The sequence below is a fragment of the Streptomyces sp. NPDC029152 genome, assembly GCF_055564355.1.
Genome location: NZ_JBVHWR010000013.1, coordinates 10,635 through 64,613 on the forward strand (window position 1 = coordinate 10,635; position 53,979 = coordinate 64,613).

Annotated in this window: 46 protein-coding genes; 20 read left to right on the forward strand and 26 right to left on the reverse strand. The window is 73.2% G+C overall.

Annotated features, from left to right (window positions below):
- Positions 1 to 139: 139 nt before the first annotated feature.
- A complete protein-coding gene (locus tag ACZ4V6_RS25625; protein WP_467831627.1) occupies positions 140 to 514 on the reverse strand; it encodes a DUF3499 domain-containing protein in 375 nt (124 codons plus the stop codon).
- 343 nt (positions 515 to 857) lie between these two features.
- On the opposite strand from ACZ4V6_RS25625, the gene ACZ4V6_RS25630 reads away from it, so the two are divergent.
- On the forward strand, positions 858 to 1,310 hold the full coding sequence (locus ACZ4V6_RS25630) for a metallopeptidase family protein (protein WP_467832002.1): 453 nt from the start codon (positions 858 to 860) through the stop codon (positions 1,308 to 1,310).
- Positions 1,311 to 1,352: 42 nt separating this feature from the next.
- Here ACZ4V6_RS25630 and ACZ4V6_RS25635 read toward each other — a convergent pair whose 3' ends face one another.
- The 3 genes from ACZ4V6_RS25635 to ACZ4V6_RS25645 all read right to left on the reverse strand — a co-directional run bounded on the left by ACZ4V6_RS25635 (position 1,353) and on the right by ACZ4V6_RS25645 (position 7,110).
- Positions 1,353 to 2,840 (reverse strand): DUF5719 family protein, encoded by a 1,488-nt coding sequence (locus ACZ4V6_RS25635; protein WP_467831630.1) that lies wholly within the window; start codon positions 2,838 to 2,840, stop codon positions 1,353 to 1,355.
- Entirely contained in the window at positions 2,837 to 6,553 is a 3,717-nt protein-coding gene (locus ACZ4V6_RS25640; protein WP_467831633.1) for a glycosyltransferase family 2 protein, read from the reverse strand. The genes ACZ4V6_RS25635 and ACZ4V6_RS25640 overlap by 4 nt, the downstream gene beginning before the upstream one ends.
- A 293-nt stretch (positions 6,554 to 6,846) precedes the next feature.
- Entirely contained in the window at positions 6,847 to 7,110 is a 264-nt protein-coding gene (locus tag ACZ4V6_RS25645; RefSeq protein ID WP_006134669.1) for a WhiB family transcriptional regulator, read from the reverse strand.
- A 702-nt stretch (positions 7,111 to 7,812) separates the two neighbouring features.
- On the opposite strand from ACZ4V6_RS25645, the gene ACZ4V6_RS25650 reads away from it, so the two are divergent.
- The 4 genes from ACZ4V6_RS25650 (at position 7,813) to ACZ4V6_RS25665 (ending at position 11,747) form a co-directional block, all read left to right on the forward strand.
- Positions 7,813 to 8,328 carry a cysteine dioxygenase gene (locus ACZ4V6_RS25650; protein ID WP_467831637.1) on the forward strand — a complete coding sequence of 172 codons (516 nt, stop codon included), beginning with the start codon at positions 7,813 to 7,815 and terminating at the stop codon, positions 8,326 to 8,328.
- A 64-nt stretch (positions 8,329 to 8,392) separates the two neighbouring features.
- Positions 8,393 to 9,352: a 2-phospho-L-lactate transferase gene (cofD, locus tag ACZ4V6_RS25655; protein WP_467831640.1), complete on the forward strand. Its 960-nt coding sequence runs from the start codon at positions 8,393 to 8,395 to the stop codon at positions 9,350 to 9,352.
- Positions 9,349 to 10,656, forward strand: a complete 1,308-nt coding sequence (locus ACZ4V6_RS25660; RefSeq protein ID WP_467831643.1) for a coenzyme F420-0:L-glutamate ligase — start codon at positions 9,349 to 9,351, stop codon at positions 10,654 to 10,656. The genes cofD and ACZ4V6_RS25660 overlap by 4 nt, the downstream gene beginning before the upstream one ends.
- An 80-nt stretch (positions 10,657 to 10,736) precedes the next feature.
- Positions 10,737 to 11,747 carry a DNA-3-methyladenine glycosylase family protein gene (locus ACZ4V6_RS25665; RefSeq protein ID WP_467831646.1) on the forward strand — a complete coding sequence of 337 codons (1,011 nt, stop codon included), beginning with the start codon at positions 10,737 to 10,739 and terminating at the stop codon, positions 11,745 to 11,747.
- A gap of 312 nt (positions 11,748 to 12,059) precedes the next feature.
- Here the strand turns inward: ACZ4V6_RS25665 and manB are convergent, their stop codons facing one another.
- Both manB and ACZ4V6_RS25675 read right to left on the reverse strand, forming a co-directional pair.
- A complete protein-coding gene (manB, locus tag ACZ4V6_RS25670) occupies positions 12,060 to 13,145 on the reverse strand; it encodes a mannose-1-phosphate guanylyltransferase (protein WP_467831649.1) in 1,086 nt (361 codons plus the stop codon).
- 104 nt (positions 13,146 to 13,249) lie between these two features.
- Positions 13,250 to 14,731 (reverse strand): peptidoglycan recognition protein family protein, encoded by a 1,482-nt coding sequence (locus tag ACZ4V6_RS25675; RefSeq protein WP_467831652.1) that lies wholly within the window; start codon positions 14,729 to 14,731, stop codon positions 13,250 to 13,252.
- Positions 14,732 to 14,870: 139 nt separating this feature from the next.
- On the opposite strand from ACZ4V6_RS25675, the gene ACZ4V6_RS25680 reads away from it, so the two are divergent.
- The 4 genes from ACZ4V6_RS25680 (at position 14,871) to ACZ4V6_RS25695 (ending at position 21,352) form a co-directional block, all read left to right on the forward strand.
- Positions 14,871 to 15,635 (forward strand): TIGR03089 family protein, encoded by a 765-nt coding sequence (locus tag ACZ4V6_RS25680; RefSeq protein ID WP_467831654.1) that lies wholly within the window; start codon positions 14,871 to 14,873, stop codon positions 15,633 to 15,635.
- Between the two features lie 181 nt (positions 15,636 to 15,816).
- Positions 15,817 to 17,013 (forward strand): LCP family protein, encoded by a 1,197-nt coding sequence (locus tag ACZ4V6_RS25685; protein ID WP_467831657.1) that lies wholly within the window; start codon positions 15,817 to 15,819, stop codon positions 17,011 to 17,013.
- A 257-nt stretch (positions 17,014 to 17,270) separates the two neighbouring features.
- Complete coding sequence (locus tag ACZ4V6_RS25690) at positions 17,271 to 19,025, forward strand: LCP family protein (protein WP_467831660.1); 1,755 nt, start codon at positions 17,271 to 17,273, stop codon at positions 19,023 to 19,025.
- Positions 19,026 to 19,657: 632 nt separating this feature from the next.
- The gene (locus ACZ4V6_RS25695; protein WP_467831663.1) at positions 19,658 to 21,352 is read left to right on the forward strand and encodes an LCP family protein; all 1,695 of its coding nucleotides are present in this window, start codon (positions 19,658 to 19,660) and stop codon (positions 21,350 to 21,352) included.
- 618 nt (positions 21,353 to 21,970) lie between these two features.
- Here the strand turns inward: ACZ4V6_RS25695 and ACZ4V6_RS25700 are convergent.
- Positions 21,971 to 23,008: a glycosyltransferase family 2 protein gene (locus ACZ4V6_RS25700; protein ID WP_467831665.1), complete on the reverse strand. Its 1,038-nt coding sequence runs from the start codon at positions 23,006 to 23,008 to the stop codon at positions 21,971 to 21,973.
- 138 nt (positions 23,009 to 23,146) lie between these two features.
- On the opposite strand from ACZ4V6_RS25700, the gene ACZ4V6_RS25705 reads away from it, so the two are divergent.
- Positions 23,147 to 24,658 (forward strand): LCP family protein, encoded by a 1,512-nt coding sequence (locus ACZ4V6_RS25705; RefSeq protein ID WP_467831667.1) that lies wholly within the window; start codon positions 23,147 to 23,149, stop codon positions 24,656 to 24,658.
- Positions 24,659 to 24,670: 12 nt separating this feature from the next.
- Here ACZ4V6_RS25705 and ACZ4V6_RS25710 read toward each other — a convergent pair whose 3' ends face one another.
- A complete protein-coding gene (locus ACZ4V6_RS25710) occupies positions 24,671 to 25,957 on the reverse strand; it encodes an LCP family protein (protein WP_467831670.1) in 1,287 nt (428 codons plus the stop codon).
- Positions 25,958 to 26,077: 120 nt separating this feature from the next.
- Here ACZ4V6_RS25710 and ACZ4V6_RS25715 point away from each other — a divergent pair, with 120 nt between their 5' ends.
- On the forward strand, positions 26,078 to 26,644 hold the full coding sequence (locus ACZ4V6_RS25715) for an acyl-CoA thioesterase (protein WP_467831674.1): 567 nt from the start codon (positions 26,078 to 26,080) through the stop codon (positions 26,642 to 26,644).
- Positions 26,645 to 26,710: 66 nt separating this feature from the next.
- Here ACZ4V6_RS25715 and ACZ4V6_RS25720 read toward each other — a convergent pair whose 3' ends face one another.
- Positions 26,711 to 27,868: an acyl-CoA dehydrogenase gene (locus ACZ4V6_RS25720; RefSeq protein ID WP_467831676.1), complete on the reverse strand. Its 1,158-nt coding sequence runs from the start codon at positions 27,866 to 27,868 to the stop codon at positions 26,711 to 26,713.
- Positions 27,869 to 28,049: 181 nt separating this feature from the next.
- On the opposite strand from ACZ4V6_RS25720, the gene ACZ4V6_RS25725 reads away from it, so the two are divergent.
- The gene (locus ACZ4V6_RS25725) at positions 28,050 to 29,393 is read left to right on the forward strand and encodes a UDP-glucose dehydrogenase family protein (RefSeq protein WP_467831679.1); all 1,344 of its coding nucleotides are present in this window, start codon (positions 28,050 to 28,052) and stop codon (positions 29,391 to 29,393) included.
- A gap of 135 nt (positions 29,394 to 29,528) precedes the next feature.
- Here ACZ4V6_RS25725 and ACZ4V6_RS25730 read toward each other — a convergent pair whose 3' ends face one another.
- Positions 29,529 to 30,035, reverse strand: coding sequence for a CGNR zinc finger domain-containing protein (locus tag ACZ4V6_RS25730; protein WP_467831681.1), 507 nt, complete (start codon positions 30,033 to 30,035; stop codon positions 29,529 to 29,531).
- 92 nt (positions 30,036 to 30,127) lie between these two features.
- Here ACZ4V6_RS25730 and ACZ4V6_RS25735 point away from each other — a divergent pair, with 92 nt between their 5' ends.
- Complete coding sequence (locus ACZ4V6_RS25735; RefSeq protein WP_467832004.1) at positions 30,128 to 30,499, forward strand: VOC family protein; 372 nt, start codon at positions 30,128 to 30,130, stop codon at positions 30,497 to 30,499.
- Between the two features lie 28 nt (positions 30,500 to 30,527).
- Entirely contained in the window at positions 30,528 to 30,920 is a 393-nt protein-coding gene (locus tag ACZ4V6_RS25740) for a VOC family protein (RefSeq protein WP_467831684.1), read from the forward strand.
- Between the two features lie 11 nt (positions 30,921 to 30,931).
- Here the strand turns inward: ACZ4V6_RS25740 and ACZ4V6_RS25745 are convergent, their stop codons facing one another.
- A complete protein-coding gene (locus ACZ4V6_RS25745; protein ID WP_467831687.1) occupies positions 30,932 to 32,062 on the reverse strand; it encodes a dipeptidase in 1,131 nt (376 codons plus the stop codon).
- A gap of 107 nt (positions 32,063 to 32,169) precedes the next feature.
- Positions 32,170 to 32,526: a MerR family transcriptional regulator gene (locus tag ACZ4V6_RS25750; protein WP_467832007.1), complete on the reverse strand. Its 357-nt coding sequence runs from the start codon at positions 32,524 to 32,526 to the stop codon at positions 32,170 to 32,172.
- Positions 32,527 to 32,593: 67 nt separating this feature from the next.
- Here ACZ4V6_RS25750 and ACZ4V6_RS25755 point away from each other — a divergent pair, with 67 nt between their 5' ends.
- A complete protein-coding gene (locus ACZ4V6_RS25755) occupies positions 32,594 to 33,736 on the forward strand; it encodes an alkene reductase (RefSeq protein ID WP_467831690.1) in 1,143 nt (380 codons plus the stop codon).
- Here the strand turns inward: ACZ4V6_RS25755 and ACZ4V6_RS25760 are convergent.
- The 3 genes from ACZ4V6_RS25760 to ACZ4V6_RS25770 are packed head-to-tail and all read right to left on the reverse strand — an operon-like array spanning position 33,685 to position 36,538.
- On the reverse strand, positions 33,685 to 34,863 hold the full coding sequence (locus ACZ4V6_RS25760) for a dipeptidase (protein ID WP_467832009.1): 1,179 nt from the start codon (positions 34,861 to 34,863) through the stop codon (positions 33,685 to 33,687). The genes ACZ4V6_RS25755 and ACZ4V6_RS25760 overlap by 52 nt on opposite strands.
- Before the next feature lie 14 nt (positions 34,864 to 34,877).
- Positions 34,878 to 35,402: a 5-(carboxyamino)imidazole ribonucleotide mutase gene (gene purE, locus ACZ4V6_RS25765; protein ID WP_467831693.1), complete on the reverse strand. Its 525-nt coding sequence runs from the start codon at positions 35,400 to 35,402 to the stop codon at positions 34,878 to 34,880.
- Positions 35,399 to 36,538, reverse strand: a complete 1,140-nt coding sequence (locus ACZ4V6_RS25770; RefSeq protein WP_467831696.1) for a 5-(carboxyamino)imidazole ribonucleotide synthase — start codon at positions 36,536 to 36,538, stop codon at positions 35,399 to 35,401. Before ACZ4V6_RS25770 ends, purE begins: the two co-directional genes overlap by 4 nt.
- A 164-nt stretch (positions 36,539 to 36,702) precedes the next feature.
- Here ACZ4V6_RS25770 and ACZ4V6_RS25775 point away from each other — a divergent pair, with 164 nt between their 5' ends.
- Positions 36,703 to 37,284, forward strand: a complete 582-nt coding sequence (locus ACZ4V6_RS25775) for a GtrA family protein (protein WP_467831698.1) — start codon at positions 36,703 to 36,705, stop codon at positions 37,282 to 37,284.
- Here ACZ4V6_RS25775 and draK read toward each other — a convergent pair.
- Entirely contained in the window at positions 37,281 to 38,552 is a 1,272-nt protein-coding gene (gene draK / locus ACZ4V6_RS25780; RefSeq protein ID WP_467831701.1) for a two-component system sensor histidine kinase DraK, read from the reverse strand. The genes ACZ4V6_RS25775 and draK overlap by 4 nt on opposite strands.
- Before the next feature lie 35 nt (positions 38,553 to 38,587).
- On the reverse strand, positions 38,588 to 39,265 hold the full coding sequence (locus ACZ4V6_RS25785; protein ID WP_077798502.1) for a response regulator transcription factor: 678 nt from the start codon (positions 39,263 to 39,265) through the stop codon (positions 38,588 to 38,590).
- Positions 39,266 to 39,813: 548 nt separating this feature from the next.
- Between ACZ4V6_RS25785 and ACZ4V6_RS25790 the strand changes: the two genes are divergently transcribed.
- Complete coding sequence (locus ACZ4V6_RS25790; RefSeq protein WP_467831703.1) at positions 39,814 to 41,352, forward strand: peptide MFS transporter; 1,539 nt, start codon at positions 39,814 to 39,816, stop codon at positions 41,350 to 41,352.
- 70 nt (positions 41,353 to 41,422) lie between these two features.
- On the opposite strand, the gene ACZ4V6_RS25795 is transcribed toward ACZ4V6_RS25790, so the two are convergent.
- The 3 genes from ACZ4V6_RS25795 to ACZ4V6_RS25805 form a co-directional block, all read right to left on the reverse strand.
- On the reverse strand, positions 41,423 to 41,782 hold the full coding sequence (locus ACZ4V6_RS25795) for a hypothetical protein (protein WP_467831706.1): 360 nt from the start codon (positions 41,780 to 41,782) through the stop codon (positions 41,423 to 41,425).
- 275 nt (positions 41,783 to 42,057) lie between these two features.
- A complete protein-coding gene (locus ACZ4V6_RS25800; RefSeq protein WP_467831708.1) occupies positions 42,058 to 42,624 on the reverse strand; it encodes an ATP-binding protein in 567 nt (188 codons plus the stop codon).
- A gap of 188 nt (positions 42,625 to 42,812) precedes the next feature.
- A complete protein-coding gene (locus ACZ4V6_RS25805; RefSeq protein ID WP_467831710.1) occupies positions 42,813 to 43,190 on the reverse strand; it encodes an STAS domain-containing protein in 378 nt (125 codons plus the stop codon).
- A gap of 251 nt (positions 43,191 to 43,441) precedes the next feature.
- Between ACZ4V6_RS25805 and ACZ4V6_RS25810 the strand changes: the two genes are divergently transcribed.
- Positions 43,442 to 44,356: an RNA polymerase sigma factor SigF gene (locus ACZ4V6_RS25810; RefSeq protein ID WP_467831712.1), complete on the forward strand. Its 915-nt coding sequence runs from the start codon at positions 43,442 to 43,444 to the stop codon at positions 44,354 to 44,356.
- 143 nt (positions 44,357 to 44,499) lie between these two features.
- Here ACZ4V6_RS25810 and hutI read toward each other — a convergent pair whose 3' ends face one another.
- The 4 genes from hutI to hutU are packed head-to-tail and all read right to left on the reverse strand — an operon-like array spanning position 44,500 to position 49,965.
- Positions 44,500 to 45,675 carry an imidazolonepropionase gene (gene hutI / locus ACZ4V6_RS25815; RefSeq protein ID WP_467832012.1) on the reverse strand — a complete coding sequence of 392 codons (1,176 nt, stop codon included), beginning with the start codon at positions 45,673 to 45,675 and terminating at the stop codon, positions 44,500 to 44,502.
- Between the two features lie 38 nt (positions 45,676 to 45,713).
- The gene (locus tag ACZ4V6_RS25820) at positions 45,714 to 47,081 is read right to left on the reverse strand and encodes a formimidoylglutamate deiminase (protein WP_467831714.1); all 1,368 of its coding nucleotides are present in this window, start codon (positions 47,079 to 47,081) and stop codon (positions 45,714 to 45,716) included.
- Positions 47,078 to 48,295, reverse strand: a complete 1,218-nt coding sequence (locus tag ACZ4V6_RS25825; RefSeq protein WP_467831717.1) for an allantoate amidohydrolase — start codon at positions 48,293 to 48,295, stop codon at positions 47,078 to 47,080. The genes ACZ4V6_RS25820 and ACZ4V6_RS25825 overlap by 4 nt, the downstream gene beginning before the upstream one ends.
- On the reverse strand, positions 48,292 to 49,965 hold the full coding sequence (gene hutU, locus ACZ4V6_RS25830; RefSeq protein ID WP_467831720.1) for a urocanate hydratase: 1,674 nt from the start codon (positions 49,963 to 49,965) through the stop codon (positions 48,292 to 48,294). Before hutU ends, ACZ4V6_RS25825 begins: the two co-directional genes overlap by 4 nt.
- Before the next feature lie 161 nt (positions 49,966 to 50,126).
- On the opposite strand from hutU, the gene ACZ4V6_RS25835 reads away from it, so the two are divergent.
- Entirely contained in the window at positions 50,127 to 51,524 is a 1,398-nt protein-coding gene (locus ACZ4V6_RS25835) for a type III PLP-dependent enzyme domain-containing protein (RefSeq protein WP_467831722.1), read from the forward strand.
- Positions 51,525 to 51,614: 90 nt separating this feature from the next.
- Here the strand turns inward: ACZ4V6_RS25835 and ACZ4V6_RS25840 are convergent, their stop codons facing one another.
- Positions 51,615 to 52,199 carry a hypothetical protein gene (locus ACZ4V6_RS25840; RefSeq protein ID WP_467831725.1) on the reverse strand — a complete coding sequence of 195 codons (585 nt, stop codon included), beginning with the start codon at positions 52,197 to 52,199 and terminating at the stop codon, positions 51,615 to 51,617.
- Between the two features lie 116 nt (positions 52,200 to 52,315).
- Positions 52,316 to 53,158, reverse strand: a complete 843-nt coding sequence (locus ACZ4V6_RS25845) for a MurR/RpiR family transcriptional regulator (protein ID WP_467831728.1) — start codon at positions 53,156 to 53,158, stop codon at positions 52,316 to 52,318.
- 213 nt (positions 53,159 to 53,371) lie between these two features.
- Between ACZ4V6_RS25845 and ACZ4V6_RS25850 the strand changes: the two genes are divergently transcribed.
- Complete coding sequence (locus ACZ4V6_RS25850) at positions 53,372 to 53,812, forward strand: hypothetical protein (protein WP_467831731.1); 441 nt, start codon at positions 53,372 to 53,374, stop codon at positions 53,810 to 53,812.
- Positions 53,813 to 53,979 lie beyond the last annotated feature (167 nt).

The window sequence follows — 53,979 nt, forward strand, 5'->3', positions numbered from 1 at the left end:
CGCCATGCGAAAGCGTTCGCTCGCGACTCCCGGAATGGTCGCGTTCACAGCAAGATGGCGACGGCGGGCGTGCGGGAAACGGATGTTCGGGAGAGAGTTCCGGTGACCGTCGCGCCCGGCGGACGGGGGCGGACGGGGCTCAGTTGTCCGGCGAGCGCAGGACGCGCAGGTGGCCGCGGCGCGCGACCTCCATCGGGTCGGCCGATCGCGTCCCGCCTCCGGCCCCCGCCGCACGCTCCTGGGGGCGGGCGGCCTCGCGCACCGCGTTGGCGAGCGCTTCCAGGTCGTCGCCGCTGGGACGGGCCGGGGCCGAACCGTCGAGGAGCCGGACGACCTCCCAGCCGCGCGGGGCGGTGAGGCGCTCGGAGTGCTCGGCGCACAGGTCGTAGCAGTGGGGTTCGGCGTAGGTGGCGAGCGGGCCGAGGACCGCGGTCGAGTCGGCGTAGACGTACGTCAGCGTCGCGACGGCGGGACGGCCGCAGGCGGTGCGCGAACAGCGACGTACAGGGCTCACGATGTTGGACGGTACCGCACTCTTGAGCGGGCCGCGACGATCCCCCGCCAGGTCACACCACCGTGTCGCGATGTGAGACGGGTCACGCACACCTCCGAGCGCGACCGTCTGACCTGCACCGACGCCGATTTTCGGCATCCCGGTCAGACGTGAAGGCGGTCATAAGCTGATACAAACAGCGACATTTGCCATGAGACCCACGGTCACGGAGAGATACGGAATCGAGTCCGACCTTGGCCTGAACAGTCGTCCGGCGGCACGCGGTCCGGGGTGTCGTGGCGGTGCCCGGTGTGTCGTGCGGGGTCCGGCGTGCGGAGGCGGCGGGGACTACCCTTCACCAGTGATGGACAACCCCCTGACACCCCGTGAGGCCGGCCGCCCGGGACCCCGCCGTCGTGATCGCCACGGCCGGGGCATGCGCGGCCCGATCGCACCGCCGCAGGTACCGCTCGCCGCCAGCCGCGCCGACCTGTTCGCGGACCTGGTGCAGGACTCCGTCGAGCGCCTGGAGCGGCGGTGGCCGCAGCTCGCCGACATCGATTTCCACGTCCTCGAGGTGCCGCGGCTGGACGGGGCCGGACAGGGCTGGAACGACGAGGCGGTGCCGCTGGGCGGCACGGTGCCCGCGCGGGACGGCCGGCGCGGGCGCGTGGTCGTCTACCGGCGGCCCGTCGAGATCCGCGCGAAGGGACGGGACGAGCGGGCGGCCCTGGTGCACGAGGTGGTCGTCGAGCAGGTCGCGGAGCTGCTCGGGCTCACGCCGGAGACGGTGGATCCGCGGTACGGGGAGGACTGAGGCGCGGCCCGGGGCCGGTCCGGCGGGACCGGCCCCGGCCCGTCACCTCTGCAGCACCGACAGGTCCTCCGCCGCCTCCGGGACCGCCACCGTCCCCCGGTCGTCCGGGAGGGTCTGCACCGTGAAGGCCGCCGCGTCGTCGTCCTCCGGCCGCGTCAGCGTGCGGGCCGCGTACACGGGGCCGCCGGACAGGGGCTCGACCGTCAGCGCGTAGGTGCCCTTCAGGCCCGCAGGGACGGGCAGCTCGACGTCCTGAGTGGTGCCGCCCTTGATCGTGTACGTCCGGGACACCGTCGTGCCGCCCTCGCTGCCCGCCGACGCCGTGACCTTCACCTGCGCGGCCTTCCCGGGCGCCGCCAGGGACAGGGTGGTGCCCTTGGCCCGGTTGTCCGCCGAGGTCGCGCGCGCCCCGACCGGGCCGGAGGCCGGGATGAACGCCGTCTCCTGCGCCGTGCCCTTGCCCCGCACCACCCGCAGCGCGGCCACCACCGGCACGGACCGGTTCGTCGGCGTCAGCACCAGCGACCCCGCCTCGCCGCGCGTGACCTCGCCGAGGTCGACGCCCGTCGTCATGCCCGCCTTGACGCGCACCGTCTCGTGCCCGGCGGGCGTGAGCAGCCCGGTCGGTGACGCGAGCCGCACCTTCAGGTCGGCGTCGGTGTCGCCGGGCGTGAACAGCACCAGGCGTACGGCCGTGGCGTCCTTGGGGATGCCCGGCAGCACCAGGCTGTCCGCCGGGTCCGCGGCCGCGGCCAGCCAGTCGCCGCCGGTCTTGTCGCTCAGGGCCTGCACCGCGGCGCCGACCCGGCCGCTGCGCACGCCGACGTGCACGGTGAGGTCGGCCTCCTGCGCGTCGCCGAGCGTGGACAGCAGGATCGACTCACTGCCGTGGGCGGGCACCGTGATGCCGTCGCTCACCGACGACTTCACGGCGCCGTCCTTGCCGTAGAGCTCGATGTCGACGACGGCCGCCGAGTCGTCGGGGTTGGTCAGGTGGACGTAGTCGGTGCGGTCGGCCGTCGTGGCGGCGCCGGGGAACCAGAACTGCGTGTCCGGCGCGGTGCAGTTGACGCCCAGCAGTCCGCGGCCCGTGCCGGCGGCGACCTCCGTGGTCTGCTGCACCGTCCAGCCGGGGGCGTGACTCCCCTCCGCCGTACCGACGAACGCGGGCGTGTCGGCGCCGGTGGTCTTCGCGGTGACCGGGGTGCCGGGGGCTCCGGGCCGGACGACGGGCTTGCGGGCCTTCTCGTCGCCCTTCCCGCCCGGCTCCTCCGTCGCGGCGGCGAGCCGGGCCTCGCCCTTGCCGTCGGTGCCCTTGGTGACGGGGGTGAACGACGTGTACGACGTCTCGGCCAGGTCGGAGGTGCTGGGCGCCGGGCACAGCAGGCTGGTCCGTTCGACGGGCAGCCGCGTGGCCGTCGCGCCGGCGGGGTCCGCGCCGGAGGCGTCCGGAGTGGTCAGCGCCGCGAATCCGGTGACGGCGGCGAGCGCGGTGGCGCCGGCGATCAGGGACAGGGTGGTGCGGTTCACTGCTGGCTCCCGTCGGGACGCTCACTGCCCGTGCCGTGGGGCCGGTGGGCCTGGGAAGGGTCGTACGGCGCGTCGTAGCCGCCCTGGCTGTACGGCTGGTCGTACGGCTGGTCGTACGCGGGGTCATGGCCGGCGGCCGGGGCCGGGTCGCCGTAGGCGTACGGGGCGTACTGGCCGTCCTGAGCACCCTGGTAGGCGTCCGTCGGGTACGGCTGCTGCCCGTAGGCGGCCGGGTCGTACTGCTGGGCGTCCTGGTACTGCTCGCCGCCGTACGTGCCGTAGGAGCCGTACCCGGCATCCGGCCGGCCGGCCGGGTCCCATGCGCCGGACGCCTGCTGCGGGACCGTCGCCGGGGACTCCTGCGGCGGCGCGGGTGCCTCGGCGGGGTCCGGTGACCCGTCCCCGTCCCCGTCCCCGGTGCCGGCCTCGGCCTCCGCCTGGGCCCGCAGCCGGCGTGCCCGGCGTCCCTCGCCGGCGACCGCCTGGGCGGGGACGACCGGCTCGTCGGGCAGGTCGTCGTCGACGTCGCGGCGCCGGCCGGGCAGGGCGAGGACCACCAGGACGACGGCGAGCAGTCCCTGGGCCCACAGCCAGGCGGTGTGGGTGAGCGGATCGTCGTAGGTGACGTCCAGCCTGCCGCCGGAGGCGGGGAGTTCGAAGCCCTGGGCCCAGCCGTCGACCGTGGTGCGGGTGAGCGGCTTGCCGTCGAGGGTGGCCGTCCAGCCGTCGGCGGCGGTGTCGGCGAGGCGCAGGACGCGGCCCTCGGCACCGGACGGGATCTTCGTGTGGATCTCCACGGGCCCGGCGGCGACCGGCTGCGGCTCGCCCGTGGCGGTGCCGTGGCCGGGGACGACGGTCGCGCGCGCGACGTCCCGGTCGACCTGCCACAGCCCGCTGCCGTCCTGCTGGCTGAGCCGCCTCAGCCCCGGCGTGGCGTCCAGGACGCGGACGATGTCGTGGGGCGCCCCCTTGTGCACGAGGACGTAGCGCACGGCGAAGCCGCCGAGCTGACCGGCCTGGTCGGCGCCGGAGCCGGCCACCAGGTTGGCGACGACCTTGTCGAGCCCGCCGTTCCCCCCGTCGGCGGCCAGTTCGCCGTCGCCGAGGCGGACCCCGGCCCCGCGGACCAGCATGTAGCTCACGTGGGCGGCGGAGTCGCTGTCGAGGACGAGGGTGCGGGCCTGGTCGCGGGTGACGCTGTCCTCGGCGACGAACGCGGGGACCTGCACCGGGTCGCGCCGCTCCAGGGGCCCGTCGGCACCGCCGGTCATCCAGCCGACGGCGGCGATCAGCGGGCCGACGGCCGAGGCGAGGGCGATGAGAGCGGCGACCGGCTGGCGCCAGCCGAAGCTCTGCTCGGCGACGCGGAAGCGCGCGCCGTCGGCGCCCAGGACGGCGGCGGACAGCAGGGCGAGGCCGTAGACGAGGGTGGCGGGGCCCGCCCAGGCGGAACGGTTCGACAGGACCGCGAGGACGAGGGCGACCAGTGCGACGGCCCAGGCCGCCCGGATCGCGCCCTGCCGCTCGGAGCGCAGCAGGGCGGCCAGCGCGGCCAGCACGATGCCGACGAGGAGCAGTCCGCCGACCGTGCCGGGGCCGCCGGGGCTGGCGCCGAGCAGGTCGAGCGCGGAGGCGGACGAGGAGCCGTACTCCAGGCCGGCCTCGTCGAAGAAGTCGAACGGGAACAGCGACAGCGACCAGGGCGCGAGCAGCAGCAGGGGCGTGCCGAGCTGGGCGAGCAGGCGCAGCCCGTACGCCGCGATGTCGCCGCGGCGCAGGACCAGGACGCCCACGCCGAGCAGCAGCGCGAGGGGCCACACGACGGGTGTGAAGGCGGTGGTGATCGTCAGCAGCAGCGCGTACGCCCAGGTGGCGCGCCAGCTGCCGCGCGCGCCGGACCGGCCCGCCAGGCCGGCGGCCGCGACGGCCGCGCGCGCGGCGAGCGGGAGGAGCACGGCGAGGACGGCGGTGCCGATGCGGCCGCCGGCGAGCGCGCCGGTGGCGGCGGGCAGGAAGGCGTAGGCGACGGCCGCCCAGGCGCGCAGCAGCCGGGAGGGCACGAGCGGGCGGGAGGCGAAGTACGCGGTGACACCGGCGAGGGGCACCGAGCAGACCAGCAGCAGGGTGACGGCCAGTCCGGCGGAGCCGAGCAGGACGGAGGCGAGCGTGGCGACGATCGCCAGGTAGGGCGGGGCGGAGGCGGTGCCGCCGGTGCCCACGGTGTGCCAGGTGTCCACGTACCGCGACCACAGCTCGCCGGCGCCGGCCGGGGCGGGCAGCAGCGCGCCGCCCGCCAGCGCGCCGCCGCCGAGGAGCGCGCGGCAGGCGACCAGGGAGACGAGCATCAGCACCAGGAAGAGCACCGGACCGGGTTTGCGGGCCACGCGCTTGAGGCGGGCGAACTGCTCGACCTCGAGGAAGTCGGCGTCGTCGCCGCCCGGACCGGACTCGATGGCGCCGCCGTGCCGCCCGGCGCCCGTGGCCGCTTCGGCCTCGGAACCGCCGGCGAGACTGCCCGCGATCTGTTCGACGGTGACGCGGACGGTCGCGCCGGGGGGTGGGAACAGGGGACGCAGTTCGTCCTTCCCGATCTGCGGGCGCCCCCGTTCGCGCCGTCCCGCGATGATGCGCTCGGGCCGCAGCAGGACGCTCAGCAGGCCTCGGATCTCGTCCAGCGCCTGGCCGGGGACCTTGCCGACGAGATAGGCGAGGGTCCGCAGCAGGGTGCCGACGACGAGGCGCAGCAGCACCCAGGGCAGGGCGGCGGTGCGGACGTTGACGAGGAGGGTGTGGACGGCGCCGGCCTTGTCCACCTTGTGCGGGGAGGCGGTGGTGCGCCCCGCGCAGTCGACGGCGCGGCGTTCGCGGGAGGCCGCCTCGGCGTGGCGTACGACCGCCTCCGGGGCGACCAGGACACGCAGTCCGGCGGCGTGCGCGCGCCAGCACAGGTCGACGTCGTCGCGCATCAGGGGCAGCAGGCGGTCGAACCCGCCGAGCCGCTCGAAGACGTCACGCCGGATCAGCATGCCGGCGGTGGACACCGACAGGACGGGCCGGACGTGGTCGTGCTGGCCCTGGTCCTGTTCGCGGCGGTCCAGACCGGTCCAGCGGCGGCCGGAGTTGGCGATGGAGACGCCGACCTCCAGCAGTTGCCGGCGGTCGTACCAGCCGCGGAGTTTGGGGCCGACGACGGCGACGTCCTCGCGGCCGAGTTCGTACTCGTTGTCCACGACGCGCAGCAGCTGTGCCAGGGCGTCGGGTTCGGGGGCGCAGTCGTCGTGCAGCAGCCACAGCCACTGCACCGGTTCTCCGTGCGGGAGTTCGGGCAGGTCGTAGGCGTCGTCGCGCCAGGTGCGCGTGACGGGGTCCCAGCCGCTGGGCCGCCGCAGGTACGCCAGGTCCTCTGAGGTGAGGAGCGGTGCGGTGCGCGCGGCCTCCGCGACGGCCTGGCCGAAGCCGGTGCGCCGGGCGAGGTGCAGCACGCGGTCGTCTCCGAGGGCCTCGGTGACCAGCCGGGCGGAGTCGTCGGCGCTGCCGGTGTCGGCGGCCACGGCGTACTGGACGGGGCGCTCCTGGCCGAGCAACCCGGCGAGCGCGTCGGGCAGCCAGCGGGCCCCGTCGTGGGAGACGAGGACCGCGGTCACCACGTGGCGCGGGAACTCAGGTGCGGCAGCGAGGTCTTGCTGGGCTGCCGTGTGGCTGTGCACGGACATCGAGGTACGGGCCCCGGTTCGATGGACTGCGGTGGACACCCGTGCCTGTGGGGAACGGCGGGGCGTCTCGGACGAGCGCCCACACTATCGGCAGATCAAACGGGGCGGCGCGGAGCGCCTCGTCGAGGGGCGGTGGCCGGGGGCGGACGGGCACGACGGCCCTGCGCCCGTGGACGGCCCGCCTGCGAGGGGCCGTTCATGTCCGTCGTGCACGTGCGTCGTCCACGCGGAGGGTGCGCCGTCCGTCGGGCGGCGGGCCGGCCGCCGGAGCGGACGGCGGGTCGGGCGGCGGGTCAGACGGCGGCCTTCTTCAGGCGGCGGCGCTCCCGCTCGGACAGGCCGCCCCAGATGCCGAAGCGCTCGTCGTGGGCGAGGGCGTACTCGAGGCACTCGGAGCGGACCTCGCACGCGAGGCAGACCTTCTTGGCCTCCCGGGTGGAGCCGCCCTTCTCGGGGAAGAAGGACTCGGGGTCGGTCTGGGCGCACAGTGCGCGCTCCTGCCAGCCGAGCTCCTCGTCCGCGTCGTCGACCAGCAGTTGCTGCACCAGCTCGGTCATGTGCGCCCCTCGTCCGTCCTTCACGTCCCCGTGATCCAGCCGTTATCGATTCCGGCTGAACGACACGAGTGAAATTACAAGTGTGCCGATCCGGGCGAGTCAAGCCGAGATCTGCTATTGGGCCCCTTATTCACTCTGCAGAACCAAGGCTGTGCGGAAAGTGTTCAAATCGCCATAAACCTTGACATGCCGACGAGGCCACAGGAGCCCTCGGCCCCGCACGGAACCCGTACGGGGGAGGACGCCCCGGCGTTCGATCTCGTTCCGACGCACACGCCGAAGCGAACCGGATCACATTCGGATCACAGGATCGCAACGGAGGTCGTGCACCCGGCTTGTGCCGCATGTGTCCCGGAAGCCGCCTGAGCAAACCTTTCATCTGCGAGATGGACCGGATGGGGTGAAACACGTCCCACATCACGGGCATCAAGTTGACAGTGCTGGTGTGAGCCGCTGTCCTAGTGGGCATGCTCGCGAACTCGGCACTCGCCCCGACCCGCACCGCCGGGTCCCACGGTGCTGCCCGCGCTCGCTGTAGCTGTTGTCGCCGTTCCAGCTGTTGAGCCGACCGCGCTCCGGCTGAACCGGGTCCGACCGACCCGGCCGTGTGATCCCACGCCCCACGCCCCGGCCAGGGCGTTCTCCGCATCCCGTTCTTCCCCGCGCTCCCCCGCACCCTTCCGCCGAGGAACCACCGCACCCATGAACAGCGACAGCGACCTCCAGATCGCCGGCGACATCCTCGAAGTCCCGCACCTCCTCCAGGCACCGCGCGAGCACCCGGCCACCGTCGCCGAGTTCGCCGGGCTGGTCCGCTCCCTCGCCGCGGACCGCTCCCAGTGGGAGCACCTCGTCCGCTACGACGCGACGACGCGCTGGTACCACCGGCTGCGCACCGGACCCGGCTACGAGGTCTGGCTGCTGTCCTGGCTGCCGGGACAGGGCAGCGGACGCCACGACCACGGCCCTTCCTCCGGCGTGTGGACGGTCCTCGACGGCACCCTGACCGAGCACACGGAGCGCGGCACGCGCGCACTGGGCGCGGGGACGCAGAAGGTGTTCGCGCCGGGGTACGCGCACGAGGTGGTCAACGACACGCTGGAGCCGGCGGTCAGCCTGCACGTCTACTACCCGGGCCTCACCGAGATGCCCATGCACTCCGCGCGGTGCTCGGCCGCCGCGCCCCACGACGCCGGTGCCGCGGCCGGGACGCCGTGACGACCGGGCTGACGCGGTGACGACTGGCTGACGCGGTGCCGTACCCGCCTGCGAGACTGGGCGCATGCGCATTGTGGTTCTGGCAGGCGGCATCGGCGGTGCCCGGTTCCTGCGTGGTCTGAAGCGGGCCGCGCCGGACGCGGACATCACGGTCATCGGCAACACCGGCGACGACATCCACCTCTTCGGGCTGAAGGTCTGCCCGGACCTCGACACGGTGATGTACACGCTCGGCGACGGCATCAACGAGGAACAGGGCTGGGGGCGGGCCGACGAGACCTTCCACCTCAAGGAGGAACTCACGGCCTACGGCGTCGGGCCGGAGTGGTTCGGCCTGGGCGACCGCGACTTCGCCACGCACATCGTGCGGACGCAGATGATCGCCGCCGGGTATCCGCTCAGCGCGGTGACCGAGGCGCTGTGCGACCGCTGGAAGCCCGGCGTGCGTCTCCTCCCCATGACCGACGACCGCGTGGAGACGCACGTGGCCGTCGAGCTGGACGGCGAGCGCAAGGCCGTCCACTTCCAGGAGTACTGGGTGCGGCTGCGGGCCTCGGTCCCCGCCGAGGCGGTCGTGCCGGTCGGCGCCGAGCAGGCGAAGCCGGCGCCCGGCGTCCTGGAGGCCATCGCCGAGGCGGACGTGATCCTCTTCCCGCCCTCCAACCCGGTCGTCTCGGTCGGCACGATCCTCGCCGTGCCCGGCATCCGGGAGGCGATCGCCGACGCCGGGGTACCGGTGGTCGGCCTCTCCCCGATCGTCGGGGACGCGCCCGTGCGCGGGATGGCCGACAAGGTCCTCGCGGCGGTCGGCGTGGAGTCCACCGCCGCGGCGGTCGCCGAGCACTACGGCTCGGGGCTGCTGGACGGCTGGCTGGTCGACACCGTCGACGCGGACGCCGTGACGCGGGTCAAGGCGGCCGGCATCCTCTGCCGCGCCGTACCGCTGATGATGACCGACGTCGACGCGGCGGCCCGGATGGCGCAGGAGGCGCTGACGCTGGCGGAGGAGGTGCGTCAGGCGTGAGCGACGGTGCTCCCGGCTACCGGGTCCGGGCGGTACCCGGCCTGCCGGAGGTGCAGCCGGGCGACGACCTGGCCAAGCTGATCGCGGCGGCCGAACCCGGGCTCGCCGACGGGGACGTGCTCCTCGTCACCTCCAAGATCGTGTCCAAGGCGGAGGGCCGCGTCGTGCGGGCCGCCGACCGGGAGGCCGCGATCGACGCCGAGACCGTACGGGTGGTGGCCCGGCGCGGGGCGCTGCGCATCGTCGAGAACCGGCAGGGCCTGGTCATGGCGGCGGCCGGCGTCGACGCCTCCAACACCCCGGCCGGCACGGTGCTGCTGCTGCCCGAGGACCCGGACGCCTCCGCGCGGGCCATCCGCGACGGCCTGCGGGACACGCTGGGCGTCGACGTCGGCGTGGTCGTCACCGACACGTTCGGGCGTCCCTGGCGGGCCGGCCTCACCGACGTGGCGATCGGCGCCGCGGGCGTGCGGGTCCTCGACGACCTGCGCGGCGGCACGGACGCGCACGGCAACCCGCTCGGCGCCACCGTCGTCGCCACCGCCGACGAACTCGCCGCCGCGGGCGACCTGGTCAAGGGCAAGGCCGCCGGGCTGCCCGTCGCCGTCGTGAGCGGGCTGCCCCAGGTCGTGACCGGGGACGACGGCGAGGGGGCGCGGGCCATGGTGCGCGGCGCGCGCGACGACATGTTCCGGCTCGGCACGTCGGAGGCGGTGCGCCAGGCGGTCACCCAGCGGCGTACGGTACGGGCCTTCACGGACGAGCCGGTCGATCCCGGCGCCGTACGCCGGGCGGTGGCCGCGGCGGTCACGGCGCCGGCGCCGCACCACACGACGCCGTGGCGGTTCGTGCTGCTGGAGTCCGCCGAGTCCCGCACCCGGCTGCTGGACGCGATGCGGGACGCCTGGATCGCCGACCTGAGACGGGACGGCAGGAGCGAGGAGTCCATCGCCAGGCGGGTGCGGCGCGGGGACGTGCTGCGCAACGCGCCGTACCTCGTCGTGCCCTGCCTGGTCATGGACGGCTCGCACACCTACGGCGACGCGCGGCGCGACGGGGCCGAGCGGGAGATGTTCGTGGTCGCCGCCGGCGCGGGCGTGCAGAACCTCCTCGTCGCCCTCGCCGGGGAGCGGCTGGGCTCGGCGTGGGTGTCCTCCACGATGTTCTGCCGGGACGTCGTACGGGAGGTGCTGGGGCTGCCGCGGGACTGGGACCCGATGGGCGCCGTCGCGGTCGGTCATCCCGCCGAGGAGCCGCGGCCGCGGGCGGAGCGGGACGCGGAGGCGTTCATCGAGGTGCGGTGACGCACCCCGGCGACGCCCTACCCTCGTAGGGGCCCCTCGTTCCGCGGGGCCCCTCCGTCTCCCGTCCCAGGGGCTTCGCCGTGGCAGGACGCTTCGCTCCCCGGCCCGTGCGCACGACAGTGCGCGGCGGGGAGACCGTCGTGCCCGCGAGGGGGACGCCGGCGCCCCGGCAGGCCGTCGTACCCGGGAAGGTGCGGGTGTGGGTGCCGGAGGGGCCGCTGGACCTGGGGCTGGTCCTCGGGCCGCTGCGGCGCGGGCCGGGCGATCCGACGTTCCGGACGATGCCGGACGGGTCGGTGTGGCGGGCCAGCCGGACGCCGGCCGGGCCGGGCACGCTGCGGGTCACCGCGCGCGGCGGCGAGGTGCGGGGCGAGGCCTGGGGACCGGGCGCGGAGTGGCTGCTGGAGCGGCTGCCGCGGCTGCTGGGCGCCGAGGACGACCCGTCCGCGTTCGTGCCGCGGCACCGGCTGCTGGCCCTCACCGCGCACCGGCGGCCGGGACTGCGGCTGGCGCGGACCGGGCTGGTGCTGGAGTCGCTGATCCCGTCGGTCCTGGAGCAGAAGGTCACGACGCTGGAGGCGTACCGGGCGTGGCGGCTGCTCGTGCGGAAGTACGGCGAACCGGCGCCGGGGCCCGCGCCCGGGCGGATGCACGTGATGCCGGCGCCGCGGACGTGGGCGCTGATCCCGTCCTGGGAGTGGCACCTGGCCGGGGTGGACGACAAGCGGGCGTCGACGGTCCTGCGGGCGGTGCGGGTCGCCGCGCGGCTGGAGGAGGCGGCGGGGATGGAGCCGGCGGCGGCACAGGCGCGGCTGGAGGTCGTGCCCGGGATCGGGCCGTGGACCTCGGCGGAGACCGTGCAGCGCAGTCATGGGGCGGCGGACGCGGTGACGGTGGGGGATCTGCATCTGCCGGGGATCGTGGGGTTCGCGCTGGGCGGGGACCGGGATGCGGACGATGCGGCGATGCTGCGGCTGCTGGAGCCGTATGCCGGGCAGCGGCATCGGGCGGCTCGGCTGGTGCTGCTGAGCGGGCGGGTGCCGGGGAGGCGGGCGCCGCGGATGGCTCCGCGGGGGATCGAGCGGCTCTGACGGGGTGGGGTCCGGGGCGCGTTGACAGGTGCCCCGCGCTGGTGCGGGGCGGGGGTGGGTCGCGCGGCCCGGCGCCGGCCGGGTGCCTCCCCCGGAGGGGGTGCCCCCAGCGCCCACCCGTGCCGCCCCGGCGGCACGACCGCCCGCAGCTACGACACCGGGGGAAGCGCGACCGCCCGCGGCTACGACACCGGGGGAAGCGCGACCGCCCGCGGCTACGACACCGGGGGAAGCGCGACCGCCCGCGGCTACGACGCCGGGGAGGCGCGGCTGTCCGCAGCTACGGCACTGGGGAGGCGCGGCTGTCCGCGGTTACGACGCGTCCGAGGAGAAGCGGAGGGAGGCCGGGGGTATGCGGGCGTCGCACCAGACCCGGACGCCCGAGCGGAGTTCGTTGTCGGCGCCGATGACCGCGCCGTCGCCGATGACCGTGTCCGTGAGGACCGAGCGGGTGCCGACGCGGGCGCGGGTGCCGATGAGGGAGTCGGTGATGACGGCGCCCGGTTCGATGACCGCGCCGGGGAGGATCGTGCTGCCGAAGACACGCGCTCCCTCCGCGACGAAGGCGCCCTCGCCCACCACCGTTCCGCCGGTCAGCTTGGCGTCCGGCGCGACGATGGCCGTGGGCAGGACCAGGCGGTCGCCGCAGCGGCCCGGTACCGCCGGGGACGGGGCGCGGCCGAGGACCAGGTCCGCCGAGCCGCGCACGAAGGCCGCCGGGGTGCCGAGGTCCAGCCAGTACGTGGAGTCGACCATGCCCTGCAGGTGTGCTCCGGTGGCGAGGAGTTCCGGGAAGGTCTCCCGTTCGACCGAGACCGGGCGGCCCGCCGGGACGGTGTCGATGACCGAGCGGCGGAAGACGTACGCCCCCGCGTTGATCTGGTCGGTGACGATCTCCTCCGGCGTCTGCGGCTTCTCCAGGAACGCCAGGACCCGGCCCGTGTCGTCCGTGGGGACCAGCCCGTACGCCCTCGGGTCCGTCACCTTCGTCAGGTGCAGGGAGACGTCCGCGCCCGTCGTCCCGTGCGTGCGGACCAGCGCGCCGATGTCCAGGCCCGTCAGGATGTCGCCGTTGAAGACGAGCACCGGCTCGTCGGGGCCCGAGTGCAGCCGCGACGCCGCGTTGCGGATCGCGCCGCCGGTGCCGAGCGGTTCCTCCTCGGTGACGTACTCCAGGTGGAGGCCCAGGGACGAGCCGTCTCCGAAGTACGGTTCGAAGACCTCGGCCAGGTAGCTCGTCGCGAGCACGATGTGCTCGACCCCCGCCGCCTTCGCCCGCGCCAGCTGATGGGTGAGGAACGGCACCCCGGCCGCTCTGACCATGGGCTTCGGTGTGTGCACCGTGAGCGGGCGCAGCCGCGTGCCCTTACCGCCGACCAGGAGGATCGCTTCTGTCACCTGTCGTCTCTGCTTCCTGCCGGGACCGGCCGAACTGTCTTTCGGCCGGCCAGTGTATGCAGACCGTTCCATGGCGCCGTCGATGACCGTGCGGTGGTGCTTCCTCAGCGGCCCTGGTACTTCGCCGCCGAGGAACGGACCGTGCCGAGCTTGCCGTAGAGCTGCTTGCCGGGACAGCTCGTGGCGAAGCCGTCGCGGTGGCCCGAGATGACGTTCAGTCGTACGTTCCTGCCTTTTCGGTAGAGGTTGCCACCACCGGACTTCAGGTATGTCTTGCCGCGTGGGTTCATGCCGTGGAGACCGAGCTTCCACGCGGTGAGCCGGGCGACGGCCTTGACCGCGGCGGACGACGGTTTCTTCGAGCCGTAGGTGCCGAGGACCGCGATTCCCATGCTGTCGGAGTTGAACCCCATGGTGTGGGCACCCAGTACCGGCTTCGCCACTCCCCCGGCCCGGCCCTCGTAGATCTTTCCGCACTTGTCGACGAGGAAGTTGTAGCCGATGTCCCGCCACCCCATGCTCTTGACGTGGTAGCGGTAGATACTGCGAACGACCGACGGGGCCTGCGAGCAGCGGTAGTTGTTGCCGGTGGCCGAGTGGTGCACGAAGGCGGCCTTGACCTTCTTCGTGTACACGAACTTCTTCTCGCGCAGCTTCTCGTCCGCGCCCCAGCCGCGGCGCGTGGTGATGCTCGGACGCGGACCGACGTACGGCTTGGCCTTCTGCTGTTCCGTCAGGGTGCCGAGGGCGAGGAGTTCCTTCTCGGTCCGGTCCCGGCTCAGGGCCGGGGTCTCGGTGGCGCCCAGGGGCGCGAGGCCGGCGTTGGCGGCGGAGGCGTCGAGTCCCTCGACGGTCGCGAAGACCTCGCTGGACTCGACGGACCCGAGGGCCTCGGCGGCCTCGGCGGGTTCGGCGGGTTCTGCGGCCTCAGCGGGTTCGGCGGGTTCGGCGGCCCCGGCGGGTCCGGCGGTCCCGGCGGTCAGGGCGGTGGTGCGGGGGCCCTCGTTGGGGGTTGTCCCGTCCGCGGGGGGTAGCGGCGGGGCGGCGTCACCGGGATCGACGAGTTCGAGGCGCAGGCCGGTGGGGAGCGGGGACGTGGCGGAGGCGGCACCGTCCTCGTGCGCCGCGCTCACCCGCACCTCCACGCCGTCCGAGTCACCCACCCACAGCGGTGCGGTGGCGCCGCGCACGCGGCCCGGCGCGCTTTCGGCGGTGCCCGGGTCGGCGGCGTGGTCGGTGTTGTGCGTCTCGAGGTCCTGCCAGTCGGACCAGGCGCCGGTGGCGGTGGCGCGGGTGCGGACCTGGACACGGCCGTGCAGTTCGGTGGCCGGGTCGTCCCAGACGACGCCGACGAGGGAGAAACGCCGTGTGTCCCGGCGGGGGACGCCCTGTTCGGCGGTGCCGGGGGCGGTGGAGGCACGGTCGCCCGCGAGGGACGTGAGCGGCAGCGACTGGGTGCTGCCGGGGACGTACGCCCCGGCCGGTGCCGCTCTTTTGGCGGTCGCCGTCGCGGGCGCGGCGGTGAGCGGGAGGGCCAGTGCGGCCGCGCAGGTGACGCCTATGGAGGAAGTGAGGAATCCATGCATGCCCCTGATCCTGGACACGGCCGGACAAATCTGTCCATACGGAATGTGACGGGTCGTAGGGTTCTTTCGCCCGATCCGGTGGTGGCGGTGTGCCCCGTCCGCCCGGACCCCGCCTTCGGGCCCGCGTACGCTTGCGCGGGTGAACGCGACCGACCGCACCCCTGCCGACCTGCTGAGTTCCGCGCTCGCCGCGGACCCGGGACGCCCCCTGGTGACCTTCTACGACGACGCCACCGGCGAACGCGTCGAACTCTCCGTGGCCACCTTCGCCAATTGGGTGGCCAAGACCGCCAATCTGCTCCAGGACGAACTGTCCGTCGAACCCGGTGACCGGGTCGCGCTGCTGCTGCCCGCGCACTGGCAGACGGCGGTGTGGCTGCTGGCGTGCGCCTCGGTGGGTGTCGTCGCCGACGTGGCCGGTGACCCGGCGGCGGCGGACGTGGTGGTGAGCGGGCCGGAGCCCCGGTCGCTGGAGGCGGCGCGGGCGTGCTCGGGGCCGCGGATCGCGCTGGCGCTGCGGCCGCTCGGGGGGCGGTTCGTGCCGGCCGCGCCGGAGGGCTTCGCCGATTACGCGGTGGAAGTACCCGGGCAGGGCGACCGGTTCGTGCCGTACGCGCCGGTGGACCCGGAGGCGCCGGCGCTGATCGTGGCCGGGCGGGAGTTCAGCGGGGCGGAGATCGTGGAGCGGGCCCGGGCGGAGGCGTCGGAGCTGGGGCTCATGGGGCCGGGGGCGCGGATTCTGTCGGGGTTGCCGTACGACACGTGGGAGGGGCTGAACGCGGGGTTGTACGGGCCGTTGGCGTCGGGTGGGTCGGTGGTGCTGTGCCGCCACCTGGAGCAGGCGGGGGACGGCGTGGTGGATCAGCGGATCGAGACGGAACGGGTGTCGGCCACGGCACGGTGAACCGCGAGCGGGGGTGAGGCGCGGCCACGTCGGCGCGGCCGCACGCGGGCGAGGCGGCCCGGCCTTTGCGGGAGACCCGTTCGGCCCAGTCGGGGCCGGGGGTTCGCGGGGGCCCGGGTCATGATCGGGGGAGTGCGCGCACGCAGGGCACGCTCGTAGGGCACGAGGGGTTGAGGCAGACGTGAGCGACAGCGCAGGCACGTCCTCCGGCGGAGCCGGGACCCCGGGGGCGTCCGCGACCGGGGACGGACTGCGGCGCCGCCGGCGGCGCCGGCTGCGGTACGCGGGCGTCACGGCCGCCGTGCTCGGCGTCGCGGCCGTGGGCGTCGGATGGACGGTGTACGCCGAGCTGAGCGGGAACATCACCGCCGACGAGGCGGCGGCGGCCGAGCTCGCCCGGTACGAGAGGGAGCGGCCCACCCCGCTGGTCCGCGGCGCGCAGAACGTGCTGGTGATCGGGTCGGACTCGCGCTCCGGAGACGGCAACGGACGCTACGGGCGGGACACCGGGACCGCGCGGTCGGACACCACGATCCTGCTGCACCTCGCGGCCGGCCGGGACAGCGCCACCGCCGTCTCGGTCCCCCGCGACCTGATGGTGGACGTGCCCGGCTGCCACCGCCGGGACGGATCCCGCACCGAGCCGGTGTTCGCCCGGTTCAACTACGCCTTCGAGGCGGGCGGTTCGGCGTGCACCATCCGCACGGCGGAGAAGCTGACCGGTGTTCGGATCGACCACCACGTGGTCGTCGACTTCCAGGGCTTCAAGAAGATGGTCGACGCGCTCGGCGGTGTCGGGGTGTGCCTGAGCGAACCGGTCGACGACGAGGACGCCCGGCTGAGGCTGCCCGCCGGCCGGGTGACGCTCGACGGGGAGCAGGCCCTCGGCTACGTCCGGGCCCGCAAGTCGCTCGGCAACGGCAGTGACACCGGCCGGATGGAGCGGCAGCAGCGTTTCCTCGGGGCGCTCGTCGACAAGGTGCAGAGCAACGACGTGCTGCTGAACCCGGTGAAGCTCTATCCCGTACTGGACGCGGCCACGTCGTCCCTGACGACCGACCCGGGTCTGGCGAGCCTGCGGGGCGTGTACGACCTCGCGCGCGGCCTGCGGAAGATCCCCGCCGAACGGGTGCGGTTCCTGACCGTCCCCCGTGAGCCGTACGCGCGCGACGCCGATCGCGACCAGCTCGCACAGCCCGACGCCGAGAAGCTGTTCGCCCGTCTGCGGACGGACGAACCGGTGGCCGTCGCGGCACCGGACGGACGCAGGACGGGGGGCGGGAACGGGTCCGGTCCCGCGGTCGCGCGTGAACCCGGGGGCGGTTCACCGGATCCGACGTTCAGCGGCAGCACCGCGGGCGAGGACGACTGCGACTAGGAAACCCCGGGCGGCACGGGGCGTACCCGGGACCGGCGCGGAACGACAGACACTTATCCAGGAAAAAGGATGGATTGCCCGCTTGTAAGGTCCATGGAATGCGTCACGCGCGTCGCCGCGCGCCGAATGGGGCGGTTAGTGTGAGCGATCCGGTGTGCCGGCCAGAGGTTCCGTCCTGGGGTCGCGGCACCGAGTGACCGAGACCGGGCGCCTGGAGCGGAAGGCGCCGCGTGGTCCCGACGGAGGATTGGGAGACCGTGGACGCGCAAGGCCGTGGGCGGGCGGAGGACATCGACCCCGCAGACCAGTGGGTATTCAACCCGGACACCGGCGAATACGAACTGCGACTGACCCCTTCCGCACCGCAGTCGACGGTCCCGGGACCTCGTGGAGCCGCTCACGGCGGTCCGGACGCGTCCGGACCGGCTCGCGGCCACGGCTCCGAGCGGGCGTCCGCGCCCGCGGACGCCCCGGAGCGGGAGGCCCCGGCTTCGCGCCGGCGCCGCCCGGCCCGCGAGGAGCCGCCGCCCGGGCAGCGCGGTCGTCGGCGGCCGGCGAAGAAGAAGTCGACGGGCAAGAAGGTCCTGATGTGGTCCGGCGGCACCATGGCGTTCGTCGTCCTCGGTGCCGCGGGGGCCGGGTACCTCTACCTGGAGCACCTCAACGACAACATCAAGTCCGTCGCCGACGACGGCGCGAGCACCGGTGGCTTCCAGAAGGACCAGGCCATCAACATCCTGCTGATCGGCACCGACAAGCGCACCGGCGACGGCAACGAGGGCTACGGCGACAGCGGCAGCGTCGGCCACGCCGACACCACGATCCTGCTCCACGTGTCCAAGGACCGTTCCAACGCGACCGCGCTCAGCATCCCCCGCGACCTGATCGTCGACATCCCCGACTGCCCGACCACGCAGGACGACGGGACGAAGAAGGTCATCCCCGGCTCCACCGGCGCCCGCTTCAACATGAGCCTCGGCCAGGACGGCCGTACGCCCAGCTGCACCATGCGGACCGTCACCGAGCTGACCGGGATCACCCCCGACAACTTCATGGTCGCCGACTTCAACGCGGTCAAGACGCTGACCAGCGCGGTCGGCGGGGTCGAGGTGTGCCTGGCGAAGGACATCAACGACCCCGACTCGCACCTGAACCTGCCGGCGGGCAAACGCACGATCGAGGGCGAGCAGGCGCTGGCCTTCGTGCGCACCCGCCACTCGGTGGGTTTCGGCGGCGACCTGAGCCGCATTCAGATCCAGCAGCAGTTCCTCGGCTCGCTGATGCGCAAGCTGAAGTCGAACGACACGCTCACCAGTCCGTCGAAGATGGTGAAGCTGGCGGAGGCGGGCACCGAGGCGCTGACCGTCGACTCCAAGCTGGACAGCATCGGCAAGCTGAAGGACCTCGGTCTGGAGCTGGGCAAGCTCAACACCAAGAACCTCACCTTCGCCACGGTGCCGGTGAAGGACAACCCCGCCGAGAAGACCCCGGTGACGGTCGTGCTCCAGGAGGCGCCCGCCCAGCAGGTCTTCGACATGGTCAGGAACGACATCTCCTTCACCGAGGTCAAGCAGAAGGAGAAGAAGGAGGCCGCCGCCGTCGCGGCCCGCCTCAAGGGCGAGAAGTCCGAGCCCTCCGAGGTCCGCGTCCGCGTCCTCAACGGCGGCGCACCGGCCGGCAGCGCCCAGAAGGAACTCGCCTACCTCCAGACCGAGGCCGGCGTCACCAAGTCCGAGAACGCGGGCAACGCGCCCGCGGACCTGGCCAGGACGACCCTCGAGTACGCCCCCGACCAGGCCGACCAGGCCCGCGCGCTCGCCGAGATACTCGGCCTGTCCGGCGCGGCCATGAAGCCCGGCGAGAGCGTCACCAACTCCCAGGGCCTGCCCACCATGACCCTCACCCTCGGCAAGGACTTCAAGGGAGCCGGCATCAAACTCAACGCCACCTCCGGGAAGCCGCCCGAGGAGGCCCAGAAGACCACCGCGGACCAGGTCAAGTGCGCGAAGTGACCTGACGGGCCACGCGAGCGCCCGGCGGTACGGCGGTCCACCGGCCACCGAGCGGCCGGCCTCGCATCCGCCCACGACGCGTTCTCCCGGTCCCGCCGGGGGCGGCCCGGGAACGCGGCGGCGAGAGGCGCGGGTTCGCGACCGCACGGCCGAAGCGCCCTCGCAGAACCACCGGTTCTCGGCGAACGTGCAGGTCGTCATGGGCTCCGGGATCCGCCTGGCGGTGACCGCGGCCCGGCCGGGGGGGCCGCCCCCGTACCGGTACCCCCACACCGGCGGTGCATGCATCGGCCGTCGTTCCCGCCTGTTCGGCCGCCCCCGTGCGCGAGGATCTCCGTTCTCGATCCGGTCATGCCACGGCCGTGAGCGGTTCCGGACGACGGCCCGCGTCACGAGCCGGCCGCCTCCGACGCCGTGTCCGGAAAGGCTCCGGAGGGCGTGGAGAGGTCCACGGCTGACAAGGTCCCGTGCGCGAAGTGACCTGACGGCCCGGACTCGCGTCTTACCCGGCGGCCGTGGCGGGATGAATCCGTCGCGACGGGCGTACAGCCAACAGGGCGCTCCATGCGTCCAACTGTGCGAACGACAGGTGTTCGCGAGCCTGCCGGCTGGCGCGAGGGTGGGAGAGGGACATGACGCAGAGTGGTGTGCGCGAGGAGGGGACGAGGCGCGGTGCCGTCCGGCACGGCCGGAGCGCGGGGGCCACCCGGCAGAGCGTCCCGGGCGAGGAGGGCACGGGCGACGGGGGCGGCACAGGTGCGGGACACGGGCGCGGCCGGCGCTCCGGGCGGCGGCGGCCAGGGCGCGGACACCGTGCGCTCCGATGGTCCGCGACGACGCTCGCGGTCCTGATACTCGGCACGGCCGGCGCCGGATACCTCTACTACCGGCACCTGAACGGCAACATCGAGAAGGGCGAGCGCAACAGCGGCGACTCGAAGGCGCACAAGACCGAGCCGAACGCGGCCGGGCAGACCCCCCTGAACATCCTGCTGATCGGCTCCGACAGCCGCGCCTCCGACGCGAACGTGGCGCTGGGCGGCGGCAAGGACCACCGCGACAACCCGCCGCTGGGCGACGTCCAGATGCTGATCCACCTGTCCGCGGACCGTGAGAGCGCGTCGGTGGTCAGCATCCCGCGCGACACCCGGGTGGACATCCCCGAGTGCACGGACCCGGACACCGGCAAGACGTACCCGGCGACCAACACGATCATCAACGAGTCACTGGGCCGCGGCGGTGCCGGCTGCACCCTGGCCACCTGGCAGAACCTCACCGGTGTCTACATCGACCACTGGATGACCATCGACTTCGCGGGCGTGGTGCGGATGGCGGACGCCGTCGGCGGCGTCGAGGTGTGCGTGAACCAGAACGTGCGGGACCACCCGACCCCCCAAGTGCCCGGCGGCTCGGGCCTGGAGCTGACGGCCGGCCCGCACAAGGTGAAGGGCGAGCAGGCGCTGCAGTGGCTGCGCACCCGGCACGCCTGGGGCAGTGACCTGATGCGGGCCCGGGCTCAGCACATGTACATGAACTCGATGATCCGCACGTTGAAGGAGCAGAACGTCTTCACCGACACCGGCCGGCTGATGGACCTGGCCGAGGCGGCCACCGAGTCCCTGGCGGTCTCGGAGGAGATCGGCACGCCCAAGAAGCTGTACGACCTCGGGATGCAGCTGAAGACGGTGCCGGCGGACCGCATCACCATGACGACGCTGCCCACCGTCGAGGACTTCCAGGACGAGAACCACCGGCTGCCGGACGGCGAGAACGCCGAGAAGGTCTGGGCGATGCTCCGCGACGACGTCCCCTTCGACGACAAGGGCGGCAAGGGCGGCAAGAACGGCGGCGCCGAGGACACGGCCGCCGGCGGGAAGGACTCGCGAAAGCCCTCCGGGGGCTCCGCCGCACCCGACGCGGAGATCGGCGTCCTGGTGCAGAACGCCACCGGGTCCGACACCCTCGGCCCGGTCGGCGGCCGGGCGACGACGATCGCGCAGGCGCTGGTGCGGGCGGGGTTCACCAAGGCGACGACGGACACCTCGGCGGCGGGCTCGGAGAAGAGGACGGTGATCCGCTACCCGAGCGCCGAACTGGAAGGCGATGCCCGGCGGGTCGCCGAGGCGCTGGGCGTCCCGGTGAGCGCGGTGAAGAAGTCGACGGACGTGTCCGGAGTCACGGCGGTCATCGGCGCCGACTGGCGCGAGGGCACGGCCTACCCGAAACAGAAGACGCCCGAGGCCGGAGAGCTTCCCGAGAACAGCGACGCCCTCAACGGCGCCGACTCCGGCAAGTGCATGGACGTGTACGAGCCTTACCGCTGGTAAGCGCCGACCGTGCGCAACCGGTCCTCCTCGGGACGGAAAACGGTCATCGGCACATCGACACACATCCCGGAAATGGGTTCGATGCCCCGATGGCCGCCGACGTCCACCCCGGGAGGCCATGCCCCTGCGCAAGAAGCTCGCCGCCGCCGTCCTCCCGGCGCTCGCTCCGCTCGTCCCCCTTGGCCACGGACGCCGGCGCGACGGCCCGGAGCGGTGCGGCCGGTCCGTCCGGATCCGCCGGCGGCGGCCGGTACGAGGGCAGCGGCTCCTGCACGAAGTACGCCGGGCCGGTCTGCGTCCACGCGCCCGGCACGTGCGTCCACCCGCACACCGAGGTCCCCGGCCACGAGTGGTGGAGCTTCGCCCTGGGCTGCGACCGACCCGGCCGTTCCGAGACGACCGCCAGGACACGGCGTACCGGGTCGTCCACGTGGGTCACGGACACCGGCTGCCACCGCTACTGCGCCGGGCCCGTGCGCGGGCCGGCCGCGGGATCCCGCGTCGACCGGTACGGCAGCCACCTGGACGGCGGCGCGTGCTGCTCGGGGAACGCGACGAACCGCGGCCGACGTCCGTCGTCGTCACGGCGGGGCCCGGACAACGCGCCGGGCCCCGTCCTCACGTCCCGCTCTCCGCGCCGACGACCGCCGGGCGCCGCGAGGCGATGACCCGCTTCGCCAGCGACCGCGGACTGGTGAGGAAGCCGAAGCCCCACGACATGTGCATGGTCGCCAGCGCCACCGGGATCTGCGCCCGGGCCTTCAGCCCGAGCCCCTTGCCCGCCGGGAGCGATCCCGCGACGATCGCGGCGAGGTAGCCGCCGGGTACGACGAAGCCCCACGGGGTCAGCGCCGCGCCCACCACGACACCGGCGGCGATCGCGCACACGGCGGTCGGCGGGGCGAGGTAGCGCAGGTTGATGGAGCCGGAGTGGTAGCGCGCGACGACGTGCCGCCAACGGCCGTAGTCCTTGTACTGCTTGGCCAGCGCCCGCACGGAGGGCCGGGGCCGGTAGGACACCTTCAGCTCGGGCGAGAACCAGATCAGGCCGCCGGCCTCACGGATGCGGAAGTTCAGCTCCCAGTCCTGAGCGCGTATGAACTCCTCGTTGTACCCGCCCTGCCGCTCCAGCGCCTCGCGGCGGAACACGCCCAGGTAGACCGTCTCGGCCGGACCCGCCTGGCCGCCCGTGTGGAAGGCGGCGTTGCCCACGCCGATCCTCGACGTCATCGCGGCGGCGACGGCGTCCTCCCACGCGTTCTCGCCCTCGGCGTGCATGATGCCGCCCACGTTCTGCGCGCCGGTCTCCTCCAGCAGCCGTACGGCCGTGGCGATGTAGTTCGGCGACAGCATGCCGTGGCCGTCGACGCGGACGACGACGGGATGGCGCGAGGCCTTGATCGCGGCGTTCAGCGCGGCGGGCGTACGGCCGGTCGGGTTCGGCACCGTGTGGACGCGGGGGTCCTCGGCGACGAGTTCGGCGGCGATCTCGTCCGTACGGTCCGTGGACGGACCGAGGGCGATCACGACCTCCATCTCGCCGGCGTACTCCTGGGCGAGGATGGCGCGGACGGCGCCGCGCAGGTGCCGCTCCTCGTTGAGGACGGGCATGATCACGGAAACGGCGGGCGGCCGCACGTCGGACTTGGCGTTCATCGGTGCTCACGTTACCGCGAACGGGGGACACGGGTGCGCGCCGCGGGGGCCGCGGCCCCGGGCAGCAGATCGTATGGGCCTACGGTGCTCACGGATCCCACGTCCGGCCCCAGGCCCCGCCCCCGCGGAGGTGTCACCTTGCCCACGCCGCCCCGCTCCCCCAGGGTTCCGGCATCGCCCCCACACGGCGGCCCCCCGCCGCAGCGCACCCGTCCGCGGCCCTCCCGCCGCCCCGCGGGGCCCGCCGTACGGAGGAAGAGGCCGCGCTGGGCCATGCGGGCGGTGACCGCGCTGTCGGTGGTGGTGCTCGCCTCCGCCGGGATCGGGCACGCGGTGCTCTCGGGTCTGGGCGCCGACATCGCCCGCGTCGACGCCTTCCGGGACATGAAGAACCGTCCGCGGGGCGGCGGCGGCATGAACGTCCTGCTGGTCGGCACCGACGGCCGCGACCGCATCAGCGAGGAGGAGCGGCGGAAGTACCGGCTCGGCGGCGCCCCCTGCCACTGCACCGACACGATCATGATCGTGCACATCTCGGAGGACCGGGAGCGGGCGAGCGTGGTCAGCCTGCCGCGCGACTCCTACGCCATGACGCCCGACCACACCGACCGCACGACCGGCGAGCGCCACCGGGGACACCCGATCAAGCTGAACGCGGCCTACGCCGAGGGCGGCCCCCAGCTGACCGTCGGCACCGTCGAGAGAATGACCCGCGTGAAGATCGACCACTACCTGGAGGTCGACTTCACCAGTTTCATGAAGACCGTCGACGTCCTCGGCGGCGTACGGATCTGCACCGTCCAGCCGCTCAAGGACAGCTACACCGGACTCGACCTGCCGGCCGGCACCCACGAGCTGACCGGCGGACAGGCCCTCCAGTACGTCCGCGCCCGCCACCTCGACGGGGCCTCGGACCTGAGCCGGATGAAGCGCCAGCAGCGCTTCCTGGCCGCGCTGATCGACCGGGCGACCTCCTCCGGGCTCCTGCTGAACCCGCTCAAGTTCCGTGACGTCACGCAGGCGGTGCTGGGCTCGGTACGGGCCGACGAGGGCTTCGGCACCGACGAGCTGATCGCCCTCGGGCGGGCGATGCGGAACTTCTCGCCGTCCTCGTCCGAGTTCACCACCGTGCCGATCGGGCAGATGGGCTACGCCGTCGAGGGCGTCGGCTCGACCCTCAGGTGGGACCCCGCCGAGTCGGAGCGGATCTTCGACGCCCTGCGCGAGGACGAGCCGCTGGCCCCGCACGGCACGGGGGCCGAGGGCCCGGCGCCGGTACGGGTGCCGGTCGACCCGAGGCAGATCCGGGTCCAGGTGGAGAACGGCACGCACACCGCCGGGCTCGGCAGGCGCGTGGACGACGCCCTGGCCGCGACCGGCTTCCTCACCACCCGGGCGCCGGTGAACGCCGCCGACCGCGCGGTCGCGCGGACCGTGGTCGCCTTCGACCCCCGCTGGGACAACTCGGCGAAGTCGCTGGCCGCCGCCCTGCCCGGCAGTGAACTCAGACCGGTCCCGGGCCAGGGGCCGACGCTGAGGGTGATCGCGGGCGCCGACTTCCGGCAGGTGGTGAAGGTGGGGCCGGCGGACCCGCCGCAGGAGTCGGGCGCGGTGGTGCGCGGCGACGAGGTGGTGTGCGGGAAGCGGTGACCGGCTGCGGCCTCAGGTGCCGGAGACGGTGACCTCGTCGTCGTTCCTCAGCTGCTCCACCAGCTTCTTCACCTTGGCGTCGTCCCACTTGAGGTTGCCGCCCACGCTGCCCGAGATGGGCATGTTCATCGACGTGCCGTCGCCGCCGCTGACGCTCTTCATCGCCCAGAACATCCCGGCCAGGTCGAACAGGCCCATGTCCTTGTCGACGATGAGGGAGTCCAGGCCCGCGCCCATGGTCGGGTACAGCGCGAACGGGTTCAGCACGGTCGACGGGGTGGCCACCTGGCCCGCCAGGGCGGAGAGGAACTTCTGCTGGTTCTTGGTGCGGTCCAGGTCGGAGCCGGCCAGCGCGTACCGGGTGCGGACGAAGGCCAGGGCCTCCTCGCCGTTCAGGGTCTGCTTGCCCTTCTTGAGGTCGGCGCCGGACTTCTTGTCCTTGATGTCCTGCGGGATGTCGATCTCGACGCCGCCGACCGCGTCCACGATGTTCGCGAAACCGGCGAAGCCGATCTCCACGTAGTGGTCGATGCGCAGCCCGGTGTTGAACTCGACGGTGCGCACCAGCAGCTCGGGGCCGTCCTCCGCGTACGCGGCGTTCAGCTTCACGTGCCGGCCCGTGCCCTCGTACTTCTTGCCGGACTCGGAGCCGACGAAGCTCGGGATCTCCACGTCGGAGTCGCGGGGCAGCGAGACCAGCGTCGACCCGTTGTCCCCGGTGTGGAGGATCATCATCGAGTCGGTGCGCTTGCCCTCGGCGGAACCGGTGTGCAGGTCCTTCTTCTGCTCGTCGGTCATGCCCTCGCGGCTGTCGGAACCGACGATCAGGTAGTTCGTGCCCTCGCCGGCCTCGGGCCGGTCGATGACCTTGGACAGGTCGACCTCGCGGTTGAGCTTGGAGTCGGCCCAGAAGTAGGTGCCGACGGTGGTGACGACCAGGACGGTCACCACCGTGATCGCCGTCCACTTGATCCGGCGCCGCCAGTCCGGCGCGGGACGCGGACCGCCCGGGCCGGGCCCGGCGGGGCCGCGGCCGCCGGGGCTGCCGTAGACCTGGCCGGTGTTGTAGCCGCTGTCGTACCCGTCCTGGCCGCCGTGGCCCCGGCCGTCGACGTACGACGGCTGCTGCGGCACCCCGCCCCCGTACGGCGGGGCGGCCTGGCCCGGGCCGGGCGGCGGCACCGCACCGCGGCGGACCTGACGCATCACGCGGGCGCTCTCGGGCCGTGCGCTCGCGCTGCCGCGTCCGTACCGGCCGGCGCGGCTGTCACCGGGTCGCCCCTCGGGCCAATCATTCATGCGGACCAGTGTGCCGGTCCGCCCCACGGGCCGTACAAGGGCCGTCGGAAAATAGGGTCGGCGCTGTTGCGAAGCTGACACAAAACAAGGCACCCGTCGCTCCGGCATAAGGTGGAGGTCATGACAGACCAGGCAGAACAGGCCTCGGCCGCGCGGTCGGCGGCCCCGGAGATCCCGGGCAAGCCGACCTCGGCGTCCCGCACCACCCTCAGCCACATCATGACCCACAGCGACACCAACCTGCTGGGCACGGTGCACGGCGGAGTGATCATGAAGCTGGTGGACGACGCGGCGGGCGCCGTGGCCGGACGGCACTCCGGCGGTCCCGCCGTGACCGCGTCCATGGACGAGATGGCGTTCCTCGAGCCGGTCCGCGTCGGCGACCTCGTCCATGTGAAGGCCCAGGTCAACTGGACCGGCCGCACCTCCATGGAGGTCGGCGTCCGGGTGCTCGCCGAACGCTGGAACGAGTCCGCCCCCGCCACCCAGGTCGGCTCGGCCTACCTGGTCTTCGCCGCGGTGGACGCCGACGGCAAGCCCCGCACGGTCCCGCCGGTCATCCCCGAGACCGAGAAGGACAAGCGCCGCTACCAGGAGGCCCAGATCCGCCGCACCCACCGTCTGGCCCGCCGCCGGGCGATCATGGAACTGCGGGAGCGCCGGATCGCGGAGGGCTTCGACGACTGAGCGCCCCGCGTACGCCGAAGGGCGCCCGGGACTCCGGTCCCGGGCGCCCTTCGCGCGTGGGGGGCGTTACGGCAGGTTGCGCGCCATGACGATGCGCTGGACCTGGTTGGTGCCCTCGTAGATCTGCGTGATCTTGGCGTCGCGCATCATGCGCTCCACCGGGTAGTCACGGGTGTAGCCGTAGCCGCCGAGCAGCTGGACGGCGTCCGTGGTGACCTCCATCGCCACGTCCGAGGCGAAGCACTTGGCGGCGGCGCCCAGGTAGGTGAGGTCGGCGTCGCCGCGCTCGGAGGCGGCGGCGGCCTGGTAGGTCAGGGCACGGGCGGCCGAGATCTTCATGGCCATGTCGGCGAGCATGAACTGGATGCCCTGGAAGTCGGCGATCGGCTTGCCGAACTGCTTGCGCTCCTGGACGTAGCCCTTGGCGTAGTCGAGGGCGCCCTGGGCGATGCCGAGGGCCTGGGCGGCGATGGTGATGCGGGTGTGGTCCAGCGTCTTCATCGCGGTGGCGAAGCCGGTGCCCTCCTCGCCGATCATGCGGTCGGCGGGGATGCGGACGTTGTCGAGGTAGACCTCGCGGGTCGGGGAGCCCTTGATGCCGAGCTTCTTCTCCGGGGCCCCGAAGGAGACGCCCTCGTCGGACTTCTCGACGACGAACGCGGAGATGCCCTTCGAGCGCTTGGCCGGGTCGGTGACGGCCATCACCGTGTAGTACTCGGAGACGCCCGCGTTGGTGATCCAGCGCTTGACGCCGTTCAGCACCCAGAAGTCGCCGTCGCGCACGGCCCTGGTCTTCATGCCGGCCGCGTCGGAGCCCGCGTCGGGCTCGGAGAGGCAGTAGGAGAACATGCCGTCGCCCTTGGCGAGCGGGGTCATGTACTTCTTCTTCAGCTCCTCGGAGCCGGAGAGGATCACCGGGAGCGAGCCGAGCTTGTTCACGGCGGGGATGAGGGAGGAGGACGCGCAGACACGGGCCACCTCCTCGATGACGATCACCGTGGCGAGGGCGTCGGCGCCCGCGCCGCCGTACTCCTCGGGGACGTGCACGGCGTGCAGGTCGTTCGCGGTCAGGGCGTCGAGGGCCTCCTGCGGGAAGCGGGCCTCCTCGTCCACCGCGGCGGCGTGCGGCGCGATCTTCGCCTCGGCGAGCGCGCGGACGGCGTCGCGGAGCATGTCGTGCTCCTCGGACGGGCGGTACAGGTCGAAGTCAGCCGATCCGGCCAAGGTCTCTCACGCTCCAAAACGCTGTGATGCTGGGCACGCTAACTACCGTTAAGTAACCCAAATTTTAGAACGCCGCCCGTGTCCGTGGATAGGTGAGGTTGACGACAGCCGCCCAAGGGCTCCCCCCGGCTCCCCGGCTATGCTCGGGCGCGCACCTCAGCCGTACACCCCTGGAGCACCCATGGCCCTCAAGATCACCGTGATCGGCACCGGCTACCTCGGCGCGACCCACGCGGCGGCCATGGCCGAACTCGGTTTCGAGGTGCTGGGCCTGGACGTGGTGCCCGAGAAGATCGAGATGCTCCAGCGGGGCCAGGTCCCGATGTACGAGCCGGGTCTCGAGGAACTGCTGCGCGGGCACGTCGCCGGGATCGAGGGGTCCACCGGCCGGCTGCGCTTCACCACCGACTTCGCGGAGGCCGCGGCCTTCGGCGACGTGCACTTCCTGTGCGTGAACACGCCGCAGAAGCACGGCGAGTACGCCTGCGACATGTCGTACGTCGAGTCCGCGCTGGCCTCGCTCGCGCCGCACCTGCGCGGCCCCGCCCTCGTCGTCGGCAAGTCGACCGTGCCCGTGGGCTCCGCCGACCGGCTGGCCGCCTACCTCGCCGAGCACGCGCCGGCGGGCGACGACGCCGAGCTGGCCTGGAACCCGGAGTTCCTGCGCGAGGGCTTCGCCGTCCAGGACACGCTGCGACCGGACCGGATCGTGGTGGGGGTGCGCAGCGAGCGGGCCGAGAAGCTGCTGCGCGAGGTGTACGCCACGCCGATCGCCGGGGGTTCGCCGTTCGTCGTCACCGACTTCCCGACGGCCGAGCTGGTGAAGACCGCCGCGAACTCCTTCCTGGCCACCAAGATCTCCTTCATCAACGCGATGGCGGAGGTCTGCGAGGCCGCCGACGGCGACGTCGCCAAGCTGGCGGAGGCCATCGGGCACGACGACCGGATCGGACGGAAGTTCCTGCGGGCCGGGATCGGTTTCGGCGGCGGCTGTCTGCCGAAGGACATCCGGGCGTTCATGGCGCGCGCCGGTGAGCTGGGCGCCGACCAGGCGCTGACGTTCCTGCGCGAGATCGACTCCATCAACATGCGCCAGCGCGGCCAGATGGTCGAGCTGGCCCGGCAGGCGCTGGGCGGCGGCCCGTTCCTGGGCAAGCGGGTCGCGGTGCTCGGCGCCACCTTCAAGCCCGACTCGGACGACGTGCGGGACTCGCCCGCGCTGAACGTCGCCGGGCAGATCCACCTCCAGGGCGGGCAGGTGACGGTGTACGACCCGAAGGGCATGGAGAACGCCCGGCGGCTGTTCCCGACGCTCGGCTACGCCGGCTCGGCGCTGGAGGCGGTGCGGGGCGCCGACGCCGTGCTGCACCTGACGGAGTGGCGGGAGTTCCGCGAGCTGGACCCGGAGACGCTGGGCGAGGCCGTGGCGGCCCGGGTGATCCTCGACGGACGCAACGCCCTGGACCCGCAGGCCTGGCGGCGGGCCGGGTGGACGTACCGGGCGATGGGCCGGCCGACGGCCTAGGCGTGCCGTTCGGACCGGGCCCGGCAGCCGCGCGGCGCGAGGGCGCCGGTTCGGCCGGGGCTCGGTCGGCCGGACCGGCGACCGTCCGCGTTCCGCCCCACCGGGCCGCGCACGGTCCGGTGAACGTCCTGTGCCTCACGCCTCCTTGGCGCGGTACCGGCGCATCTTGGCCCGCGCCCCGCACACCTGCATCGAGCACCAGCGTCCGCGTCCGGCCGGGCTGCGGTCGTAGTACGCCCAGTGACAGTCGGCGGCCTCGCACGCCTTGAGGCGGCCCCAGGTGCCGGCGACCAGCGCCTCGGCGACGGCGGCGGCGACGCGGGCGAGCAGGGATCCGGCGTGGGCGGGGACGAGGGCGGCGGAGCCGTCGGCCGCGTCGACCGCCACGACCAGCGGGGCCCCGGCCAGCAGCCCGCCGAGCGGGACGACCGCGCGGTGCGGCGGGTGGCCGGCGTGCGCGAGCAGGGCCGCGCGCAGGGACTCGCGCAGATCGCGCGCGTGCGGCACCTCGTCCTCCGTCAGGCCGAAGCGCGCCCGGCCCTCCGGCGTGCCCAGCGAGTCGGCGCCCGTCTCCAGGTCCAGCGTGTTCACCAGGGCCTCGACCAGTTCCAGGCCGCCCGGTGCGGGCGATCTCCCACTCATGCTTGCGACGTTACCTCCCATGGGGGAGCATGCAGTAACCGTTACCGGTTACCCGCACCGTGAAGGTAACCACCGGCTTCAAGGAGGAAGTCATGGCCGTGGCCGAACTCGGCGTCGTCGTCCTGGACTGCCCCGACCCCCGCGCACTGGCCCGCTTCTACGCCGGCGTGCTCGGCGGCACCGTCGAGGTCCAGAACGACGGCCGGGACGAGTGGGTCGACCTGAAACTGCCGGACGGGAAGGCGCTGGCCTTCCAGGCCGCCCCCGACCACGTACCCCCGAAGTGGCCCGGGAGCGACGGCGCGCAGCAGTTCCACCTCGACCTCGACGTGAAGGACCTGGACGCGGCCGAGAAGGCCGTGCTGGAACTCGGCGCCCGTCCGCTGGACGCCGAGGACCGGTCCCGCTCGTTCCGCGTCTACGCCGATCCCGCCGGGCACCCGTTCTGCCTCTGTGCCGGCTGACCGCACCCACCACACCGGGAGGAACCCCATGGCACCCGTGGCACGTTTCCGTTCCGTCGTCGTCGACTGTCCCGACCCGCGTGCGCTGGCCCGCTTCTACGCGCAGGTCGCGGGCGGCACCCCCGAGGAGGAGGACCCCGACTGGGTGGTGCTCCAGGTGCCCGGAGGGCCGCGCCTGGCCTTCCAGCGGGTGCCGGACCTCACCCCGCCCCGGTGGCCGCGCTCCGACCGCGACGCCCAGCAGTTCCACCTCGACCTCGACGGCGGGGCGACCTGGGAGGAGATGGACGCGGCGCACGAGAAGGTGCTCGCGCTGGGCGCCCGGCCGCTGGACCTGGAGGACCGGGAGAAGAAGGACTTCATGGTGTACGCCGATCCGGCGGGGCATCCGTTCTGCCTGTGCCGGATCGAGCACGCCTGACGTCGTGGTGCTCAGCCGTCGAGCGCGGCGATCGTCGCGCTCGACGGCCGGCGCCGCAGCTGTGCCGCACGGGCGGTGAAGGCCGCTTCCCGCAGCACGCGCTGCACGTTGCCCCAGGTCAGCAGCGCGACATCCGCCTCGTCCCAGCCGCGGCGCAGCAGCTCGGCGACGAGGCGGGGGTAGCAGGAGGCGTCAGCGAGCTCCTGCGGAGGGGTGGCGCCGGTGTCGTAGGTGCCGGAGAGGCCGACACCGCGCGGACCGGCGACGGTGCGGACGTGGTCGAGGTGGTCGGCGACGTCGCGGACGGTCGGGCCGGTCTGCTCGGCGGCCAGCGGCACCATGCACAGCCCCCCGGCCGCACCCAGCTCGGCGAGCAGGTCGTCGGGGAGGTTGGCCGGGTGCGGGCGCAGGGCGCCGGCGGCGGAACGGGTGCACAGCGCGGGCGCCTTGGAGACGGCGAGGGCGTGGCGGACGGTCCGGGCGCCGGCGCCGGAGAGGTCGGCCACGACACCGAGCCGGTTCATCTCGCGGACGACCTCCTCGCCGAACCGGGTCAGCCCGGCCTCGCCCGCCCAGGAGGCGCCGGTCAGCGTGAGCACCCGCAGGCCGAGGGCGTGCAGGGAGCGCAGGATGCCGAGGCTGTCGCCGAGCGCGGCGGCCGTGGCGGGGCCGGGCAGCACCGCGACCCGGCCGCAGTTGCGGGCGTCGATGAGCTGTCCGGCGTCGTACGCCAGCCGGAGGCCCTCGGGGTGGGCGCGGACGACCGTCCTGACCAGGTCGAGCCGCTCCAGGGCGGCGCCGACGGCCCGGTCGCCGTCGGTGCCCTCGGGCGGGTGCAGCGACCAGAACAGGGCGCCGACGTGCCCTTCGCGCAGCCGGGGCACGTCGGTGCGGACACCGCTCTCGCCCAGCTCCAGGTCGTACCAGGACAGGTGCTCGAGCGCCCGGGACAGCCCGCAGCAGCCGTCGGCGACGGGGTGGGCGGCCAGCACGGCGCGGGCCCGGGCCAGCGGCTCTTCGTCGGGGTCGCAGGCGGGCGCGTGGGGCTGGGGCGGGAAGGCCTCGTCGGGCAGCGGCACGGGCAGGTCGTCGAGCTCGCCGGCCTCGGTACCGGTGTGCAGGTCGTCCTGGAGGTCTGCCATGACGGGGCTCCGTACGGTCGTCGTGCGTTACGGCCACCGTCACACGGAGCAGGTGGGGCTTCCTGGTGGGTGGGGCGTTCGGGGGTACGGGCGCCCGGGGCCCGCGCTCAGCCGCGGGCCGCCTCGATCACCTCGTCCAGGGTGTCCCGGGAGCGGAGCAGGTCGGTGATGGTCCGGTCGATGCGGGCGCGCTCCTCGGTGAGGTCGGCGACCAGCTTCGGCGTGGCGACGGCCGAGGGGCCGCCGTCCCCGTCCCGCATGCAGGGCAGCAGATCGGCGATCTTGCTGCTGCACAGCCCCGCCGCGTACAGCTCCTGGATGCGGATGACCCGGTCGACGGCCGCCTCCGCGTACTCGCGGTGCCCGCCGGGCGTGCGCTCGGCCGCGAGCAGCCCCTGCTTCTCGTAGTAGCGCAGCGAGCGTTCGCTGACACCGGTGCGCCGGGACAGTTCGCCGATCCGCATCGTCTCCCCCTGGGAGTGGAGTCCGGGACTTGATTCTGACATCAGTGTCAGGTTCTAGCGTACGGGCATGACGAACTCCACGGAACTCCTCGCCCCCGTGTCCCTCGGTCCCCTGACCCTCGCCAACCGCCTGCTGATGGCCCCGCTGACCCGCAACCGGGCCGAGGCCGACGGCACCCCCACCCCGCTCATGGCCGAGTACTACGCCCAGCGCGCCTCGGCCGGCCTGATCATCGCCGAGGCCGCGACACCGAACGCGGTCGGGCAGACCTACCCGAACATCACCGCGATCCACACCGCGCGGCACGTGGCGGGGTGGCGGCGGGTCACCGACGCGGTGCGCGCGGCCGGGGGCGGCGGGATGTTCCTCCAGCTCCAGCACGGCGGCCGGGTCGGGCACCCCGCGACCAGCGGACTGACGCCGGTGGCGCCCTCGCCCGTGCCGCTGCCCGAGACGATCTTCACGCCGGGCGGGCACCGGCCGGCGGTGGTGCCCCGGGAGATGACCGCCGAGGACGTCCGCACCACCGTCGCCGACTTCGCCCGGGCCGCCCGCAACGCGCTCGACGCCGGATTCGAGGGCGTGGAGGTGCACTCCGCCAACGGCCATCTCCTGCACCAGTTCCTGGCCCGCAACACCAACCTGCGCACGGACGGCTACGGCGGCTCCGTGGAGGCGCGCATCCGGTTCACGGCCGAGGTGACCGAGGCCGTGGCCGCCGGGATCGGGGCCGACCGGGTGGGGCTCAGGGTCTCCCCCGGCAACACCGTCAACGGCATCGCGGAGGGCGAGACGGAGGAGATCTACCCGGCGCTCGTCGAACGGCTCGGCGGGCTGGGCCTCGCCTACCTGCACCTGGTCTTCGCCGACCCCGGGGCCCCGGTGTTCCGGAAGATCCGCGCCGGGTGGCCGGGGACGCTGGTCGCCAACCCGGTGCTGGAGGAGATCTCCGGCCCGGCGATCGAGACGGCGTCCGCGCGGCTGCTCGAGGCCGGGGCCGACCTCATCGCCCTCGGCAGGCCGTTCCTCGCCAACCCCGACCTGGTGACCAGGCTGCGCCTGGGCGCACCCCTGAACCAGGTGCGGGAGCGCTACCTGATGTACGTGGGCGGGGCGACCGGCTACACCGACTACCCCGCCCTCCCCGAGGAGACGGCTCAGCCGTCCAGGTCCGCCGGCGTCGCGTTGGACGGCCCCCGCGTCGCCTGAAGCCCGCGGGCCACGTCCTCGGCGTCGCCCAGCACCCGGACCGCGTTCTTCCAGGTCAGCTTGGCCAGGTCGGCCTGGGACCAGCCGCGGTCGAGCAGCTCGGCGACGAGGTTCGGGTAGCCCGAGACGTCGTCGAGGCCGGCCGGCGTGAAGGGCGTGCCGTCGTAGTCGCCGCCGATGCCGAGGTGGTCGACGCCGGCGACCTCGCGCATGTGGTCGAGGTGGTCGGCGACCGTGGAGACCGTGGCGACGGGGCGCGGGTTGCGCTCCTCGAAGGCGTGGTGGACCTTCATCGCCTCGGGGCCGGCGTCGAGGTGGTGGAAGCCGTGCGCGCGCATGTTCTCGTCGGCGGCGGCCGTCCAGTCCACGGCGGCCTGGAGCACGAACTTCGGCACGAACGTCACCATCGCCACGCCGCCGTTGGCGGGCAGCCGCTCCAGCACGTCGTCCGGGATGTTGCGCGGGTGGTCGCAGACGGCGCGGGCGGAGGAGTGCGAGAAGATCACCGGCGCGGCGGAGGTGTCCAGCGCGTCCCGCATCGTCGTCGCGGCGACGTGCGAGAGGTCGACCAGCATGCCCTCGCGGTTCATCTCCCGCACGACCTCGCGGCCGAAGGCCGACAGACCGCCGACGCGGGGCTCGTCGGTCGCCGAGTCCGCCCACGCCACGTTGTCGTTGTGCGTGAGGGTCATGTAGCGCACCCCGAGCGCGTACAGCGCCCGGAGCACGGCGAGGGAGTTGTCGATGGAGTGGCCGCCCTCGGCGCCCATCAGCGACGCGATACGGCCCTCCGCGCGGGCCGCCTCCATGTCGGCGGCGGTCAGCGCGGCGCGCAGGTCCTTCGGGTGGCGGGCGATCAGCCGCCGTACGCAGTCGACCTGCTCCAGCGTCGCCGTCACCGCGCCCGGCAGGTCCGAGCGGACGTACACCGACCAGTACTGCGCGCCGACGCCGCCGGCCCGCAGCCGGGCGAGGTCGGTGTGCAGGTGGGCGGACTGGTCCTCGGCGATGTCACGGGTGTCGAGGTCGTAGCGCACCTGCTCGCGCAGGGCCCAGGGCAGGTCGTTGTGGCCGTCGACGACGGGGAACTCACCGAGCAGCTCCCGGGCCCGGTCCAGCGAGGTCATCCGCGTCACTTCCGTCACTTCCCGAAGCCGAAGCCGGCCGCGGAGCCCGCGACCTTGTTGCGCAGCCGCTTGCCCTTCTCGGTGGCCTGGTCGTTGAGGTCCTGCTGGAACTCGCGCATCCGGGCGAGCAGCTCCTCGTCGTGGGCGGCGAGCATGCGGGCGGCCAGCAGGCCGGCGTTGCGGGCGCCGCCGACGGAGACCGTGGCGACGGGGACGCCGGCCGGCATCTGCACGATGGACAGCAGGCTGTCCATGCCGTCCAGGTACTTCAGCGGCACCGGCACGCCGATGACCGGCAGCGGGGTGACCGAGGCGAGCATGCCGGGCAGGTGGGCGGCGCCGCCCGCGCCCGCGATGATCGCCTTCAGCCCGCGGCCGGCGGCCTGCTCGCCGTAGGCGATCATCTCGTGCGGCATGCGGTGCGCGGAGACGACGTCGACCTCGTAGGCGACCTCGAACTCGTCGAGGGCCTTGGCGGCGGCCTCCATGACGGGCCAGTCGCTGTCCGACCCCATGACGATGCCAACAACAGGGCTCATTCGGTGATGGTGCCTCTCAGGTAGCCGGCTGCGTGGCGGGCGCGCTCCAGCACGTCGTCCAGGTCGTCGCCGTAGGTGTTCACGTGACCGACCTTGCGGCCGGGCTTCACGTCCTTGCCGTACATGTGGATCTTCAGCTGGGGGTCGCGGGCCATGCAGTGCAGGTACGCGGAGTACATGTCCGGGTAGTCGCCGCCGAGGACGTTGACCATGACCGTCCACGGTGCGCGCGGGCGCGGGTCGCCCAGCGGCAGGTCGAGGACGGCGCGGACGTGGTTGGCGAACTGCGAGGTGATCGCGCCGTCCATCGTCCAGTGGCCGGAGTTGTGCGGGCGCATCGCGAGCTCGTTGACCAGGACGCGGCCGTCGCGGGTCTGGAACAGCTCGACGGCGAGGTGGCCGACGACGCCGAGTTCCTTGGCGATGCCGAGGGCCATCTCCTCGGCCCGCAGGGCGAGGTCCCGGTCCAGGTCGGGGGCGGGCGCGATCACCGTGTCGCACACGCCGTCCACCTGCCGGGACTCGACGACGGGATAGGCCACCGCCTGGCCGTGCGGGGAGCGGACGACGTTGGCGGCCAGCTCGCGGACGAAGTCGACCTTCTCCTCCGCCAGCACGGGCACGCCGGCGCGGAAGGGCTCGGCGGCCTCCTCGACGGAGCCGACGACCCACACGCCCTTGCCGTCGTAACCGCCGCGGACCGTCTTGAGGACGACCGGGAAGCCTTCGCCCTCGGCCGCGAAGGCGGCCACGTCGGCCGGATCGCTCACGATCCGGTGCCGCGGACAGGGCACGCCGATCTCGACGAGCTTCGCTCGCATCACCCCCTTGTCCTGGGCGTGGACCAGCGCGTCGGGCCCGGGGCGCACGGGGATGCCGTCCGCCTCCAGAGCCCGTAGATGCTCGGTCGGTACATGTTCGTGATCGAAAGTGATCACGTCGCAGCCCCTCGCGAACGCGCGCAGCGTGTCGAGGTCGCGATAGTCGCCGATGACGACATCGCTGACGACCTGCGCAGCGGAATCCTGAGGGGTGTCACTGAGAAGCTTGAACCTGATGCCCAACGGGATGCCCGACTCGTGTGTCATACGAGCGAGCTGACCCCCGCCGACCATGCCGACTACCGGGAACGTCACACCCCTAGCGTATCGGCCGCGCGGGGCCCACCGGTCTACCGGCCGTTTCCCGGCGGTCCCCCGGCCCCTCGCCGTGCGATACCCGTGCCCGCAGGAAGATCGCGTACCCCGGTGGTTAGCATGACTGGATCGACGCCGAACGACGGACGGGGGCCTGCACGACCATGGGACATGGTTCCTCGGGTGCCCGTACGGCTCCCCCGGCGCCCTCCGCGCCCCGGGACGGCCTGCGGCAGCGGCTCGACCGGCTGGTCCGTGAGGCGCTGAAGTTCGGCGCGGTGGGCGGCGCCGGCGTGCTGGTCAACCTCCTCGTCTTCAACCTGGTCCGGCACGTGACCGACCTCCAGGTGGTGCGGGCGAGCATCGTCGCCACCGTCGTCGCCATCGTCTTCAACTACCTGGGCTTCCGCTACTTCACCTACCGGGACCGCGACAAGAGCGGCCGCACCCGTGAGATGTCGCTGTTCCTGCTGTTCAGCGCGGTCGGCCTGGTGATCGAGAACGGCGTGCTCTACACCGCGACGTACGGCTTCGGCTGGGACAGCCCGCTGCAGAGCAACGTCTTCAAGTTCCTCGGCATCGGCCTCGGCACGCTGTTCCGCTTCTGGTCGTACCGCAGCTGGGTCTTCCGCACGATGCCCGCGCCCCGGCCGAGGGCGCGGCAGGACCCCTTCGTGGAGCCCGGCCGCCCGACGGCGGTGCGCGAGGCCGACGGCACCCCCGCGGTCGACCGCCGACGCGGCTAGCGCACCGTCGGCCCCTCGTCGGGCGACGACTTCTTCGGCGGCGTCCGGGACAGGAACAGGCCGAAGACGGGGGGCCTGGGCTGGAGCAGCTCCAGGCGGCCGCCGTCCGCCTCGGCCAGGTCCCGGGCGACGGCCAGGCCGATGCCCGTCGAGTTCCGCCCGCTGATCGTGCGCTCGAAGATCCGCGCCCCCAGGTCGGCCGGGACGCCCGGCCCCTCGTCGGTGACCTCGACGACCGCCTGGTTGCCCGTGACCCGGGTCCGCAGGGCCACCGTGCCGCCGCCGTGCATCAGGGAGTTCTCGATCAGCGCGGCCAGCACCTGCGCCACCGCGCCCGGTGTGCCCACGGCCGTCAGGTGCCGCTTGCCGGAGCTGACGATCGCCCGCCCCGAGCTGCGGTAGGCGGGACGCCACTCGGCGATCTGCTGCTGGATGACGTCGTCCAGCTCGAAGGTGACGGCGGAGCCGCTGCGCGGGTCGCGGGAGTTCGTCAGCAGCCGGTCCACGACGTCCGTCAGCCGTTCCACCTGCGACAGCGCGATCGTCGCCTCCTCCTTCACCGTCTCCGGCTCGTCGGTGAGGGTGATCTCCTCCAGCCGCATGGACAGCGCCGTCAGCGGCGTGCGCAGCTGGTGGGAGGCGTCGGCGGCCAGACGGCGTTCGGCGGTGAGCATCCGGGCGATGCGCTCGGCCGAGGCGTCCAGCACGTCCGCGACGCGGTCCAGCTCGGGGACTCCGTAGCGCTTGTGCCGGGGGCGCGGATCGCCGGAGCCGAGGCGTTCGGCGGTCTCGGCGAGGTCGGTCAGCGGGGAGGCGAGGCGGTTGGCCTGGCGGATCGCCAGCAGCACCGCGGCGATCACCGCGAGCAGCGCCACCAGACCGATGATCAGCAGGGTCCGGCCGACCTCCCGGGTCACCGAGGAGCGCGGTTCCTCCACGAGGACCGTCTCGCCCTCCTCGCCGGTGGCCCTGCCGCGGATGACGTCGCCCTCCGGCTTGCTGCCGACCTCGATGACCGGCTCGCCGGGGATGCGGATCACGGCGTACCGGGCGTCGGCGACCTGCTCGCGCAGGAAGCCCGCGTCGACGGACCCGGTGCCGAGCAGCCGGCTGTCCACGATGCTGGCCAGCCGCACCGCCTCCAGGTCCACGCGTTCCTGGGCGGTGGCGCTGATCGTCCGGGCCTCGACGATGACCAGGGAGACGCCGAAGACGGCGATCACGACGAGCACCACGGCGAGCGTGGACTGGATCAGTCGGCGGCGCATGTTCCCCTACGTACCCGCGTACGGCCCCTGGGGGCTCAGTTCTTCTCGAAACGGAAGCCCACGCCGCGCACGGTGGCGATGTAGCGGGGGTTGGCCGCGTCGTCGCCCAGCTTCTTGCGCAGCCAGGAGATGTGCATGTCGAGGGTCTTCGTCGACGACCACCAGGTGGTGTCCCAGACCTCGCGCATCAGCTGGTCGCGGGTGACGACCCGGCCGGCGTCGCGCACCAGGACCCGCAGCAGGTCGAACTCCTTGGCGGTGAGCTGGAGCTCCTCGTCGCCCATCCAGGCGCGGTGCGACTCGACGTCGATGCGCACGCCGTGCGTGGCGGGCGGCTGCTGGGGCTCGGCGGCACCGCGCCGCAGCAGGGCGCGGACCCGGGCGAGCAGCTCGGCCAGCCGGAAGGGCTTGGTGACGTAGTCGTCCGCCCCGGCGTCCAGGCCGACGACGGTGTCCACCTCGTCGGCGCGGGCGGTCAGGATCAGGATCGGTACGGCGTGCCCTTCGGAGCGCAGCCGGCGGGCGACCTCCAGTCCGTCCATGCCGGGCAGCCCGAGGTCCAGCACCACCAGGTCGATGCCGCCCTGCATCCCGGCGTCGAGCGCGGTGGGTCCGTCCTCACGCACCTCGACCTCGTACCCTTCCCGGCGCAGTGCGCGGGCCAGCGGCTCCGAGATGGACGCGTCGTCCTCGGCGAGCAGTACACGGGTCATGAGCTGATGGTAGTCCGCTCGGAGCAGCGTCCGGGGCGTGATCGACGCGGGGGCCCCTCACCTCCGGACACGCCGGACGGGCGCCGCACCCGTGTGCGGGGCGGGCCGTCCGGCACGCCCCGCCGCCCCGGTCGCGGGCCTGCGGCTGTGGGATGCCATCCTGGGATGGACCTTCGAAAGACCGTCCGCGGTTCCGTCTCCGCCTGTGATCCGTGTCTCAAGTCCTTCCATACCGGGCGGTGTCCTGCCGTATGGTGAATCAGCGCCTGTAGCACCCAGAGGACCTTTGGCGGCAGTTCGACGCTGAAGGTCTCTTTCGCGTGCGGGCCGGTCCACGGCCGGCCTTGAAAGGAATGACCTGTGGCCGGGCCTCATCGCGTGCAGTGAAGCGCGCGGAGGCGTGGATCCCGGTGGTCGCCGTCCATCGCTCCGTGATCCGGGGCGGAATCCCTCGGGCGTGGGGTCGGACGGGCGAGGCCGCCGGTGCCGGCTGCCCCCCACCGGGCGCGCATCGCCTCATGAGCGCGTCCCGACAGCAAGGAACGACCATGGCGTCCAGCCTGACGAAGGACTCGGTCCGCCCGGGCACCCCCGGTTCCGAGAAGACCTTCTTCGGCCACCCCCGCGGACTGGCCACTCTCTTCATGACCGAGATGTGGGAGCGTTTCAGCTTCTACGGCATGAGGGCCCTTCTCGTCGTCTACCTGCTCTCCGGCGGCCCTGACGCCAAGGACGGCAGCATGGGCGGCGGTCTGGGCATGGACCTGGCCACGACTACGGCGATCTACTCCGTCTACCTGTCGATGGTCTATCTGCTCGCCATGCCGGGCGGCTGGCTCGGCGACCGCGTCTGGGGCCCCCGCAAGACGGTGGCGGTCGCGGCGGTCACGATCATGGCCGGGCACCTCGTGCTGGCACTGCCCGGCGGTCAGGGTCCGTTCTTCGCCGGCCTGGCGCTGGTGGCACTGGGCTCCGGCCTGCTGAAGGCCAACATCTCCACCATGGTCGGCCACCTGTACGACGGCCCGGACGACCCACGCCGTGACGGCGGCTTCACGATCTTCTACATGGGCATCAACATGGGTGCCTTCTTCGCTCCGCTGATCATCGGCACCGTCGGCCAGAAGGTGAACTGGCACATCGGTTTCGGTCTCGCCGCCGTCGGTATGGCCATCGGCCTCGTCTCCTTCCTGATCGGCACCCGCAACCTGAGCCCCGAGAGCAACGTCGTCCCGAAGCCGCTGGCGGCCGAGGAGCGCCGCGCATGGCTGCGCAAGGGCCTGATCTGGCTCATCGTGGCGGCCGTCTTCTACGGCATCGTCGGCTTCACCGGTCACTTCACCCTGAACTGGGCGATGATCCCGCTCACCGTGATCGGCCTGATCATCCCGGCGGGCGTGCTGTTCCGGATCAAGCGGGACAAGGAACTGTCCGCCGTCGAGCAGTCGAAGATGACGGGCTACATCTGGTTCTTCGTCGCCGCCGCCGTTTTCTGGATGATCTATGACCAGGGTGGTTCCACGGTCCAGGCCTTCGGCGAGACCCAGGCATCCGACTCGCTGCTGGGCTTCAGCTTCCCGTCCTCCTGGTACCAGTCGCTGAACCCGGTGTTCATCATGGCGCTGGCGCCGGTGATGGCCTGGGTGTGGCTGTGGCTGAGCCGCAAGGGCAAGGAGCCGAGCACGGTCGCGAAGTTCGCCGCCGCCCTGTTCTTCGTCGGCGTGTCGTTCTTCTTCTTCCTGCTGCCGCTGGGCATGGCCTCCGACGGCACCAAGGTGACCCCGATGTGGCTGGTCGGCATCTACCTGATCCAGACCGTCGGTGAGCTGTGCATCTCGCCGGTCGGCCTGTCGGTGACCACGAAGATGGCCCCGGCCAAGTACGCCAGCCAGATGATGGGCGTGTGGTTCCTCGCGGTCACCGCTGGTGACTCGGTCACCAGCCTGCTGTCCAACTCGGCCGTCGGCGGAGTGGATCTCAACGGCAGGGGCGCCGTGGCCGTCGAGGCCGTCCTCGCGCTCATCGCCGGTGTGGCGATCTACATGTACCGCCGTAAGGTCAAGTCACTGATGGGCGACGTGCGCTGATCCCGTCCAGGGCCGTGAGAGGGCCGTCGCACCGAGGGGTGCGACGGCCCTTTCGATTTCGGCCCGGCCGTCAGGCCTCGGTCTGCACCGACCAGGACCGGGCGAAGCTGCTGAAGCCACACATCACGGTCGACTTCTGGCCCGGCTTCTTCCAGGGCCCGTAGAGCACCACCGGGATCTCGTGCGGGTTACCCCGGCCCCGGACGACGTCGCACACCAGCTTCACGCGGTGCTTGCCGACCCTCTTGCCGGAACGGGTCTTCTGGCACGACGACGTGGCCTTGGGCCGCCCGAGGTCCAGATGCGCCTCGGCTTTGCACGTGCGGCGGGCACCCGCCGCCTGGGCCGGCGTCGCCGTCACCAGGCCCGTCCCGGCCGCAGCGAGTACGGCGGCCACGACGCCGCCCACGATCTTCTTCCCCCGGACCATCCGCACTCTCTTCTCTTTTTCGACACACGAGCACGGCTGGTCGTCCGCGCACGCCAGGTCGCGCCTGTCGTCATGTCACCGGGCGGTCGCCCGGGTGGTCGACAAGACGCTAGACGAAAGCTGATCTGCGAGACAAACAGCACACCGAGCACGGAGCGGAAGAAAGAGGAATTAGAGGAATTAGCGGGTCGGGCGCGGCAGGGCGGCCCGGGGGCGGACGTGCGTCGGGGCGGCGGGCCCACGGCCCGCCGCCCCGACGTCGCGAGGTGGGCGTGCTACGCCGGCGCGCCCAGTTCCGCCCACACGCGCTTGCCCGCGACCCCCGGCGTCCGGACGACGCCCCAGTCCAGGCACAGCCGCTGCACGATGAACATGCCGTGGCCGCCGGGGCGGCCCGCGCGGTGCGGGGTGCGGGGTGCGGGCTGGCCCGCGCCGCGGTCGGAGACCTCCAGCCGGATCACCTTCTTGTCGCAGGTGATCGACAGCTCGTCCGGCCCCTCGGCGTGCAGGCACGCGTTGGTGACCAGCTCGGAGACGACGAGGAGCACGTCCTCCGCGGCGGCGCGCTGGTCGGCGGTGGCGGAGGGCAGCCAGCCCCACGCGTACAACGCCTGGCGGGTGAAGTCGCGGGCGAGCGGGACGACGCCGCTCTGGTCGTCGAAGCTCAGTCTGCGGACCTGGCGGCCGGCCACGGCCGCGGAGGCGGGCACGCCGGTCCCAGGAGCGGGCGCGCCGCCTCCCACGGGCCCACCGGCACCGGGCACGTCCTCCTCGGACGCCCCGGAAGCGCCGCTGGGCTCCGGACCGCGGTCGCCCGGCGAGTAGGGCCGGGTGGTGCTCATCAGCGCTTCACCTCACCGATTCACCAGTTCACGTTTCAAAGTCGTACACAGTCACAGTCACAGTCAGGAGTCTCCTGCCCGACCGGACCGGCGGAACACCCCTGTATTCGCCACGAAACACGGGACGGGGTGAAAACGCCGGCACCAGAGGCCGCACGAGACCCGTCGCCGCGCCCGCGGGCGACGGCTCAGCCGGACGCGTCCGACAGGGCCGCCTCGAGCGTGTCATGGAGGGTGAAGACCGCTTCGGCCCCCGTGATCTCGAACACGCGCGCCACCACCGGCCGCATGGCCACGAGATGGACTCCGCCCCCCGCGGCCTCCGCCTTCAACCGCGCGCCGAGCAGGACGTTGAGTCCCGTGGAGTCGCAGAACTCCAGGCGCGAACAGTCGACGACGAGCCGGTTGAAACCCTTGGCGAGGCATTCCTCCAGTGGCTCGCGCAACAGATCGGCGGTGTGGTGATCCAACTCACCCGCCGGGGTCACGACGGCACTGGGGCCCTCTTCGCGCACCTCGACCAGAAGCCGGCCCGACTGTGCGCTACCGACCGTCCCGCGGTCCATGCCGTCTCTCTCCCGACGTCGTGTCTCCCTGCTGACGCCCTCGAACACTACGCCTTCCTGCGGCGGTCCGTCACCCGAACAACTGCACACAAACGGACATACCCGCACAGAACACACTTGCGGTGGGCTCGGTAAACCCGGTAGGGCTAGAGGAACACGTACCCGACACGGCCGGCTTTGGAGGCGCCGCACACCGCACAGTGCACGCAATCGGCTTCGGCAGCCGTATGCCGAGAACGATGGAGGACACCATGTCACCCCGGCTCGACGGATCGCGTACCCAGGAAGCGACGTCGACACTCCCTCCGGAACAACTGGATCCCATCGAGCACCCTGACGTTGCCGTCGACCACGACGGCACCCTCGCCGGGCTCCCGGACATCCCCGCCTACGACGAGGTGACTCCGGCAGACGCCCGAGCCCTGTCGAAGACCCTCTTCGAGCGACTGGAGTCGCTGGAGGAAGGCACCGGCGAGTACTCGTACGTGCGCAACACGCTCGTCGAGCTCAACCTCGCCCTGGTCAAGTTCGCCGCCTCCCGCTTCCGCTCCCGCAGCGAGCCGATGGAGGACATCGTCCAGGTCGGCACCGTCGGCCTGATCAAGGCGATCGACCGCTTCGAGATGTCGCGCGGTGTCGAGTTCCCCACCTTCGCGATGCCGACCATCATCGGCGAGATCAAGCGCTTCTTCCGCGACACCTCGTGGTCCGTGCGCGTCCCGCGCCGGCTGCAGGAGCTGCGGCTCGACCTGGCCAAGGCCGGTGACGAGCTGGCCCAGCGCCTCGACCGCGCCCCGACGGTGTCCGAACTGGCCGAGCACCTCGGCCTGTCCGACGACGAGGTCGTCGAGGGCATGGCCGCCTCCAACGCCTACACCGCCTCCTCGCTGGACGCCCAGCCGGAGGAGGACGACGCGGAGGGCGCGCTCGCCGACCGCATCGGTTACGAGGACCACGGGCTCGAGGGCATCGAGTACGTCGAGTCGCTCAAGCCGCTGATCGCCGAACTCGCGCCCCGGGACCGGAAGATCCTGTCCCTGCGCTTCGTGGCGGGCATGACCCAGTCGGAGATCGGCGAGGAGCTCGGCATCTCCCAGATGCACGTGTCCCGGCTGCTGTCGCGGACGCTGGTACGGCTGCGCAAGGGGCTCACGGCCGAGGACTGATCCTCACCGCGTGACACTCGTCCTCCAGGGGGGCGGTCCGGGCCCGGACCGCCCCTTCCGGGTTCCGCACGCCCTGCGAACGGCGGACGCCCGCTGTCAGCCGCGACGGCCTCTTTCCTCCGCGGCCCCGGCGGACGTCGGCGTCACACCACGCGTGTGCCGCGCCGCCACACCGCGTCGACCAGCGGCACACCGGGCCGGTAGGCCAGGTGGACGTGGCTCGGGGCGTCGAGGAGGGTCAGGTCGGCGTAGGCGCCCGGGACGATGCGGCCGACGTCGTCGCGGCGCAGGGCCGCCGCCCCGCCCGCAGTGGCCGACCAGACGGCCTCGTCCGGCGTCATCCCCATGTCGCGCACGGCGAGCGCGATGCAGAAGGGGACGGAGGACGTGAAGGACGAGCCGGGGTTGCAGTCGGTGGAGAGCGCGACCGTGGCGCCCGCGTCGATGAGGCGGCGGGCGTCGGGCCACTCGGCGCGGGTGGAGAACTCGGCGCCGGGCAGCAGGGTGGCGACCGTGCGGCTGTTCGCGAGGGCGTCCACGTCGGCGTCGGTGAGGTGGGTGCAGTGGTCGGCGCTGGCGGCGTCCAGCTCCACGGCCAGCTGGACGCCGGGGCCGTAGGAGAGCTGGTTGGCATGGATGCGCGGGTGCAGGCCCTTGGCCCTGCCGGCGGTGAGGACCGCGCGGGCCTGGTCGCCGTCGAAGGCGCCCTTCTCGCAGAACACGTCGACCCAGCGGGCGTGCGGGGCGCAGGCGTCGAGCATCTCGCCGGTGACCAGGGCGACGTAGGCGGCCGGGTCGTCGGCGAGTTCGGGGGCGACGACGTGGGCGCCGAGGTAGGTGACCTCGTCGGTGTGGCGGGCGGCGATGCGCAGGGCGCGGGACTCGTCGGCGGTGGTCAGGCCGTAGCCCGACTTGGTCTCGAAGGTCGTGGTGCCCTGGCGCAGGGCCTCCGCGAGGTAGCGGACGAGTCCCGCCTCCAGTTCCCCGTCGCTCGCGGCGCGGGTGGCGGCGACGGTGGTGCGGATGCCGCCGGCGCTGTAGGGGCGGCCGGACATGCGGGCGTTGAACTCCTCGGTGCGGTCGCCCGCGAAGAGCAGGTGGGAGTGGGAGTCGACGAAGCCGGGCAGGACGGCCCGGCCGCCGGCGTCGACCCGGTCGTCGGTGGCGGGTGCCCTGCTCGATTCGCCGGCCCACGCGATGCGGTCGCCGTCGATGACGACGGCCGCGTCCCGGACCAGTCCGAGGGGGGAGCCGTCGCCGAGGGAGGGGTCGTTGGTGACCAGCGTGGCGATGTTGGTGATGACGGTGCTGCTGCTCATGGTGTCCGTGACGTCCTCGTGGGGGCGGGGTCGGGTGGTCATGCGCGCAGGGCTTCGACGGCCCGCGCGAGGGCCTGCGGTACATCGGGGACGAGGGTGTGGGCCCCGTCGCGCACGACGTGCCGTCCGCCCACGACCGTGTGCCGTACGTCGGCCGCCGTCGCCGCGAACACGGCCGTCTCGGCGCCGAGCCTGGGCAGCGCCCCCGCCGTTCTGACCGAGTCCAGCGCGATCGTCGTGAGGTCGGCGCGGGCGCCGGCCTCGATGCGGCCGACGTCGTCCCAGCCGAGGGCGGCGTGGCCGTCGGCGGTGGCGGCGCGCAGCAGGGCGGCGGCGGTCCAGTGGCCGCGGGTGCGGGTGCGCAGCCGCTCGTTCAGCTCCATGGCGCGCGCCTCTTCCAGCAGGTCGACGACGGCGTGGCTGTCGGAGCCGAGGGAGAGGGGGGAGCCGGCGGCCTGGAGCGCGGCGGCGGGGCCGATGCCGTCGGCGAGGTCGCGTTCGGTGGTGGGGCACATGCAGGTGCCGGTGCGGCTGCCGCCGAGCAGGGCGATGTCCTCGTCGGTGAGGTGGGTGCTGTGGACGCCGGTGGTGCGGGGCCCGAGCACGCCGTGGTCGGCGAGGAGGCGGGTGGGGGTGCGTCCGTGGGCCTGCCGGCAGGCGTCGTTCTCGGCGGTCTGCTCGGACAGGTGCACGTGCAGCGGGGCCCGCCGTTCCTCGGCCCAGCGCGCCACGGTCGCCAACTGGTCGGCGGGCACGGCCCGTACGGAGTGGATCGCCGCCCCGATCCGTGCGTGGCCCCGTTCCCCGAGAGCCGAACAGCGCTGGGCCCACGCGTCCGCCGTGCCGTCCGAGAAGCGGAGCTGGTGGGTGTTCGGGGGCTCGCCGAAGCCGGAGGAGAGGTAGCAGGTGTCGAGGAGGGTGATGCGGACGCCGGCGTCGGCGGCGGCCTCGATCAGGGCCTCGCCCATCGCGTTGGGGTCGGCGTAGGGGGTGCCGCCGGGGGCGTGGTGGACGTAGTGGAACTCGCCGACGGTGGTGATGCCGGCCAGGGCCATCTCGGCGTACACGGCTCGGGCGAGGTCGTGGTACGCCTCGGGGGTCAGCCGGTCGGCGACGGAGTACATGACCTCGCGCCAGGTCCAGAAGGTGCCGGAGCCGACCTGGACGGTGGAGCGCAGGGCGCGGTGGAAGGCGTGCGAGTGCGCGTTGGCGAGGCCCGGCAGGGTCAGGCCGCGCAGCACCTCGGCGCCGGGCGGCGGAGCGGGGGTGCCCGTGCGGACGGCGGCGATGCGGCCGTCCCGCTCCGCGGCGGAGCCGCCGACGGCCACCGTCACGGCGACGCCCGGCTCGACGTGGGTGCCGAGCCAGGCGTGTTCCAGCCAGTACGTCCGCGGGGTGGGGGTCACGTGCGGGCCAGCCCTTCCAGTACGTCGGCGAGTGCGTTCACCCCGGCCACGCAGTCGTCCTCGGTGGCGGATTCCGCCGGGGAGTGCGAGACACCGGTGGGGTTGCGTACGAACAGCATGGCGGTGGGGACGCGTCCGGAGAGGATTCCGGCGTCGTGTCCGGCGCCGGTGCCGAGGACGGGGACCTTCAGTTCCGTGTCGCTGCCCAGGATGCGGGCGAGTTCGTCGCGCAGGGCGTGGTCGAACTCCACGACGGGCGTGAAGGACTCGCGGACGACGTCGAGGTCGACGCCGTGGGCGGCGGCGTACTCGCGGGCGGCCTTCTCGATGCCGGTGACCACGGTGTCCAGGCTCGCCTGGTCGGCGGCGCGGGAGTCGAGCCAGCCGCGCACCAGGGAGGGGATGGCGTTGACGCCGTTCGGCTCGACGGCGATCTTGCCGAAGGTGGCCACGGCACCGGCGAGTTCGGCCTCTCGGCGGGCGGCGAGGACGGTTTCGGCGTAGGACGGCATGGGGTCGCGGCGATCGGCGAGACGGGTGGTGCCGGCGTGGTTGGCCTCGCCCCGGAAGTCGAACCGCCAGCGTCCGTGCGGCCAGATGGCGGACGCGATGCCGATCCGGTCGCCGGACAGGTCGAGGGCGCGGCCCTGCTCGACGTGGAGTTCGACGAAGGCGCCGATGCGGTCGAGCCGTTCGGGGTCGGGGCCGATGGTGTCCGGGTCGTACCCGGCGGCCTCCATGGCCCGCGGCAGGGTGATGCCGTCGGCGTCGGTCAGGCGGTGGGCCTGCTCGACGGTGAGCGCCCCGGCGGTGAGCCGGGAGCCGACGCAGGCGAGGCCGAAGCGGGCGCCCTCCTCGTCGCCGAAGTTGACGATGCCCAGCGGCCTGGTGATCCGCGCTCCCCTGCGGCGCAGTTCGTCCAGGGCCGCGAAGGCGCAGACCACCCCGAGGGGACCGTCGAAGGCGCCGCCGTCGGGGACGGAGTCCAGGTGGGAGCCGGTGACGACGGCGTTCCCGGCGGCCGGGTCGCCGAGCCAGGCCCACTGGTTGCCGTTGCGGTCGGCCTCGTAGGACAGGCCGCGTGACTCGGCCTGCTGCCGGAACCAGGCCCGGCAGTCGGCGTCGGCCCCGGTCCAGGCGAAGCGGCGGTAGCCGCCGGAGGCGGAGCTGCGGCCGACCGGCAGCAGCTCCGCCCACATGCTGTGGAAGCTCACGCGGCGCCGCCCTCGTCGCCCTCGCGCATCGGCACCCGCACGCCCCGCTGCCCGGCGACCGACTCGGCGATGTCGTACCCGGCGTCGACGTGCCGGATGACGCCCATGCCGGGGTCGTTGGTGAGGACGCGGCGGATCTTCTCGCCGGCCAGGGCGGTGCCGTCGGCGACCGTGACCTGTCCGGCGTGGATCGAGCGGCCCATGCCGACGCCGCCGCCGTGGTGGAGGGAGACCCAGGAGGCGCCGGAGGCCACGTTGACCATGGCGTTGAGCAGCGGCCAGTCGGCGATGGCGTCGGAGCCGTCGAGCATGGCCTCGGTCTCGCGGTAGGGGGAGGCGACGGAGCCGCAGTCGAGGTGGTCGCGGCCGATCACGATCGGGGCGGCCAGTTCACCGCTCGCGACCATGTCGTTGAAGCGTTCACCGGCCTTGTCGCGCTCGCCGTAGCCGAGCCAGCAGATGCGGGCGGGCAGGCCCTGGAAGTGGACGCGCTCGCCGGCCATCTTGATCCAGCGGGCCAGCGACTCGTTCTCGGGGAAGAGGTCGAGGATCGCCTTGTCGGTCCTGGCGATGTCGGCGGGGTCGCCGGACAGGGCGGCCCAGCGGAAGGGGCCCTTGCCCTCGCAGAACAGGGGGCGGATGTAGGCGGGGACGAAGCCGGGGAAGGCGAACGCCCGGTCGTATCCGGCGAGCCGGGCCTCGCCGCGGATGGAGTTGCCGTAGTCGAAGACCTCGGCGCCGGCGTCCTGGAAGCCGACCATGGCCTCGACGTGCCGGGCCATGGACTCGCGGGCGCGGGTGGTGAAGCCGGCCGGGTCCTTGGCGGCGGCGTCCGCCATGTCCTCGAAGGCGGTGCCGACCGGGAGGTACGACAGCGGGTCGTGGGCGGAGGTCTGGTCGGTGACGATGTCGATGGGGGCGCCCATGGCGAGCAGCTGCGGAACCAGTTCGGCGGCGTTGCCGAGGACGCCGACGGACAGCGGCCTGCGCTGGTCGCGGGCCTCGGTGGCGAGCTGGAGGGCGTGGTCGAGGGAGTCGGCGCGCACGTCGAGGTAGCGGTGCTCGATGCGGCGGTCGATGGCGCGGGGGTCGCAGTCGACGCAGATCGCGACGCCGTCGTTCATCGTCACGGCCAGCGGCTGGGCACCGCCCATGCCGCCGAGGCCGGCGGTGAGGGTGATGGTCCCGGCGAGGGTGCCGCCGAACTTCTTCGCGGCGACGGCGGCGAAGGTCTCGTAGGTGCCCTGGAGGATGCCCTGGGTGCCGATGTAGATCCAGGAGCCGGCGGTCATCTGGCCGTACATGGTCAGGCCGAGCTGCTCCAGGCGGCGGAACTCCTCCCAGTTGGCCCAGTCGCCGACCAGGTTGGAGTTGGCGATGAGGACGCGCGGGGCCCACTCGTGGGTCTGCATGACGCCGACCGGGCGGCCGGACTGGACGAGCATCGTCTCGTCCTGCCTGAGGGTCCTCAGGGTGCGGACCATGGCGTCGAAGGAGCGCCAGTCGCGGGCCGCCTTGCCGGTGCCGCCGTAGACGACGAGCTTGTCGGGGTGTTCGGCGACCTCGGGGTCGAGGTTGTTCTGCAGCATCCGCAGGGCGGCCTCCTGCTGCCAGCCCAGGGCGCTCGGCTGCGTACCGCGTGGCGCTCGGACGGGGCGGGGTCCGGACATGGTCTGCCTCCTGGTGGCTTGCTCCCGGCGGATGATTGCTACGGATATTCATATCCTCGCTTTGTGAATAGAACTAGTCAATACGCCCGTGTCCCGGCGCGGGCGCGACGCGGGTGTTTGGCTGGACGCGTCGGACAGGCGGCGAGGGAACGGAGGATCGCGTGAGCGACGGCACGGGCACGAACGGTGGTCCGGACGGCACCGGTGCGGTGCGGGCGGCCCGGCGGGACGAGGCGGTGCGGGCGGCCGTGGAGCAGGGGCTGCTCGGGCCGGACGCCCCGATCGCCGGACTGCTGGACGTCGAGGGGATCCGGGAGTCGGCGGCGGCCCTGCGGGCGGCGTTCGACGCGGTGACGGCGCCCGGGACGCCCGTGCTGCACGCCTTCGCGGTGAAGGCGAGCCCGCTGGTCCCGGTGCTGCGGCTGCTGCGCGAGGAGGGCATCGGCGCCGAGGTCGCGAGCCCGGGCGAGCTGGCCCTGGCGCGTGCGGCGGGCGTGCCGGCGGAGCGGACGGTGCTGGACTCGCCCGCCAAGACGCCGGGCGAACTGCGCGAGGCGCTGGCGCTGGGCATCGCCGTCAACGCGGACAACCCGCAGGAGCTGGGGCGCCTCGACGCCCTGATGGCGGCGGGACCGAGCCGGTCCCCGCTCGGCGTGCGGGTGAACCCGCAGGTCGGAGGGGGCTCCATCGAGGCCCTGTCGACGGCCACGGCGACCTCGAAGTTCGGGGTGGCGCTGCGCGACGAGGGGGCGCGCGAGTGGGTGGTGCGGGCGTACCTGGACCGGCCGTGGCTGACCCGGCTGCACACGCACACCGGTTCCCAGGGCGTCCCGCTCACGCTGATGGCCGAGGGGGTGGCACAGGTGTACGCACTCGCCGAGGAGATCAACGAGCGGGCCGGACGCCGGCAGGTGGACACGCTCGACATCGGCGGCGGACTGCCCGTGAACTTCGCCTCGGAGGAGACGACGCCGACGTACGCGCAGTACGCGCGCGTGCTGCGCGACGCGGTGCCGGGGCTGTTCGACGGGCGGTACGGGCTGGTCACCGAGTTCGGACGGTCGCTGCTGGCCGAGCACGGCACGGTCGTGGCGCGCGTGGAGTACGCCAAGAGCGCGGGGGGCCGGCCGGTCGCGGTGACGCACGCGGGCGTGCAGGTGGCGACGCGGACGGTGTACGCGCCGGGGGCGTGGCCGCTGCGGATCGCCGCGTACGACGCCGGGGGACGGCCGAAGGAGGGGCCGGACGTGGTGCAGGACGTGGCGGGACCGGCGTGCTTCGCGGGGGACCTGCTGGCGGCGGGGCACGCGCTGCCGCTGCTGGAGCAGGGGGACTACGCGGCGGCGCTGGACACGGGGGCGTACTACTTCGCGCACCACTACGCGTACAACTCGCTGGTGCGGCCCGCGGTGTACGGGTTCGCCGGGGGCGGGGAGGGGGGCGTCGTCTTCGCGACCGTGCGGGAGACCCAGACCGTCGAGGAGATCGTGGCCGAGGCGGGTGGCGAGCACGCCGGCGCGTTGACCGGTCTTCGCCGTCGGGGTGCGGAGGGGGCGTAGGGCGCGGCCCCGCCGCGGCGGGGCCGCGCCCGCACGGCGTTCGCGGCCCCGCGCCCCTGGGCGGTGCGCTGCGCGCCCCGCCCCCTCGGGTCAGACCAGCGCCGCCGTCTTCCGCCTCGCCCCGCCGGGGGCCGCGTCGCCGGCCGCGATGCCCGTGCTGCGGTAGCCCTTGACCTTCTCGCCCGCCGGGCGGCCGGCGTTGCGGCCGAGCCAGTCCACGCGGACCCACAACAGTGCGTCCCCGGCCTGTTCGCGGCGGCCGATCCAGGCGGACTTCAGCCACAGGCCCACGCCGCAGCCCGCCATCAGCAGTCCGGCCGCCGCCGGGACGGCGAAGGCGCTGCCGAGCGCGGCGAGGAAGGCGAACAGCAGCCACCAGCGGTGGCCCCGGCGCCAGTTGCGCACGGTCACCGCACGGTCCTGGAGCACGTCGTACCTGCTCGCGCGGGCGGCCGAGCCGGCCAGGGCGGTGTACCGCTCGCGGCGCGCGCAGGCCACCACGGCCGTCGCCACGACGAACAGCGCCGCACCGGCCAGGACGCCGATCCGGCGCCCGGTCAGGCCCGGCACCAGCACGCCGACGCCCGCCGCGAGTACGCCCAGCCACCACAGTGGTGCCGCCCCCGCCCGTACGACGACGGCGACCCGAGCCAGTCCCTGTCCTCCGCGCGCCACGTTCCGGCCTCCCGTCCCAGTTCTGTCCGCTGTGCGATGCGTCCGAAGGGTGTGTCAGGCGCCGCACTGTAACGGGGGAAGCTGAGACGAATCTGAGAACCCGTCCGCCGGCCGGGTCACTCCACGAACAGGCCCCGTGCCGCCGCCTTCGCGTCGAACTCCTCCAGCCGGGCCTGCGCGTCCGGCAGGTCGTCGCACATCGCCTCCAGCAGCACCCGCCCGAGCAGCATCGGCGCGCAGGCGGTGTCGAAGGCGAGGCCCGTGCCGACGGCGGCGGGCAGCAGCAGGTCGGACACCTTGGCGACCGGGGCGAAGGCGGAGTCGGCGACCGTCACCACCGTCAGCCCCGCCTCCTTGGCGTGGGCGAGCGTGTCGACGACCTCGCGCGGATGCCGGGGCAGGGCGAAGCAGAGCAGGGCGCTCGCCCCGGCCCGGACGGCGGCGTCGATGCGGTCGTGGATCATCGTGCCGCCCTCGTTGAGGAGGCGGACGTCGGGGTGCACCTTGGCGGCGAAGTAGGCGAACCCGTGCGCCTGGGCGGCCGCCGCCCGCAGCCCGAGGACCGGGAGCGGCCGGCTGCCCGCGAGGGCCCGGCCCGCCTCCCGCACCGGACCCGGGTCGGCCAGCGCCTCCGCCAGGTGCCGCAGGTTCGCGATCTCGGCCTCCACGGCCTGCTGGTACTCGTTGAGGGAGCCCGTGTCCGTCACCGGTTCCGCGGGGGCGACCTCGCGCAGGTGGCGGCGCAGCGCCGGGTAGCCGTCGAAGCCGAGGGCGACCGCGAAGCGGGTCACGGACGGCTGGCTGACCCCGGCCAGCTCGGCGAGTTCCACGCTGGACAGGAAGGGCACGTCGGGCGCGCGCCGCACCATGCTGTGCGCGATGCGCCGCTGGGTCGGCGTCAGCCGGTGCCCCTCGAAGAGGGCCTGCAGCCGCGCGGCCGGACCGTCGGACCCGCTCATGACGCGCTCCCCCTCCGCCTATTCACGTATCCGGGATTCTGCATACCGTTATACAGGCGAACCGGCCGGACACACGACGCGCGCCCGGCGAGCGGCACCCGGCCGGTCGTCCCCGGCGGCCCGTCCCTCCTGGGCCGGGCACCGGCCGTCCCCCGGCGAGAACGGGGGCTAGCCCCCGTGCCGGGGCGCTCCCGGCCGCCTACCGTGGCTCCCATGACGGGAATGGACGCGAGGGACGCCGACCTGAAGAAGGAACTCGACGCCACCCTGCAGACGCGCAGGGAGCTGGGGGAGGAGTACGAGTCCGCGCTGGTCGACTCGTTCCTGGAGAAGGTCGACCAGCGCATCGACGGGGCGGTGGAACGCCAGGTGCGCCGGCAGCTCGCCGAACAGCGGATGACGGCGGCCCGGGACAGCCGGTCGCCGAAGGTCACCGACTCCTTCGGTGAGCGCTTCGGCTTCGGCATCGTCTCGCTGGTCCTCGCCGTCCCGCTCTCGGCGATCGGCGGCGGCGTCGCCCACCTTCCCGGCCTGCTGACCGCCTGGGCGGGCATCGTCGGGGTCAACGTCGTACAGGCCGTCCGCACCAACCCGGGGCTCTTCGGGCACCGCCGCGCCGGGAGGGCCGAGGGGGACGACGCCTGGAAGGACTGAGGAAGGAGTGCGCGGGGACCGCCGCACCCCCGTCACCGGGGGGCGGGACGACGACGGTCCCCGCGGGGGACGCGCCGCCGGGCCTCCCGGCCCGGCGGCGCGTCCGTGGCGTCCGTTGAGGTCCTGGAGCCGCCCCCCGACGCTCCCCACCCCGTTCGTGTTCGGCC

Excerpts from the sequence above, each read along its gene's own strand:
- ACZ4V6_RS25630 (WP_467832002.1), top strand. The coding sequence starts at position 858 with ATGGACAACCCCCTGACACCCCGTGAGGCCGGCCGCCCGGGACCCCGC.
- ACZ4V6_RS25640 (WP_467831633.1), bottom strand. The coding sequence starts at position 6,553 with ATGTCCGTGCACAGCCACACGGCAGCCCAGCAAGACCTCGCTGCCGCA.
- ACZ4V6_RS25645 (WP_006134669.1), bottom strand. The coding sequence starts at position 7,110 with ATGACCGAGCTGGTGCAGCAACTGCTGGTCGACGACGCGGACGAGGAG.
- ACZ4V6_RS25650 (WP_467831637.1), top strand. The coding sequence starts at position 7,813 with ATGAACAGCGACAGCGACCTCCAGATCGCCGGCGACATCCTCGAAGTC.
- cofD (WP_467831640.1), top strand. The coding sequence starts at position 8,393 with ATGCGCATTGTGGTTCTGGCAGGCGGCATCGGCGGTGCCCGGTTCCTG.
- ACZ4V6_RS25675 (WP_467831652.1), bottom strand. The coding sequence starts at position 14,731 with ATGCATGGATTCCTCACTTCCTCCATAGGCGTCACCTGCGCGGCCGCA.
- ACZ4V6_RS25695 (WP_467831663.1), top strand. The coding sequence starts at position 19,658 with ATGACGCAGAGTGGTGTGCGCGAGGAGGGGACGAGGCGCGGTGCCGTC.
- ACZ4V6_RS25700 (WP_467831665.1), bottom strand. The coding sequence starts at position 23,008 with ATGAACGCCAAGTCCGACGTGCGGCCGCCCGCCGTTTCCGTGATCATG.
- ACZ4V6_RS25710 (WP_467831670.1), bottom strand. The coding sequence starts at position 25,957 with ATGAATGATTGGCCCGAGGGGCGACCCGGTGACAGCCGCGCCGGCCGG.
- ACZ4V6_RS25715 (WP_467831674.1), top strand. The coding sequence starts at position 26,078 with ATGACAGACCAGGCAGAACAGGCCTCGGCCGCGCGGTCGGCGGCCCCG.
- ACZ4V6_RS25725 (WP_467831679.1), top strand. The coding sequence starts at position 28,050 with ATGGCCCTCAAGATCACCGTGATCGGCACCGGCTACCTCGGCGCGACC.
- ACZ4V6_RS25730 (WP_467831681.1), bottom strand. The coding sequence starts at position 30,035 with ATGAGTGGGAGATCGCCCGCACCGGGCGGCCTGGAACTGGTCGAGGCC.
- ACZ4V6_RS25735 (WP_467832004.1), top strand. The coding sequence starts at position 30,128 with ATGGCCGTGGCCGAACTCGGCGTCGTCGTCCTGGACTGCCCCGACCCC.
- ACZ4V6_RS25740 (WP_467831684.1), top strand. The coding sequence starts at position 30,528 with ATGGCACCCGTGGCACGTTTCCGTTCCGTCGTCGTCGACTGTCCCGAC.
- ACZ4V6_RS25745 (WP_467831687.1), bottom strand. The coding sequence starts at position 32,062 with ATGGCAGACCTCCAGGACGACCTGCACACCGGTACCGAGGCCGGCGAG.
- ACZ4V6_RS25750 (WP_467832007.1), bottom strand. The coding sequence starts at position 32,526 with ATGCGGATCGGCGAACTGTCCCGGCGCACCGGTGTCAGCGAACGCTCG.
- ACZ4V6_RS25755 (WP_467831690.1), top strand. The coding sequence starts at position 32,594 with ATGACGAACTCCACGGAACTCCTCGCCCCCGTGTCCCTCGGTCCCCTG.
- ACZ4V6_RS25760 (WP_467832009.1), bottom strand. The coding sequence starts at position 34,863 with ATGACCTCGCTGGACCGGGCCCGGGAGCTGCTCGGTGAGTTCCCCGTC.
- purE (WP_467831693.1), bottom strand. The coding sequence starts at position 35,402 with ATGAGCCCTGTTGTTGGCATCGTCATGGGGTCGGACAGCGACTGGCCC.
- ACZ4V6_RS25775 (WP_467831698.1), top strand. The coding sequence starts at position 36,703 with ATGGGACATGGTTCCTCGGGTGCCCGTACGGCTCCCCCGGCGCCCTCC.
- draK (WP_467831701.1), bottom strand. The coding sequence starts at position 38,552 with ATGCGCCGCCGACTGATCCAGTCCACGCTCGCCGTGGTGCTCGTCGTG.
- ACZ4V6_RS25785 (WP_077798502.1), bottom strand. The coding sequence starts at position 39,265 with ATGACCCGTGTACTGCTCGCCGAGGACGACGCGTCCATCTCGGAGCCG.
- ACZ4V6_RS25790 (WP_467831703.1), top strand. The coding sequence starts at position 39,814 with ATGGCGTCCAGCCTGACGAAGGACTCGGTCCGCCCGGGCACCCCCGGT.
- ACZ4V6_RS25795 (WP_467831706.1), bottom strand. The coding sequence starts at position 41,782 with ATGGTCCGGGGGAAGAAGATCGTGGGCGGCGTCGTGGCCGCCGTACTC.
- ACZ4V6_RS25800 (WP_467831708.1), bottom strand. The coding sequence starts at position 42,624 with ATGAGCACCACCCGGCCCTACTCGCCGGGCGACCGCGGTCCGGAGCCC.
- ACZ4V6_RS25805 (WP_467831710.1), bottom strand. The coding sequence starts at position 43,190 with ATGGACCGCGGGACGGTCGGTAGCGCACAGTCGGGCCGGCTTCTGGTC.
- ACZ4V6_RS25810 (WP_467831712.1), top strand. The coding sequence starts at position 43,442 with ATGTCACCCCGGCTCGACGGATCGCGTACCCAGGAAGCGACGTCGACA.
- hutI (WP_467832012.1), bottom strand. The coding sequence starts at position 45,675 with ATGAGCAGCAGCACCGTCATCACCAACATCGCCACGCTGGTCACCAAC.
- hutU (WP_467831720.1), bottom strand. The coding sequence starts at position 49,965 with ATGTCCGGACCCCGCCCCGTCCGAGCGCCACGCGGTACGCAGCCGAGC.
- ACZ4V6_RS25845 (WP_467831728.1), bottom strand. The coding sequence starts at position 53,158 with ATGAGCGGGTCCGACGGTCCGGCCGCGCGGCTGCAGGCCCTCTTCGAG.
- ACZ4V6_RS25850 (WP_467831731.1), top strand. The coding sequence starts at position 53,372 with ATGACGGGAATGGACGCGAGGGACGCCGACCTGAAGAAGGAACTCGAC.